The organism is Rhodocaloribacter litoris (genome assembly GCF_011682235.2).
GTDB classification, from domain to species: Bacteria; Bacteroidota; Rhodothermia; order Rhodothermales; family ISCAR-4553; genus Rhodocaloribacter; species Rhodocaloribacter litoris.
The window spans coordinates 2,839,964-2,896,114 of record NZ_CP076718.1; the positions used below are offsets into that span (position 1 = coordinate 2,839,964).

54 protein-coding genes and 2 pseudogenes (2 of these 56 only partly in view) are annotated in these 56,151 nt (G+C 65.7%); 33 read left to right on the forward strand and 23 right to left on the reverse strand.

Going from position 1 to position 56,151, the window contains the following annotated elements:
• Together GQ464_RS11790 and GQ464_RS11795 are read left to right on the forward strand one after the other, a co-directional pair.
• On the forward strand, positions 1–1,157 hold the 3' portion of the coding sequence (locus GQ464_RS11790) for a tetratricopeptide repeat protein (protein ID WP_166980191.1). Its footprint begins 52 nt before the window's first position; the window shows 1,157 of its 1,209 coding nt (coding positions 53–1,209); its start codon lies off the left edge, out of view; the stop codon is at positions 1,155–1,157.
• Positions 1,158–1,355: 198 nt separating this feature from the next.
• Positions 1,356–2,453: a vWA domain-containing protein gene (locus GQ464_RS11795; protein WP_166980167.1), complete on the forward strand. Its 1,098-nt coding sequence runs from the start codon at positions 1,356–1,358 to the stop codon at positions 2,451–2,453.
• Between the two features lie 99 nt (positions 2,454–2,552).
• Here GQ464_RS11795 and GQ464_RS19095 read toward each other — a convergent pair whose 3' ends face one another.
• Positions 2,553–3,098 carry a tyrosine-type recombinase/integrase gene (locus GQ464_RS19095; protein ID WP_166980169.1) on the reverse strand — a complete coding sequence of 182 codons (546 nt, stop codon included), beginning with the start codon at positions 3,096–3,098 and terminating at the stop codon, positions 2,553–2,555.
• Between the two features lie 303 nt (positions 3,099–3,401).
• Between GQ464_RS19095 and GQ464_RS11805 the strand changes: the two genes are divergently transcribed.
• A complete protein-coding gene (locus GQ464_RS11805; RefSeq protein WP_423816152.1) occupies positions 3,402–4,541 on the forward strand; it encodes an IS3 family transposase in 1,140 nt (379 codons plus the stop codon).
• Positions 4,542–4,729: 188 nt separating this feature from the next.
• Here the strand turns inward: GQ464_RS11805 and GQ464_RS11810 are convergent, their stop codons facing one another.
• From GQ464_RS11810 to GQ464_RS11835, 6 genes are all read right to left on the reverse strand, one after another.
• Entirely contained in the window at positions 4,730–5,497 is a 768-nt protein-coding gene (locus GQ464_RS11810) for a LytR/AlgR family response regulator transcription factor (protein ID WP_166980171.1), read from the reverse strand.
• A gap of 2 nt (positions 5,498–5,499) precedes the next feature.
• Entirely contained in the window at positions 5,500–6,531 is a 1,032-nt protein-coding gene (locus GQ464_RS11815; RefSeq protein ID WP_166980173.1) for a sensor histidine kinase, read from the reverse strand.
• 143 nt (positions 6,532–6,674) lie between these two features.
• The gene (locus GQ464_RS11820) at positions 6,675–7,634 is read right to left on the reverse strand and encodes an extracellular catalytic domain type 1 short-chain-length polyhydroxyalkanoate depolymerase (RefSeq protein WP_166980175.1); all 960 of its coding nucleotides are present in this window, start codon (positions 7,632–7,634) and stop codon (positions 6,675–6,677) included.
• Positions 7,631–8,032: a hypothetical protein gene (locus tag GQ464_RS11825; protein ID WP_166980177.1), complete on the reverse strand. Its 402-nt coding sequence runs from the start codon at positions 8,030–8,032 to the stop codon at positions 7,631–7,633. Before GQ464_RS11825 ends, GQ464_RS11820 begins: the two co-directional genes overlap by 4 nt.
• 244 nt (positions 8,033–8,276) lie before the next feature.
• The gene (locus tag GQ464_RS11830) at positions 8,277–8,618 is read right to left on the reverse strand and encodes a transposase (protein ID WP_166980179.1); all 342 of its coding nucleotides are present in this window, start codon (positions 8,616–8,618) and stop codon (positions 8,277–8,279) included.
• A gap of 500 nt (positions 8,619–9,118) precedes the next feature.
• On the reverse strand, positions 9,119–9,619 hold the full coding sequence (locus GQ464_RS11835) for an anthrone oxygenase family protein (RefSeq protein ID WP_166980181.1): 501 nt from the start codon (positions 9,617–9,619) through the stop codon (positions 9,119–9,121).
• Between the two features lie 377 nt (positions 9,620–9,996).
• Between GQ464_RS11835 and GQ464_RS19210 the strand changes: the two genes are divergently transcribed.
• From GQ464_RS19210 to GQ464_RS11850, 4 genes and pseudogenes are all read left to right on the forward strand, one after another.
• Positions 9,997–10,341: a transposase gene (locus GQ464_RS19210; RefSeq protein WP_166980183.1), complete on the forward strand. Its 345-nt coding sequence runs from the start codon at positions 9,997–9,999 to the stop codon at positions 10,339–10,341.
• Positions 10,342–10,467: 126 nt separating this feature from the next.
• A pseudogene (locus GQ464_RS19215) lies at positions 10,468–10,623 on the forward strand (transposase); the annotation flags it as partial.
• A 277-nt stretch (positions 10,624–10,900) separates the two neighbouring features.
• Positions 10,901–12,075, forward strand: a protein-coding gene (locus GQ464_RS11845) for an IS3 family transposase (protein WP_166982020.1) whose coding sequence is annotated in 2 segments (ribosomal slippage) — positions 10,901–11,150 and positions 11,150–12,075 — 1,176 coding nt in all. Because the reading frame shifts where the segments join, the coding sequence is not laid out codon by codon here.
• A gap of 98 nt (positions 12,076–12,173) precedes the next feature.
• Entirely contained in the window at positions 12,174–12,806 is a 633-nt protein-coding gene (locus GQ464_RS11850) for a hypothetical protein (RefSeq protein WP_166981076.1), read from the forward strand.
• A gap of 228 nt (positions 12,807–13,034) precedes the next feature.
• Here GQ464_RS11850 and GQ464_RS19220 read toward each other — a convergent pair whose 3' ends face one another.
• Positions 13,035–13,163: a magnesium transporter gene (locus GQ464_RS19220; RefSeq protein WP_166981102.1), complete on the reverse strand. Its 129-nt coding sequence runs from the start codon at positions 13,161–13,163 to the stop codon at positions 13,035–13,037.
• 104 nt (positions 13,164–13,267) lie between these two features.
• On the opposite strand from GQ464_RS19220, the gene GQ464_RS11855 reads away from it, so the two are divergent.
• Genes GQ464_RS11855 through GQ464_RS19040 form a run of 3 tightly spaced genes read left to right on the forward strand, consistent with a single transcriptional unit; the run spans position 13,268 to position 13,821 of the window.
• Positions 13,268–13,486, forward strand: coding sequence for a hypothetical protein (locus tag GQ464_RS11855; RefSeq protein ID WP_166981078.1), 219 nt, complete (start codon positions 13,268–13,270; stop codon positions 13,484–13,486).
• Entirely contained in the window at positions 13,476–13,664 is a 189-nt protein-coding gene (locus GQ464_RS19035; protein ID WP_228350241.1) for a hypothetical protein, read from the forward strand. Before GQ464_RS11855 ends, GQ464_RS19035 begins: the two co-directional genes overlap by 11 nt.
• On the forward strand, positions 13,654–13,821 hold the full coding sequence (locus GQ464_RS19040) for a type II toxin-antitoxin system RelE/ParE family toxin (RefSeq protein WP_228350771.1): 168 nt from the start codon (positions 13,654–13,656) through the stop codon (positions 13,819–13,821). The genes GQ464_RS19035 and GQ464_RS19040 overlap by 11 nt, the downstream gene beginning before the upstream one ends.
• A 67-nt stretch (positions 13,822–13,888) precedes the next feature.
• On the opposite strand, the gene mgtE is transcribed toward GQ464_RS19040, so the two are convergent.
• The 8 genes from mgtE to murB all read right to left on the reverse strand — a co-directional run bounded on the left by mgtE (position 13,889) and on the right by murB (position 20,231).
• Positions 13,889–15,298, reverse strand: coding sequence for a magnesium transporter (gene mgtE, locus GQ464_RS11870; protein WP_166981080.1), 1,410 nt, complete (start codon positions 15,296–15,298; stop codon positions 13,889–13,891).
• 41 nt (positions 15,299–15,339) lie between these two features.
• A complete protein-coding gene (gene rsmA, locus GQ464_RS11875) occupies positions 15,340–16,116 on the reverse strand; it encodes a 16S rRNA (adenine(1518)-N(6)/adenine(1519)-N(6))-dimethyltransferase RsmA (RefSeq protein ID WP_166981082.1) in 777 nt (258 codons plus the stop codon).
• Positions 16,117–16,325: 209 nt separating this feature from the next.
• On the reverse strand, positions 16,326–16,772 hold the full coding sequence (locus GQ464_RS11880) for a DUF1499 domain-containing protein (RefSeq protein WP_166981084.1): 447 nt from the start codon (positions 16,770–16,772) through the stop codon (positions 16,326–16,328).
• Positions 16,773–16,776: 4 nt separating this feature from the next.
• Complete coding sequence (locus GQ464_RS11885; protein ID WP_166981086.1) at positions 16,777–17,166, reverse strand: cytochrome c maturation protein CcmE domain-containing protein; 390 nt, start codon at positions 17,164–17,166, stop codon at positions 16,777–16,779.
• Positions 17,167–17,250: 84 nt separating this feature from the next.
• Positions 17,251–17,517: a CcmD family protein gene (locus tag GQ464_RS11890; protein ID WP_166981088.1), complete on the reverse strand. Its 267-nt coding sequence runs from the start codon at positions 17,515–17,517 to the stop codon at positions 17,251–17,253.
• Between the two features lie 19 nt (positions 17,518–17,536).
• Positions 17,537–18,250 (reverse strand): cytochrome c biogenesis protein, encoded by a 714-nt coding sequence (gene ccsA / locus GQ464_RS11895; protein ID WP_166981090.1) that lies wholly within the window; start codon positions 18,248–18,250, stop codon positions 17,537–17,539.
• 178 nt (positions 18,251–18,428) lie between these two features.
• Positions 18,429–19,100, reverse strand: coding sequence for a heme exporter protein CcmB (locus GQ464_RS11900; RefSeq protein ID WP_166981092.1), 672 nt, complete (start codon positions 19,098–19,100; stop codon positions 18,429–18,431).
• A 153-nt stretch (positions 19,101–19,253) separates the two neighbouring features.
• Entirely contained in the window at positions 19,254–20,231 is a 978-nt protein-coding gene (gene murB / locus GQ464_RS11905; RefSeq protein ID WP_166981094.1) for a UDP-N-acetylmuramate dehydrogenase, read from the reverse strand.
• Between the two features lie 118 nt (positions 20,232–20,349).
• On the opposite strand from murB, the gene GQ464_RS11910 reads away from it, so the two are divergent.
• The 6 genes and pseudogenes from GQ464_RS11910 to GQ464_RS11935 all read left to right on the forward strand — a co-directional run bounded on the left by GQ464_RS11910 (position 20,350) and on the right by GQ464_RS11935 (position 29,879).
• Positions 20,350–21,186, forward strand: coding sequence for a prohibitin family protein (locus GQ464_RS11910; RefSeq protein ID WP_228350242.1), 837 nt, complete (start codon positions 20,350–20,352; stop codon positions 21,184–21,186).
• A gap of 568 nt (positions 21,187–21,754) precedes the next feature.
• Positions 21,755–22,120: an MGMT family protein gene (locus tag GQ464_RS11915; protein ID WP_166981096.1), complete on the forward strand. Its 366-nt coding sequence runs from the start codon at positions 21,755–21,757 to the stop codon at positions 22,118–22,120.
• A 495-nt stretch (positions 22,121–22,615) separates the two neighbouring features.
• Positions 22,616–25,618 (forward strand): TonB-dependent receptor domain-containing protein, encoded by a 3,003-nt coding sequence (locus tag GQ464_RS11920; protein WP_166981098.1) that lies wholly within the window; start codon positions 22,616–22,618, stop codon positions 25,616–25,618.
• Positions 25,619–25,669: 51 nt separating this feature from the next.
• Positions 25,670–26,890 carry a RagB/SusD family nutrient uptake outer membrane protein gene (locus tag GQ464_RS11925; RefSeq protein ID WP_166981100.1) on the forward strand — a complete coding sequence of 407 codons (1,221 nt, stop codon included), beginning with the start codon at positions 25,670–25,672 and terminating at the stop codon, positions 26,888–26,890.
• Between the two features lie 157 nt (positions 26,891–27,047).
• Positions 27,048–29,255, forward strand: a pseudogene (locus tag GQ464_RS11930) (ATP-dependent helicase).
• A 138-nt stretch (positions 29,256–29,393) separates the two neighbouring features.
• On the forward strand, positions 29,394–29,879 hold the full coding sequence (locus GQ464_RS11935; protein ID WP_166980047.1) for a GNAT family N-acetyltransferase: 486 nt from the start codon (positions 29,394–29,396) through the stop codon (positions 29,877–29,879).
• A gap of 6 nt (positions 29,880–29,885) precedes the next feature.
• Here GQ464_RS11935 and GQ464_RS11940 read toward each other — a convergent pair whose 3' ends face one another.
• On the reverse strand, positions 29,886–30,044 hold the full coding sequence (locus GQ464_RS11940) for a DUF5989 family protein (protein WP_166980050.1): 159 nt from the start codon (positions 30,042–30,044) through the stop codon (positions 29,886–29,888).
• 97 nt (positions 30,045–30,141) lie between these two features.
• On the opposite strand from GQ464_RS11940, the gene GQ464_RS11945 reads away from it, so the two are divergent.
• The 3 genes from GQ464_RS11945 to rpiA all read left to right on the forward strand — a co-directional run bounded on the left by GQ464_RS11945 (position 30,142) and on the right by rpiA (position 33,494).
• Positions 30,142–31,428 (forward strand): ABC transporter permease, encoded by a 1,287-nt coding sequence (locus GQ464_RS11945; RefSeq protein WP_228350243.1) that lies wholly within the window; start codon positions 30,142–30,144, stop codon positions 31,426–31,428.
• A gap of 48 nt (positions 31,429–31,476) precedes the next feature.
• Positions 31,477–32,706 carry an ABC transporter permease gene (locus tag GQ464_RS11950; protein WP_166980052.1) on the forward strand — a complete coding sequence of 410 codons (1,230 nt, stop codon included), beginning with the start codon at positions 31,477–31,479 and terminating at the stop codon, positions 32,704–32,706.
• A 65-nt stretch (positions 32,707–32,771) separates the two neighbouring features.
• Positions 32,772–33,494, forward strand: a complete 723-nt coding sequence (rpiA, locus tag GQ464_RS11955; RefSeq protein ID WP_166980054.1) for a ribose-5-phosphate isomerase RpiA — start codon at positions 32,772–32,774, stop codon at positions 33,492–33,494.
• Between the two features lie 84 nt (positions 33,495–33,578).
• Here rpiA and GQ464_RS11960 read toward each other — a convergent pair whose 3' ends face one another.
• The 5 genes from GQ464_RS11960 to GQ464_RS11980 form a co-directional block, all read right to left on the reverse strand.
• Positions 33,579–34,241 (reverse strand): energy transducer TonB, encoded by a 663-nt coding sequence (locus GQ464_RS11960; protein WP_166980056.1) that lies wholly within the window; start codon positions 34,239–34,241, stop codon positions 33,579–33,581.
• A gap of 228 nt (positions 34,242–34,469) precedes the next feature.
• Positions 34,470–34,838 carry a VanZ family protein gene (locus GQ464_RS11965; RefSeq protein ID WP_166980058.1) on the reverse strand — a complete coding sequence of 123 codons (369 nt, stop codon included), beginning with the start codon at positions 34,836–34,838 and terminating at the stop codon, positions 34,470–34,472.
• Positions 34,835–36,427, reverse strand: coding sequence for an NAD(P)H-hydrate dehydratase (locus GQ464_RS11970; RefSeq protein ID WP_166980060.1), 1,593 nt, complete (start codon positions 36,425–36,427; stop codon positions 34,835–34,837). The genes GQ464_RS11965 and GQ464_RS11970 overlap by 4 nt, the downstream gene beginning before the upstream one ends.
• Before the next feature lie 103 nt (positions 36,428–36,530).
• Entirely contained in the window at positions 36,531–37,550 is a 1,020-nt protein-coding gene (locus GQ464_RS11975) for a Gfo/Idh/MocA family protein (protein ID WP_166980062.1), read from the reverse strand.
• Positions 37,547–38,695, reverse strand: coding sequence for a DegT/DnrJ/EryC1/StrS family aminotransferase (locus GQ464_RS11980; protein ID WP_228350244.1), 1,149 nt, complete (start codon positions 38,693–38,695; stop codon positions 37,547–37,549). Before GQ464_RS11980 ends, GQ464_RS11975 begins: the two co-directional genes overlap by 4 nt.
• 266 nt (positions 38,696–38,961) lie before the next feature.
• Between GQ464_RS11980 and GQ464_RS11985 the strand changes: the two genes are divergently transcribed.
• Positions 38,962–39,708: a YebC/PmpR family DNA-binding transcriptional regulator gene (locus tag GQ464_RS11985; protein ID WP_166980064.1), complete on the forward strand. Its 747-nt coding sequence runs from the start codon at positions 38,962–38,964 to the stop codon at positions 39,706–39,708.
• A 36-nt stretch (positions 39,709–39,744) separates the two neighbouring features.
• Positions 39,745–40,302 (forward strand): crossover junction endodeoxyribonuclease RuvC, encoded by a 558-nt coding sequence (gene ruvC, locus GQ464_RS11990; protein WP_166980066.1) that lies wholly within the window; start codon positions 39,745–39,747, stop codon positions 40,300–40,302.
• Positions 40,303–40,309: 7 nt separating this feature from the next.
• Here the strand turns inward: ruvC and GQ464_RS11995 are convergent, their stop codons facing one another.
• Complete coding sequence (locus GQ464_RS11995; RefSeq protein WP_166980068.1) at positions 40,310–40,594, reverse strand: DUF4290 domain-containing protein; 285 nt, start codon at positions 40,592–40,594, stop codon at positions 40,310–40,312.
• Between the two features lie 276 nt (positions 40,595–40,870).
• Between GQ464_RS11995 and GQ464_RS12000 the strand changes: the two genes are divergently transcribed.
• The 12 genes from GQ464_RS12000 to leuB form a co-directional block, all read left to right on the forward strand.
• Positions 40,871–41,146: a hypothetical protein gene (locus GQ464_RS12000; protein ID WP_228350245.1), complete on the forward strand. Its 276-nt coding sequence runs from the start codon at positions 40,871–40,873 to the stop codon at positions 41,144–41,146.
• 39 nt (positions 41,147–41,185) lie between these two features.
• Entirely contained in the window at positions 41,186–42,148 is a 963-nt protein-coding gene (locus GQ464_RS12005) for an ABC transporter ATP-binding protein (protein ID WP_228350246.1), read from the forward strand.
• A 22-nt stretch (positions 42,149–42,170) separates the two neighbouring features.
• Positions 42,171–43,466: an ABC transporter permease gene (locus GQ464_RS12010; RefSeq protein WP_166980072.1), complete on the forward strand. Its 1,296-nt coding sequence runs from the start codon at positions 42,171–42,173 to the stop codon at positions 43,464–43,466.
• An 87-nt stretch (positions 43,467–43,553) separates the two neighbouring features.
• Complete coding sequence (locus GQ464_RS12015; protein WP_166980074.1) at positions 43,554–46,865, forward strand: peptidase MA family metallohydrolase; 3,312 nt, start codon at positions 43,554–43,556, stop codon at positions 46,863–46,865.
• 167 nt (positions 46,866–47,032) lie between these two features.
• On the forward strand, positions 47,033–47,368 hold the full coding sequence (locus GQ464_RS12020) for a hypothetical protein (RefSeq protein ID WP_166980076.1): 336 nt from the start codon (positions 47,033–47,035) through the stop codon (positions 47,366–47,368).
• 110 nt (positions 47,369–47,478) lie between these two features.
• On the forward strand, positions 47,479–48,867 hold the full coding sequence (gene tig, locus GQ464_RS12025; RefSeq protein WP_166980078.1) for a trigger factor: 1,389 nt from the start codon (positions 47,479–47,481) through the stop codon (positions 48,865–48,867).
• A 131-nt stretch (positions 48,868–48,998) separates the two neighbouring features.
• Positions 48,999–49,718, forward strand: a complete 720-nt coding sequence (gene clpP / locus GQ464_RS12030; protein ID WP_341481812.1) for an ATP-dependent Clp endopeptidase proteolytic subunit ClpP — start codon at positions 48,999–49,001, stop codon at positions 49,716–49,718.
• A gap of 740 nt (positions 49,719–50,458) precedes the next feature.
• The gene (ilvD, locus tag GQ464_RS12035; protein WP_166980080.1) at positions 50,459–52,240 is read left to right on the forward strand and encodes a dihydroxy-acid dehydratase; all 1,782 of its coding nucleotides are present in this window, start codon (positions 50,459–50,461) and stop codon (positions 52,238–52,240) included.
• Between the two features lie 179 nt (positions 52,241–52,419).
• On the forward strand, positions 52,420–54,111 hold the full coding sequence (gene ilvB, locus GQ464_RS12040) for a biosynthetic-type acetolactate synthase large subunit (protein ID WP_166980095.1): 1,692 nt from the start codon (positions 52,420–52,422) through the stop codon (positions 54,109–54,111).
• Positions 54,112–54,176: 65 nt separating this feature from the next.
• The gene (gene ilvN / locus GQ464_RS12045; protein WP_166980082.1) at positions 54,177–54,758 is read left to right on the forward strand and encodes an acetolactate synthase small subunit; all 582 of its coding nucleotides are present in this window, start codon (positions 54,177–54,179) and stop codon (positions 54,756–54,758) included.
• A 54-nt stretch (positions 54,759–54,812) separates the two neighbouring features.
• Positions 54,813–55,829, forward strand: a complete 1,017-nt coding sequence (ilvC, locus tag GQ464_RS12050; RefSeq protein ID WP_166980084.1) for a ketol-acid reductoisomerase — start codon at positions 54,813–54,815, stop codon at positions 55,827–55,829.
• 8 nt (positions 55,830–55,837) lie between these two features.
• On the forward strand, positions 55,838–56,151 hold the 5' portion of the coding sequence (gene leuB / locus GQ464_RS12055; protein ID WP_228350248.1) for a 3-isopropylmalate dehydrogenase. Its footprint extends 787 nt past the window's final position; only the first 314 of its 1,101 coding nucleotides appear in the window; its start codon is at positions 55,838–55,840; its stop codon lies off the right edge, out of view.

Sequence of the window (56,151 nt, forward strand, 5' to 3'; positions counted from 1 at the left end):
GGGGGCTCCTGGCGGGTGTGCCCCCCGCACCGGCACAACCGGCCCGCCCCGCCGCGCTGGACGGGTTCGCCTCCGTCCTCGACGACCCGCGTGTGCAGGCGCTCGGCGAAGCGGGGCTCGACCTGCTCTACAACATGAAGCTCGACGAGGCACGCCGCACCTTCGACCGGATCGAGGCCCTCTATCCCGCACACCCCATCGGCCCGTTCCTCCGTGGCCTCATCACCTGGTGGCAGATCCTGCCCGACCTGCACGACACGTCGCACGACGAGGCCTTCATCCGGCAGATGGACGAGGTCGTCCGCCGCAGCGACCGGCTCCTCAAACGCAACCGTGACGACTTCGACGCCATGTTCTTCAAGGGCGCCGCACTGGGCTTCCGGGGCCGGCTCCTCTCGAACCGCGGCGAATGGCTCCGGGCCGCCCGCGATGGCAAGGAGGCCATGCAATATGTCTTCCGCATCGCCGAGCACGACACCGCCAACGCCGACTTCATCTTCGGCAAGGGCGTCTACGACTACTTCGCCGACGTGGTGCCGGAGAAGTACCCGGTCGTGAAGCCGCTCATGCTCTTCTTCCCGGACGGCGACCGCACCCGCGGCCTGCGCGAGCTCCGGCGCGTGGCCGACGAGGGACGCTTCATCCGGACCGAGGCCGCCTATTTCCTGCTCCAGATCTACATGATCTACGAGCCGGACTTCGCCCAGAGCCTCGCCTACGTGCAGCGGCTCCGCGCCTGGCATCCGGACAACCCCTTCTTCCACACGCTCGAAGGACGGGTGCACGCGCAATGGGGCCGCTGGCGCGAGGCCCGGCGCATCTACGCCGAGGTGCTGGAGCGCTACCGGGCCGGACAGGCCGGGTACACGGACGCCCTGGCCGTGCAGGCCCTCTATTACCTGGGGCGTGCCGCCCTCAACGACGGGGACCCCGCCCGCGCCGCCGGCTACCTCGAAGAACTCGAACGGATCACCGCCCGTGAAAAGCGGGACTCGTACTTCAAGACGCTGGGCACCTTGCGCCTGGGCATGGCCTACGACGCCCTGGGCCGCCGCAGCGAGGCCCTGGAGCGCTACCGCCGCGTGCGCAAGATGAAAGACTACGCCGGGGCGCACGACCGGGCCAGACAGTACCAGAAGACCCCCTACGGCGGGTGAACGAAGTGGTCGCACGGGCGTAGGGAAGGGAGAGCACCGTGCGCAGGACAACCTCCTTGCGCACCACGCACCAGCGCCGGGGTCCATAAATGGAGGGAAACGCTGTAGCCGCGGGCTTCAGCCCGGGCAGGCCGGTGCAAGGTGAAGATGGTCTGCACGACGGCTCGCGTTTCTCGTCTCATCAACCGGTCCGCCGCCATGTTTTTCCGTTATTCCGAGTGGGACGAGCAGCGCCACGGGGGGGCACCGACCACCTTCGAAAAGCTGTTCGAACTGTTTCAGCAGCTGCTCCAGTATACGGCCGGTGATGCCGCGGAAGCCCTTCACTGGATGACGCAGCTCGACCAGCGCTACGGCCTCACCGACGAGGGGATGGGCCTGGGCGACTTCATCGAAGAGTTGAAAAAACGGGGGTACCTGGAGCAAGACGCGCAGGGCGTGATCCGGATCACCCCGCGCACCGAGGGCACCCTGCGCCGGCGTTCCCTCGAAGAGATCTTCACGCGCCTGCGCAAAGGCCGGCAGGGCCGCCACAAAACCCCCTTCGCCGGCCAGGGCGACGAGCGCCTGCCCGAGACGCGGGCCTGGCAGTTCGGCGACGATCCCCACCTGCTCGACGTCACCGGCACGCTCTCGAACGCCTTCCGCCGCACCGGCATCGACGACTGGGACCTGCGCGAGGACGACTTCGTGGTGCACGAGACGGACCACCACACGAGCGTCGCCACCGTGCTGATGATCGACCTCTCGCACTCGATGGTGCTCTACGGCGAGGACCGCATCACCCCGGCCCGCAAGACGGCCCTGGCCCTGGCCGAGCTCATCATGACCCACTACCCGAAGGACACGCTCGACATCGTCGCCTTCGGCAACGACGCCTGGGAGGTCTCGGTGAAAGACCTGCCCTACCTGAACGTGGGGCCGTACTACACCAACACCCGCGCCGGCCTGCAACGCGCCCGCGACATCCTGCGCCGCCGCAAGAACCGCAACAAGCAGATCTTTCTGATCACCGACGGCAAGCCGAGCTGCCACTTCGAAAACGGGCGGATGTACCGCAACGCCTTCGGCCTGGACCGACGCATCGTCAACAAGGTGCTGGACGAGGCCGTCATCTGCCGGCGCGAAGGCATCGTCATCACCACGTTCATGATCGCCCGCGACCCCTACCTCCAGGATTTCGTCCGCCGGCTCACCGAGGCCAACCGGGGCCGGGCCTACTACGCCTCGCTCGACGAGCTGGGCACCTTCCTCTTCGAAGACTACATCCGAAACCGCCGGAAAACAGTGCGGTAGGAGACGGAGGGATGCCGGCCGGGCCGGTGACCGCGATCCGGGACGGGCTGGAGGCCACGTTCGTCGCCGGGGGCAAGGCGTGAGGGGAGACGGACGCGCTCACAGCGTGTCCAGCGGGCTGACGACGCCGAGGGCGCCTTTCCCCATCACGTGGGTGTAGATCATCGTCGTGCAGACGTCTGCGTGGCCGAGGTGTTGTTGCACGGTGCGGGTGTCGTAGCCGGCTTCGAGCAGGTGTGTGCGAACGAGTGCCGCAGCGTATGCGGCGAGACCGGCTGCGTCAGCCCTGCCCGGTGTGCGGCCTGTGCCGGCAGACGCTGGACTGCCGCCAGGTGATGCTGCCGCTCCAGGCCCGTCCGCGGGTCCGTCGACCGGCGTGGTGAGGCGAAGACGCCAGGGCCACGACGTGGCCGCCCGCGGGTACCTGCGCGCCAGCGCGTCGGGCAGGTAGACGCCCGGAACGCCGTCGGCTCGGTCGCCGTCGTACCACGGCCGGACCTGAGCGAGGTGGGTACGGAGGGACGGTTCCAGCCGGGTTGGCAGGAGTGTCCCGCGGTCCTTGCGGCTTTTACCGCCGCGCACGACGAGACGCCGGCCGTGCAGGTCGAGGTCCTGCAGGCCGCTGCCGTGGAGTAGTTGGGCCACCAGCAGCGGCGTCCCATGCAGGTGGTCGAACAGGGCGGCGACGTCCGCCGGGGCCAGGACGACGGGGAGGCGTCTGGGGCGCTGGGCACGGGGGAAGGGGCCTAATGTGCCTCCAGGTCCATGCCCAGCACATGGCGATAGAGGAAGACGAGCGCGCAGAGGGCCTGGTTCTGCGTGGAGTCGGCGCTTGACGGCCAGATGTCTCAGGAAGGCCCAGCGAGCGGGGGGGCGGTCATGGTGGAATGCCCCCAATAATCTGATCCAGGTTGTATGTTAGGGCTACGCCTCAAACCACGCAGCCCGATGAAGAAGAAAAACCACACCCCCGAACAGATCATCACCAAACTCCGCAAGGTCGAAGCCCTCACCGCACAGGGGGCCACCGTCGCCGAGGCCACCAGGCAGATCGGCGTGGCCGAACAGACCGTCTACCGCTGGAAGAAGCACTACGGCCAGATGGATCACAGCCAGGCCAAACGCCTCAAGGAGCTTCAGAAGGAAAACGCCCGCCTCAAGAAACTCCTGGCTGAGAAGGATCTCGATGCGGAACCGGGCGTCAGTGAGCGGCGGGCTTGTAAAGTACTCGGGCAGTCTCGTTCGACCCAGGGCTACGCTTCGAAGAAGCCGGAGAAGGACCGAACACGGACCAAACGTATGCATCAGCTTGCCGAAGACAATCCGCGTGCCGGCTACCGCATGATCACCGGTCTGCTGCGCCGAGAAGGCTGGCGGATCAACCGCAAGCGCGTGCATCGTTTGTGGAAGCGCTCCGGCCTCCAGGTGCCCAAGAAGCAGCGTAAACGCCGCCGTCTGGGTACAAGTGGTAACGGCTGTGTGCGTCTGAAGGCGCAGTATCCAGGTCACGTCTGGAGTGTGGATTTCCTCTTCGACACGACCGAGGACGGTCGCCAGTTGAAGTTCATGCCCGTGCTCGACGAATACACAAGAGAGTGCCTTGTGATCGATGTCTCGCGTTCGGTCACCTCCGAGCGGGTGATTCGAGAACTCACACGGCTCTTCCAAGAGCATAGCCCGCCGGGGAATCTGCGCTCGGACAACGGCCCGGAGTTCATCGCCGAGGCACTCAAGCACTTCTTGGCTGACCAAGAGGTTGAGACGCGTTATATTGAACCGGGTGCTCCCTGGCAGAACGGCTACGTCGAGTCGTTCAATGCGACGTTTCGCGACGAGCTGCTGGATCGAGAACTCTTCTCGACGCTCTTGGAAGCGAAGGTACTCAGTGAGCAATATCGTCGTCGTTACAACCAGTACCGTCCCCACAGCAGCCTGGACTACCTGACGTCCGCCGAATACGCCGCAGCCACACAAAAGCAGCCTGTGGAGATATGGACAACGCCTTCGGAATTGCCCACATCCCCACAGTTCGACAACGGCAACGAAATCAAAGACGGCCATCAAGAACCGGTGCCTGCACTAACATAGCGCCTGGTACAAAGAATGGGGGCACCTCACCTCGTTGGCTTAACCCACAAGAAACGCTATGTTACCCAACAACTCAAGCAGGGGGCTTAGCGTTCTCACCTGCTACGTAACATCAGTGGATAATAGGGATCTGCATCGTTTACGCAAAAATCCTGACGTGCCCCGATGCCGGGGGTAGAGATCCTGGCTCACCGGCCCCGTATCCAGTTTTTGAAGGCCGAAGCCCGTGCCTTGCTGATCAACACCTTGTTCTCCGAAGGCGGTTTCACGCCGACGAGTAACCGACCATTGAAGTAATAGGTTACCTCGACAATCGCTCGGTAGTTGACGATAACCTGCCGGTTGGCACGGTAGAACATGGTCGGATTCAGTTGATCTTCGAGTTCTTGCAGTGTCTCGTCCATTATGAAATGCTTGTTCTCAAAGGTTACGCCGCGCACGACGCCATTTTTGATTTCGAAGTAGGCAAAATCATCGGCCAGCACGGGCAGGAGGCGATCGCCGTAGCTGATGAGAAAACTCTTTTGGTAGTTCGGGGATTCACGAAGCAGTGAAGCCAGGTGGTCGAGTATACGGCTGTCGACCCCATGCCGCCGGTGCTGCTCGAGCCGGTTAAACTTGGCCAAAGCCTTCTGTAAGGCGTCTTTGCGAATCGGCTTGAGTAGGTAATCAATGCTGTTGACATCAAAAGCCTGAATTGCGTAGTTGTCGTAGGCGGTCGTGAAGATGATGGGGGTATCAATTGACATCTGCTCAAAGATCTCGAAGGCGATGCCGTCAGCGAGATAGATGTCCAGAAAGATTAGATCAAGCGGTGGGCCGGTGGCCAGCACCCGCACAGCCTCTTCTATGCTGTCAATGACTCCTACAACGTCGGCTTCGTCTGTACAGGCACCAAGCAGAGTCCGCAGGTGGCTGGCGGCATGGTCTTCGTCTTCGATGATCAGGATCTTCATACTCAACGCCCAGGCTCTTCTGGCGCAATTACGGGCACGGTGACCCGGAATGTGTCGGTCGTTTCCTGGACATGGATCTCTGTACCACACAGGTACCGGTATCGCTCGTTGAGGTGGTACAATCCCATTCCGTTCGAAGTACGTGGCCCCGTTCGTCGTTGCAGATTGTTCGACACAACGATCGCCCCGTCGTTGCTGGAATACACTTCGACGCGAAGGGGTCGCTTCCTGGAAACGACGTTGTGTTTGACCGCGTTTTCAATCAGCATCTGTACGGCTAGCGGTGGCACCATACCGGCATACAGGGATGCATCTACCTGCATCGCCACGGTGAGTTTATCGGCGTACCGCTGGGTGAGCATATCGGCATAGGCTGCAGCAAACCGGAGTTCTTCCGCCACGGTCGTTAAGTTCTCTGAAGATACTCGGAGTACATACCGGTAGACCTCGGCCATGGTATCGACCAGCCGCAGGGCGGCGTGCGCATCGCTCGTAATCAGCGCAGTCAGCGTGTTGAATGTGTTAAATAGGAAGTGCGGGTTCAGCTGGTGTTTGACAGCGCTGTACCGCATCTCGGCCTCCTTGTGCTGGAGCATCAAGTTTTCGAGTTCGACCTGATGCTTCTGCTGGATAAGTGTGTAGATGGATGATCCCAGCATCGAGAGGACCATAACCAGTGTGTTTGTGCCCATCATGAGCGCCTTGAAGAACCGTTCGTGCAGGTATGGATCGAACAGCGCTAGGTGGAGTTCGATCAGGGCGCTGCTTGCCACAACCAGAACCGCAATATTTACGATCAGGCGCTGATACCACGTCTCCATGGGAATGGTCAGGCCGGCGATGCGAATCTGTCGCACTTCTAGGTTCAGCAAGAAGAATAGCAGCGCTAGGACAAATGCATATACGGAGCGCAGTACAAAATCGAGCCCATGGAGAGTGATATCAGGCTGCGTCTTTTGTATTTGGAACCAGAACCCTATCCGAGGCAGCGTAACGAAGGCGGTCGTCATCAGCGACGAGCACAGGATCAGCATCTGTCTGGGAGGCAGCTTCCCGCCCCGGGTGCAATGTTTTCCCATAGATGTCGTATTGTTCGTGGACATCCTCACGATGGTGAGTCTACTGACCTGTACGGCAGGTGGGCCAGTAGGATACGCTTGGCCCACCTCTATCACGGTTAGGGGGGCGGGAAGCGCTGGAAGAACGCCCAGATCAATGTATTGGCATCAATGGCGGTCGATGGTGTGTCCGCGCGAGGTCTCGGCTTTCGTCCTCCGGGCCAGGCATGCCCACCATCTTCGGTCAAATACATTTCAATTTCTGCGCCCGCGTCACAGGAGAACCATGTGGTGAGGGAATAGTCCTTGAATGTGATCGACCGAGGGGAGGGGGCACAGCCATTGACTTCTCCCCAAACCGTGAGCACGGAGTCAACCGATGGAAATACATATCCTCCCAGGCCTTCACCACCCTTATACGGCACGACCGTGTCGCGCACCGAATGCAGATGTAAGATGGGCATGGGGTGTGCTGGGCGGCAGTCGTTGACTACCATGGTACCACTCACTATCGCCACTGCTGCGATCCGATCGGCGACTTCACAGGCCAGCCGGTAGGCCATCATGCCGCCGTTGGACATGCCGGCCACATAGACTCGCTGAGGGTCGATCCGATAGGTAGCCACCAGATGACCGATCAGTGCGCTGATGAAGGCTACATCATCGACGTTCTGTTCGACAGGCTCGCCACAGCAGGTCCCTGCATTCCACATACGCAGGCGCAACGGTCCACGGCTGGGGATTCCTTCCGGGTATGCGACGACGAATTCATCGGCTGTAGCCTTGTCGGTGAACCGGTAATCCCGCTCGAACTGCCATGCATCACCCCCCAGGCCATGGAGTGCTATGACGAGCGGATAGGGATCGGCACTGTCGGCGTAGCTAGGTGGCAGATTGAGGAGGTAGGTACGCAGGCGTCCGTCTACCATCAGCGTGTCGTATAGACGATGCGAGGGAGCAGGCACGGGCGTGTAGCTACTGCAACCAACCGCTCCCAGCAGAGCAATCAGGTTGCAGCACAAGACGAGACGATCACTTGAAGTACGCACACGTACCGGATGCATTGCGAACAGCTTCATTGAGATCCCTCCCGGCGGGCTTTCATCCGTTTTTTCAGTTCCTGCTTCAGTTGCTCCTTGTTTCGTTGATACGTCGCGAACTGAGCATCGGTCAGGACCCTACGCAGTTCCTTATCTTTCTGCTCGTTCAAGGCTCGCAATGCTTTGAGTTTTGCCAGCCTTCTGTCGTTGCTCATTATGACGGTCTCATTCTTCCGGGCGTAGGTGAGGTTGATCTGCCGGACCTGCTCAATCTGTGTGCTGTCGGTCAGGGCAAGCAATTCGGTGAGGTAGTCGGTCAGAAGCGCTGCGCGCTCCTCCGGGGTGCTCTCGGCGAAGATGTCCTGTTGAGCACGGGCAGGACCGCTCGTCGCTCCCACGGTAAGCAGGAGCACAACGACATAGGTGAGGTTTCTCATCGGACGCTGGAGTTCAGGTTCAGGAGTAGTTTCGGAACGAAAGCTATGCTTGAATGCCTTGTCCGGCAGCCGAAGCGACATGAAACCGAAAAAAACGAGGGTGAAACACTCGTTCTGAAGTATGAGACGATCAAGTCTTGAGTGTACTGGCAAGCTTATAGTGATGGGTAAAGCCGTCACAGGTTTAGACGGACATCGTCCGTGGTCATGTGCCACGACACCGTGGCGGCCGCGTTGTGTGCCGCTACCCATGCCTCGACCTCGCGCCGTACCGCCTCGATCGAACCGACGATGGCCCAGGCATTGCTGCACAACACACTGAATTCCATACTATGGTCTCGCGGGAGAAGCAGCCCCGCACTTTCACCGTATGCAGCCGCACCGTGGCGAAGGTTGCTGTGGTCGGGTTGGTCGTGCGCAGGTGCCGCTCGTGCTCGGCCGGGAAGTTGTAGAAAGCCGAGCGCTGCTCTCGGTCCCTGGCCAGGCAGTCGGCCGCCTTCGGGTACCTGGCCTCGTGGGCGGCGATGAAGAAGTCGAAGGCTGCCTCGGCCTTCTCCTTGGTCTCGGCCAGGGAGATCTCGTGCATGCGCTGCTTCGTCTTCAGCTGCTACGACCTGGGCAGGGTGTTTAAGACGTTGGCCGTCTTATGCACTCGGCACGGCGGCCAGTGCGTCTGGCTGTAGACTTCCGTGCAAGGTGCTCCAGAAGCCGAGGGTTCCGTCGCCCACGGCTGCTCAGCCCTGGAGCAACCGTTCCCAGGAGCGCGGCCGGTGCCTCTGAGGGGGCACCGGTCGAGACGCCCTTGAGATACAAGTGCTTCCAGCGAACGCGTCTTGCGCATGTACTTCGGCAGGGCTGTCGAAGCGACATGCCCGGGCTGTTCCTATACCCTGGATTTTGAAGCTACTGATGTTGCGTAGATGTTGCGTACTTGAAGCTGTTCCACCACACGACGGCCAGTCTTGCCAGTGTCACCAATCACAAAAAAATTTCTCTAATTCTGTGAATCATTTTGCATTTATTGTATGATATGTTGTTATGTTAAGTTTTTTGCGTTCATGATGGCTTTTGACAGGGCTGCGTTCTTCAAATCATGAATAGTAGAATTATTAACAAAGCAGATGCCAGGCTCGCAAAGACTGTCCTGATTGAATTCCATAGGTTCCAACGTGATTCAAAGTCTTGACGAAACGCTCTTTGCATTGTTTCACTCATGGTATCGACATCCAGAGTTTGTATTTTGTTATTCAGCGGTATGTTAATAGTGATTGTCGGTAATTGGACGCCGAGAAGATAGGCGAGTGTGGCGAATATTATAAGTATATATCTAGTTTCAAATTGTGCGATACCAAGCACAGTCGCGATAATCAAGGCCACAACTGAACCAACCCATAACGACACAAAAAACGGCTGATTATTTTGAATAATGCGATCCATCACTTGAAAAGCTCGAATGAAATCCGAGTCATTTAAACTCTTTATGCCAGGCATCACCACTAGGGCAAAAGCAAGCAAAAAGCCTGCAACCAGGGAACACAGAAATGTAGCCAAGATCAATGCAATTTGAAAGATTCCCTCACTTGACATGGAAAAATCCTCGTTCTTGTATGAATGTGCTAACACCGAGGTGAAGGATGCCGTTAGGCGTTACCTTGAACCGTCTCGGGAAAACCGGAGGCTTGGTTGGTTGAATACCGCTTCGATGAGATCTTCCTCACAGCGGCTGTAGTAGACTTCTTCGTACTCGACCGGTGGAAGGTAACCCTGTGATCCGAGTAAGCGATGATGGCTAAACTACCATACCCACTCCAGAACGGCAAACTCGACGTTCTCACGCGTTTACGCACGGACCAGGTCGTGTCCCGATTGCTGTAAAAAGGTTTGAGATGGAAAAGGCCAGCGTCTTCCGTTAGGCCGGGGTTGCTTTCAGACAATCCATGAACCCAACGACCCACGATGGCCCTATGCTCCAGGTTACGCTCGACGCCAACCAGGTCCAAGACCTCTTCACCGGAGACGATCCCTTGCGTGCGCTCCTCGAACCAGTACTCAACCAGATCCTCGAAGCCGAGACGACCGGGCATCTCGGTGCCGAGCCCTACGCGCGCACCCAGCCCCGGCAAGCCTACGGCTATCGGGCCCGGCGCTTGACCACACGCGTGGGCATGCTGACGCTGTGCGTGCCCCGGAGCCGCGACGACTCATCCTCGTCTGCCAGGAGTTCAATTGATGCGCAACGTCCTCGGGGCCACGCCCGGGGCCCACCACGCGCAGCTGGTCGATCATCTGCGCCGGCTCTTTCGCCGTGAGAGCGGGACCGAGGCCCGTCTCGGACGCACGTCCGAGACGCATTGCGCAACTGGTCGCGGTCTTTGAGGGACAAGGCCGATGTGGCGCGGGCAGTCCCGGAAGGCGGTCTGGAGGCTGCGATGCAGGTGTTGGTCTGGCCTTTCCGTCGTCGTCTTCGCACGATGAACATGCTTGAGCGCTTGAACGAGGAGATCCGCCGGCGCGAGCGGGTGCTTTGGATCTTTCCCGACGTGGCTTCAGCGGTTCGTCTTGTCAGGGCGCTGCCGGCCGAGCAGCACGAGACGCGGCTTTTCGGGCCGTCGGTATTTTGACCTGGAGTCGACCTGGCATTGGAAGCGCGCCCGTGCCGCCCCAGAGGCGGCTGAAGATCCGGTACGATCAGCTGCTTAGCGACCCAGCCAGGCGAAAGGCGTTTTTACAGCACTATTTGACTTGATCGGCAGATGGCTGCCAGAATCTGTCCATTGCACTTTATTCCATTGAAGCGGGTGAAACCCGCCTTGGAGTTAACCCGGTTTGGTGGACTATCTTCCACTTACGAACAACGAAGAGGTCCCCATGCCACGAACACGTCCCGCGTATCCTACCGAGTTCCGCCAGCGACTCGTCGAACTGGCTCAGGCCGGTCGTAGCCCGCGTGAACTCGCTGAAGAATTTGAACCCTCCGAACAAACCATCCGCACCTGGATCAAACAAGCTGAGCGCGACGAGGGTACCCGCACCGACGGGCTCACCTCGAGAGAGCGCGAGGAGCTGCGCCAACTCCGCAAGGAGAACCGTCGTCTCCAGCAGGAGCGCGACATCCTGGCAAAGGCCGCGGCCTGGTTTGCTCAGGAGACGAACGTGATACCGAAGCGATCTTCACGTTCATAGACGCCCACCAGGCCGAATTCCCCATCCGCGTCATGTGTGCAGTCCTGGCGGTCTCCACCAGCGGCTACTACGCCTGGCGCAACCGAGTCCCTTCCCAGCGAGCCCGAGACGACGCGATGCTGACCGAGCAGATCCATGCCATCCACGCGTGGTCCCGCGGCACCTATGGCGCCCCCCGTATCCATGCCGAACTCAAGGATCAAGGCGTGCATGTGGGGTGCAAGCGTGTAGCTCGTTTGATGCGAGCAGCCGGCTTGCACGGCATTAGCCGCCGCAAAGGACCCACCACGACGCGGCGGAGGGAGGGAGCTAGACCCGCGCCGGATCTCGTCGAGCGGGATTTCACCGCGACCGAGCCGAACCAGTTGTGGGTGGCCGACATCACCTACGTGCCGACGGCGGCCGGCTTCCTGTACCTGGCTGTTGTGCTCGACGCGTTCAGTCGCCGTATCGTGGGCTGGTCGATGGCCAATCACTTGAGGACGGAGCTGGTGGTCGCCGCGTTGGAGATGGCGCTTGAGCAGCGGAAGCCGGAGGCGGTCATCCATCACTCCGACCAGGGGTCGCAGTACACCTCGATTGCCTTCGGGGTGCACTGTCGGGAAGCGGGTGTGGAGCCGTCAATGGGCTCGGTCGGTGACTGCTACGATAACGCCATGTGCGAGAGCTTCTTCGCTACGCTTGAATGCGAACTCATCGACCGTGAGGCCTTCGCGACGCGGGCCGAGGCGCGGATGGCGATCTTCGACTACATTGAAGGGTGGTACAACCCGCATCGGCGGCACTCGGCCCTGGAGTATCAGTCGCCGGTGAGCTACGAAAGAAGACACCAATCACAGGTCGCAGCCGAAAGCTGCTGACTGTCCACTAAAGCGGGGTAACTCCACCCCTAACCGGTCTGTACGTTACGCAAGCTGTCTACGGCTATAGTGCCTCTGAACTTCGGGATGTGGTGTTTGTGCAGTACGAGATCACTAACGACGCGACTGAGGCGTTCACCGATCTCTACATCGGGTTCTTTGCCGATGTGGACCTCGATATGGGGCGCTGCTACTCGTTGATTGCCAATGCGACAGGCTACGATACAGCCCGTGCCCTTTCTTACACCTATCCCCGTGCGGCGGCTGGAGACCAAGATCTAGGGTGTCCCATTCTCGTATTCGGTTTGGCCTTTCTGGAATCGCCGGTCGCATCGGAGGCTCCTCATACGGTTACTAGTCATACTATTTTGCGAAAGAATGTAGGTCCCGAGTATGATTTTAGTGAGGCAACCTTGCGAAATCCTCAAGATGTGCTTTACCGGTTACAAGGCCTCTCCAGCCAGGGAGACCCTATGATCGATCCGACCACAGATACCCCAACGTCCTACGCCTTTACGGGTGATCCTGTCACGCAAACCGGCTGGTTGGATGTTCCCATTGACGTTCGGAGCCTGACGGCAGCCGGTCCGTTCTCGCTGGCGCAGGGTCAAAAAAAGAGGTTCACCGTGGCCCTCATTGTTGCTCAGGGTAGCGTGTTGTCGGAGGCCCTTACGCATCTCCGGCAGCAAGTTGATTTAGTCAGAAGTCAGGCTGGATTATGGCGTTTTTAAGCCCGCTTCCCTAGAGATCAAGATAAACTGAAAATGCATACTTACCGCCAGGGATGGGCAGCTAAGCAGGCGCTGCACGCGGACCCAGGGCAGGTCGGTACCAGTTCAACCGTCATTGCTGTCGCTGTAGGTTTTCCCGACATTGAAGCGTGGTGCCCGCAGGCCCTGTGCCGGTGAGCGCCAAGTCGTTATGTATGTGCTCGCTCCTCATCCACCGGCGCGGGTGCTTCAGGACAGGTAGAAGGGGGTGGCGAGCCAGAAGAAGAGGCGCGTGCCGGGGAGGTCGTTGCTGCCGGTGATGAAGGGGCCGGTGGCGATGGCCGGGTCGATGCCGAGACGCTCGAGCAGCAGGGGGATGGTGGCTGCGAGGTCACCGGTCGACCCAGGCGGGAAGCAGCGTTGGCTGAATCATGGTTTATCCTCGGGCGTTGCATCTGGACCCATCCATGTAGAGGAGAAACATGGATACGGCTCGTCCTGAATACCGAAGCGAGGTGCTCCGCGAACTGGAGCAAATCCCTCCCGAGTTCTTACCGGCCTTCCTGAAGCTGGTCCGCGCTTTCCGAGAAAGTGTCACGCTGCCTGCGGCTCAGGACAGCTTCCGCCAGGGATGGAAAGAGGCTCTCCGTGGCGAGACCCGGCCCGTCTCCGAACTCTGGGAGGATCTCGATGCCGAGTGAAGAACGCCGGCGGGTGGAGGTTGCCTTTACGCCGGAGTTCAAGCGCAATATCCGGCGGCTTGCGCGGAAATACCGGCACATTCGGTCGGACGTGGCTCCGGTGATCCGTAGGATCGAGCAGGGCGAGACGCCGGGCGACCAGATCCGGGAGGCAGGTCAAAGTCCGGATCAGGAATAGCGATGCGCAGCGCGGCAAGAGCGGCGGTTACCGCATGCTGTATTACCTGAAGACCCCGGAGCGGATCATCCTGGTGACGATCTATTCGAAGACCGAACAGGGCGACATCACGGCGGAGGAGGTCCGGCGGATCATCCGGGCCCACGAGGCGGGGTGAAGGCCGCGCATACCTTGGGGGGGAGCACCGGAGCCAGCGCAATCCGGCGTCACCCGGCGCCGGCGGCTCAGGACAGGTAGAAGTGGGTGGCGAGCCAGAAGAAGATGAGCGTGCCGAGGATATCGTTGCTGCCGGTGATGAAGGGACCGGTGGCGATGGCCGGGTCGATGCCGATGCGGTTGAGCAGCAGCGGGATGGTGGCGCCGATGACCGTGGCGAGCACGATCACGAGCATGAGCGCCGCGCCGGAGGTGAGGGCCAGCCGGGCCGGGTCGGCGATCTTGTCGGGGTAGAGGTGGCCGGCGGCGAGGATGAAGGCGCCCATGATGAGGGCGGCGATGAGGCCGTTGAGCAGGCCCACGAGCAGCTCCTTGAGCATGCGGCGGAGGATGTCGCTGGCCCAGACGTCGCCCGAGGCCAGGCCCTGCACGGCGATGGCGGAGCTCTGGATGCCCGCGTTGCCGGCGGTGGCCATGACGATGGGGATGAAGCTGGCCAGCACCGGCACGACGGCCAGCGCGCCGGAGAAGTAGCCGATGACGAAGGCGGCCACGCCCGAGCCGACCATGCCGGCGAGGATCCACGGCAGGCGGCCCTGCACGATGCGCAGGACCGAGTCGGTGGGTTCTTCGCCGCCGGCCACGCCGCTCATGCGCTGGATGTCCTCCTCGGCCTCCTCGCGGATGACGTCCACCACGTCGTCGATGGTGATGCGCCCGATGAGCCGTCCCTGCTCGTCGACGACGGGGAGGGAGACCAGGTCGTAGCGTTCCATCAGCCGGGCCACCTCCTCCTGGTCCACGTCCGCCGTGACGTAGTCCACGTCCGGGTCCATGACGTCGCTGATGCGGGCGGCGGGGTCGGCGAGGAGGAGCTGCTTGAGCGAGACGATGCCCTGGAGGTGCCCGTCCTCGTCGACGGCGAAGACGCTGTAGACGTCCTCGACCACGTCGGCGTGGCGGCGCAGCTCTTCGATGGCCTCGGCGACGGTCCAGGAGACGGGCACGGCCACGAACTCGCGGGCCATGAGGCCGCCGGCGGTGTCCTCCTCGTAGCCGAGCAGCTCCTGCAGGTCGGCGGCGTCCTCGAGGTGGGGCAGGACCGTCTGGGCCACCTCCTCGGGCAGGTCGGCCAGCACGTCGGCGGCGTCGTCGGTGTCGAGCTCGCCGAGCATGGCCGTCAGCCGCTGCGGGGACTCGGCCTCCAGGAGCTCGGCGCGGTAGTCGTCGTCGAGCTCGGCCAGCACTTCGCCGGCCTGCTCCACGGGCAGCCACTGGAACAGGTGGCGGGCCTCGTCGAAGGAGAGGTGCGCCATGAGCGAGGCCAGGTCGGCCGGGTGCAGGTCGGCCACGATGTTGAGCACCATGCCGCGCTGCCCGGCCTCCAGGAGGCTGCGGATGTTGTCCACCAGCTCCTGGTCCACCTCGATCTCCGCCGGACGCATGCCCTCCTCTTCTATGATCCCGTCCTGCGTCATGTCGGTCTTCCGGTTGGCCGGTTCCCGGTGCCGGGACCGGTTCAGGCGTGCTCCTGGAGGTAGCGGGCCAGCACGACGAACGCCCCGGGTTCGAGCTCTTCGGCACGGCAGGCCCCCCATCCGTGGGGGAGCGTCAGGCCGCGGTCGCGTGTCCACCGGCCGAGGCTGTTGCGCAGGGTCTTCCGGCGCTGGTTGAAGGCGGTCCGGATCACCTGGCGAAGCAGGGCCGGGTCCACACCGGACGCTGCCGCATCCCCCTGCGAAAAGTCCAGCCGTACAACCGCGCTGGTGACATCCGGTTTCGGGTAGAAGACATTTTTAGAGACGTGGAAGAGGAGCTCGGGGGCAGCGGCGAGCTGCACGGCCACGCTCAGGATGCCGTAGGCTTTGGTGCGGGGCACGGCCACCAGGCGCTGCGCCACCTCCAGCTGCATCATGACGACGGCCTCGGCCAGGTGGGATCGGGCGTCGAGCAGGCCGAAGAGGATCTCGCTGGTGATGTAGTAGGGCAGGTTGCCGATGACGTAGAGGGGGCGTCCCTTCTCGCGGGCGAGGGCGGCCCAGTCCGTCGCCAGCACGTCGGCGTGGCGCACGTCGAGGCCGGGGAAGCGGTCGCGCAGGAGGGCCACGGCGCGGTCGTCCACCTCCAGGGCGGTCAGGTCGGGGAAGCGCTCGTGCAGCAGCCCCGTCAGCGCCCCGGTGCCCGGCCCGATCTCGACGACGGCCGCCCCGTCCGGCGCCCGCAACGCCCCCACGATCTTGCGGGCCACGTTGGGGTCGGTGAGGAAGTTCTGGCCGAGAGACTTGCGGGGCTTCATACCTTGTCTATCTGGAGAGAACCGGGGCGTTTGTAGTGCGCGGTGCGTGGTGCGTAGTGCCTAATGCGTGATGCGTAGTGCGTAAGGATGTGGTGCGTAGTGCTTGGTGCGTAGTGCGTAAGGATGTGGTGCGTAGTGCTTGGTGCGTAGTGCGTAAAGATCGCGTGCTGCGCTCTACGAAATACGCACTCCGAAATACGCACGACGCCCTATGCCCCCGGGAGGCGGCGGTGCAGGGCGTCGAGGAAGCGGCGCACGCGGCGTTCGTTCACCCCGAAGTCGCTGTAGCCGACGCGGCTGGCGCTGCGCAGGTGCAGGGCGCTGCCCGTGCCGAAGGGTTCCACACGGAGCGCCACGTCGTCGTAGAACACGAAGACGCGGAAGACGGCGTCGGCGCGGCGGGCGCCGGCGTCGAGCGTGGCGGGGCCCAGGGCGGCCAGGGCGTCACGGGCCCGGGCGAAGAGCGTGTCGGCGTCGACCGGGTAGAGGCGGGTCAGGCGGACGCAGTTGGGTGAGGCGGGACAGGGCGGCAGGGGGTTGGCCGGCCCGTCGTCCGAGGGGAAGGCGTCGGGATCCGAGGCGAGCGTGCGGGAGAGGACGAGCGTGCCCGCCCCCAGGACGGCCAGGAGGAGGACGGCGCGAGCGAGCCGGCGCATGGCGTCACTCGACGGTGGTTTGCAGGCCCCGGGCGTCGTTGTACTTCGAGGGGCACTTCACCAGGATGTTCTCCGCCACGAACACGTCGCCCTGTGCGTAGCCGTCGATCACCAGGCGCTCGGCGTCCTCGAAGTTGGCGGGCTTCGGGTTCGCATAGCGCACCTGCCGCACGTTGCCCAGTTCGTCGCGCATGTAGAACGAGAACACGTTGGCGGCGGGGTCATAGGTGGCCGGCTGCTCTTTGACCCACTGTCCGACCACATGCGCCTTCGAGCCGGTCTCGGCCGCCCGGGCAAAGTCCATGTACCCGCCGACCTGCTGGCCGAAGTTCAGAAAGAGCACCGAGGTGAAGCCGATGAGGAGGACCAGGCCGATGATCGTCTTCTTGTTCATGACGGGGCGTGGATTATAGGCTGCGTGGTTCGTCGTGCGTGGTGCGTACAGGGTTGCGCTTTACGCACGACGCACGACGTAATACTAAAAGTCGTCGTGTTCTTCGGGAATGCGTTCTTCGACGGTTCGTTCCAGCGCGTCGAGTTTGCGGTCGGTGCGGTAGAGGAAGAAAAGGAGGCCGAACCAGATGATGAGCACGACGGCCAGGACGACGTAGAGCTTGTCGTGGGCGAGCATCACCTGTTCGAGTCCGGTGGGGGGCTGGGTGGGCAGGGCGCCGGGCCAGAGGCTGTCGTACGGGGCGGCCTGTGCGGCCCGGGGGGCCTCCTGGAGGGAAAGGGCGGGGAGCATGGTTGGCGGCGGGTAGGGTTCAGTATTCGGGGTCGCCCTGGAGGCGGTGCTTGAGCCGGGCCAGGCGCACGCGCTGCGTGTAGAGGACCCAGAAGAGGCCCAGGAAGCCGAGCACGGCGGCGTAGAAGATCGGGCGCATGGCCGGGGCCAGGTCCGTTTCGCTGAAGGCCGGGTTGCCCTCGGCGCCGGGGTGGAGGCTCGGCATCTGGCGGGGGACGATGTAGAGCAGGAACGGGACGGTGGAGGCCGCGAACAGGTTGTAGACGGCCGCCATCCGGGCGCGCCGGTGCGGCTCGTCGATGGCGGTGCGGAGGACGAAGTAGGCGCCGTAGATCAGGAGTTGCACGGCCGCCATCGTCTGGCGCGGGTCGAAGTTCCACCAGATGCTGGTGCCCACGTACCAGGTGAAGCGAGCCCAGACGATGCCGGTGGCGAGTCCCAGCAGCCCGAAGGCAAAGCCGACGCGGGCCGCCTGCAGGGCCCGGATGTCGCGCAGCAGGTCGCCCGTGCGCAGCACCTGCAGCGAGTGGTAGGCCGAGACGAAGGCGGCGGCCATCATCGTGAACCACATCGGCACGTGGAAGTAGAGGTTACGCGCCGTGTGTTCGAGGATGCTCAGGCGCGGGATGTCGCGGACGAACGCGGCGACGATCATCCCCGTCAGCCACACGGCCACCACGTTGCGCACCAGCCGGTACCGCTTCACGTCGACGCCCGCTTGCGTTTCCTTCATGGTCCTTTTTGCGCTGGCACGTTGCGTGTTGTTGCGTTCGCTGCCGCCTGCACGGGCAGAAACCCGCGGCTACGTGCTTTCTGCTGTCCGGATGAGCAGGCCCGGGCTGAAGCCCGCGGCTACGTGCGTTCTATGGTCTGGTTGAAACGTTCAACGTGCAGCGTTCAACGTGGAACGCTCATTCGTTCCACACGTGGTCGAACAGGAGCACCGAGACGGTGATGACGACGCCGGCGAAGCCGAAGAGCGTCGTCAGTTCGTCGCCGGCTTCGCGCCAGCCGTTGCCGCCGGGCAGGGCGGCCCGGGTGGCGCTCACGACCGAGAGCAGCAGCGGCACCAGCAGCGGAAAGAGCAGCACCGGCAGCAGGGGCCCCCGGTTGGCCGCCCGTGCGATGAGCGCCGCCAGCAGCGTCGTGGCGCCGGCCAGGCCAAGGGCGCCCAGCACGAGCGTCGCCAGCAGCAGGCCCGGGGCCTGCACCGCCACGCGCAGGAGCAGGATGAACGCCCCCAGCGCCACTAGGTTCACCCCCAGCACCAGCAGGAAGTTGAACAGGAGCTTGCCCGCGTAGACCATGCTGCCCCGGGTGTTGAGCCGCAGCAGCAGCACCGTCCCGCGCTCCTCCTCGCTGATGAACGCCCGGCCCAGCCCGACGGCTGCCGAGAACAGGATCACCACCCAGAGCAGCGCGGATTGCACGCGCGGGCTCACCGTCACCGGGCCGAGGCCGAAGGCCACCAGCAGCAGCGACGAGAGCACGAACAGCAGGAGCATGCTCACGGCATAGCGGCTGCGCAACTCCAGCCGCAGGTCCTTCTCGAAGACCGCCCAGGTGCCGTAGAGCCAGTTCATGGGAGGGTCGCGTTCGCCGGCCTCACGGGGTGGCCGGATCGGCCGGCGTCCTCTTGATTGAGGCTTGCCTGGCAGAAGATATCGCTGCCGGCGGCCTCCGGCGAACGGGAACGCCGGTTTCCGCGGGCAATTCACGCGGGCGACGCCGTTTCTTCACGCGGGCGGCGGGCCGAAGTCGCCCACGAAGGCGATCTCGGGCTCGAGCCGGTAGCCCGTCTCCCGCTCGACGACCTCCTGCGCCAGGGCGATCAGCGCTCGCACGTCGGCGGCCGTGGCCCCGCCCCGGTTCACGATGATGTTGGCGTGGCGGTGGGTGATCTCGGCGCCGCCGATGCGCGTCCCCTTCAACCCGCACTGGTCGATGAGGCGGCCGGCGCCGATGCCTTCGATCTTTTTGAAGATGGAGCCGGCGCTCGGTTCGGTCTCCAGCGGGGGGTGGCGCTCGCGTCGCCAGGCCAGGTTGGCCGCCATGACCGCGCGCATCCGGGCCGGGTCCGCCGGAGCGAGCTGGAAGGTGGCCGAGAGGACGATGTCGTCCCGCTCATGCAGGACCGAGTAGTCGTAGCCGAAGCGGAAGTAGTCCCGGCCGGCGGTGCGGCGCTCGCCCTCGGCCGTGAGGAGCTCGGCCTCCAGGAAGACCTCTTCGATGAACATCGTGCGGGAGCGGTCCGGCGAGAGGAAGTGCAGGTTCTGCCAGAGGGCGCCGCCGACCGTTGAGGGGATGCCGACGTAGTGCTCCAGGCCGGAGAGGCCTGCCGCGACCGCCGCCTCGATGACATCCGGATAGACGATGGCACCGCTGGCGGCCCAGAGGCGGTGCGTTGCGGGGTGGATGCGGAAAGCGCGGGCGGCGTTGCGGATGACCAGCCCGCGAAAGCCCCCGTCGCCCACGAGGATGTTGGCCCCGAGGCCGAGCAGGAAATAGGGGAGGCCCAGCTGCCGCGCCACGGTGATTGCACGGGCGAGCTCCTCCGGCGTTCGGGCCTCGAAGAAAAGGTCGGCCGGCCCGCCGATCCTGAACGTGGTGTAGGGAGCCAGCGGAACGCCACAGCGGAGGCGTTCCGGCCCCAGGGCGTCTGCCAGGGCCGACGTGAGGCCGGTGTCGAGGAGGGCTTTGGCGTTCCGGTTCATAGCGACAGCGGGAAAGGCGCTCCGTTAACGAAACGGACGGCGTCCTTGTTGCCGCGCCCCTTTCGTGTTACCTTGCCGGACGACAACAGCATGTTCGATCCTTTCAGACAGGCGTACCATGGCGACGAACAACTATCCGAACCTGACCCGTGCCCTGGCGCGCATGGGCGTGCTCGTCTTGCTCTTCATCCTCCTTGCCGCGATGGCCGGGGGATGCATGACCACCACGATCGGCTCCGGCCAGGCCGGCGTCAAGTACAGCATCTTCGGAGGCACCGACCTGAACCAGACCTTCGGCGAAGGGCTTCAGGTGCATGCTCCGTGGGTGGACATCATCCGGTACGACGTGCGCGTGGAAGAGAAGCTGGAAGCCATGGAAGTGCTTTCCTCCAACGGCCTGAACATCGGCATGGACGTCTCGGTTCGCTGGCAACCGGAGGTGGACAGGCTCCCGCAGCTTCACACCACCTACGGCACGGATTACTACCGGAAGCTCATCCAGCCGGAGCTGCGCAGCGCCGTGCGCGAGGTGGTGGGGCGCTATACGCCGGAGCAGCTCTATTCGAGCAAGCGCACCGAGTTGCAGGGGCAGATCTTCGAGCGGGTGAAAACGGGCGTCGAGCCGCGCTTCGTCAAGGTCGAAGCCGTCCTCATTCGCGACGTGCGCCTGCCGGAGCAGATCCGGGTGGCCATCGAGAACAAGCTGAAGGAGGAACAGGAGGCCGAACGGTACCAGTACACGCTGGAGAAAGAGCGCCTGGAGGCCGAGCGCAAGCGCATCGAGGCCGAAGGCGAGGCCGAGTACCAGCGCATCATCACACAGAGCCTCTCCTCGCAGTTCCTCCGCTTCAAGGGCATCGAGGCCACGCAGCTGCTCGCCAACTCGCCCAACACCAAGACCATCATCATCGGTGCCGGCGACGACGGCCTGCCGGTGATCCTGGGAGGGCAGTAGGACCGTCCCGGGCCGCTCCCTGCGAGGGCGAAGGATGGGGGAAAAACGAAAGCCCTGTCCGGATATTATTTGCCTGGATTGACAAAAATTTTATATTATGCACATCTAACTACCGAGATAGGCGGCACCCTTGAGATGCTGAATACCCGGTGAGGCAGGATCGGGTTGTGCGATCCGTCACCTGCTCACCCCGTTGTCTTTCATCCGGGGGCGAAAGTGCGCGAATCGCCCTTGAAAGACGTGCTCACCCACCACGTTTGCAGCATCCTCCAACCCCTCATCGGAAGACGCCATGATCTCAAAGTTACTGCGGGTCAGTGGTATACTGGCCTTTCTTGCGCCTGGATGGGTCATGGCGCAACGTGTTGCCCTTTCAGGCGTGGTCACGGGTGCTAGTGGAGGTCCGCTTCGCGGAGCCGACGTTCTGAGCGGAGAACCGATGCTCGGGATGGCCGCCGGCGTCGACGGGCGTTACGGTTTCAAGGTGCTGCCCAGAGACGGCTCGTGGCGGAGAGGTACGCGGCCTGGTGAAGTGGCCGGGGAACGGAACAGGCGGCTGGATACGAGCATGACTAAGCAGGTACGTGACGACTTTTTCCGGCGGGTATGGGAGGTCGTCGAACGGATCCCGCCGGGGCGTGTGACGACCTACGGGCACATCGCGGCCTACCTGGGCACCCGGAGTGCCGCACGGACGGTGGGCTGGGCGCTGAACGCGGCCGCTGGGACGGCCCTGCCCTGCCACCGCGTGGTCAACCGCTTCGGAGCCCTCTCCGGCCGTGTGCATTTCGGCGGGCCGTTCATCATGGAGGACCTGCTCCGGAGCGAGGGCATCACGTTCACCGGAGACGGCCGGGTCGATCTGGAAAAGCATCTCTGGGACCCGGCATCGCCGGAGGAAGGGGAGCCCCCTCCCCTGGCCGAGGTGTCGTAGGCTCCGTGCCGGTTCTGGTTCGCGGTGTCCCGGCGGCTATTTACGGGTGCGTCTGTACCGGTCATGGTGCACTGACGACCGTTTGCACCGTCCGGAGCGGTTACGCGGTCCCGTTGAATTATTTTTCAGGAAACCCAGGAGATGCCCTTTCTCCCCCCGCCCGGGAGGTATATTCGTTTGAACGGATAGTGTGCAGACCGTTCCGGCGAGCGGCCTCCCGACAGCTGAACCCTCATCGTAAGGCGACGCATCGATCGGATCTGTGAGCGCGATACGGGACGATACGAGCAGGTTTTTTTCCGGCGAGCTAGGATTAAGGATCCGGAAGCGCTTTCGGTCCGTCCGGTTCCGGCGCCAGGACGGTGAGGTGGTTCCCGCATACGGTCACGGTTGTAGCCGGAGGGTAGCCATAGAACTCCGGTATGTGGCAATACAGGGTGCCTGTGTGCAGGCATCCCGGCATAACAGATCCACCAACCACTCATCAGACGAACCATGAGACGATCTGACCCCAAGAGCAAGTATCTCGGCCTGTGCCTGGGGCTGGCGTTGCTGGCCCCGGTGCCGGTCCTGGCCCAGCAGGGCAGCCTCCAGGGCCGCGTCACGGACGCCGAGACCAACGAAGGCCTTCCCGGTGCCAACGTGCTGTTGGTCGACGTGCAGATGGGGACGGCTACCGACCTCGACGGTAACTATGCCATCCGGGAGGTGCCGCCCGGGACCTACACGGTGCGCTTCAGCTTCGTCGGTTACCGGACCCAGCAGCAGACGGTCACCATCGGCACGAGCCCTGTGGAACTGAACGTGGCCCTGCAGCCCGACTATACCGGGCTGGAAGAGGTCGTCGTCACCGGCATCGCTTCGGCCCGCTCGAAGGCCACGGCCGACGTGTCCGTCGGCCGTATCGATGCCGAGCAGTTGCAGGAGCTGAACGCCTACCAGGACGTCTCGCAGCTGCTCACCGGTAAGGTGAACGGCGTCAGCGTGCAGCCCGCCTCGGGCAACGTGGCCGGGGGCATCCGCTTCGTGATGCGCTCGAGCACCGGCCTCAACGGCAACGGCCAGCCCGTCATCTACGTCGACGGCGTCCGGATCGACAACGCCCAGGTGACCGGCTTCGGCGTCGGGGGGCAGGGCGTCTCGATGCTGGCCAACATCAACCCCGAAGACATCGAGAGCATCGACATCCTCAAGGGGCCGGCCGGGGCCGCCCTCTACGGTACCAGCGGCTCGAACGGGGTGGTGCTCATCACCACCAAGCGGGGACGGCTGGCCGCCGGCGGCGCCGTACCCTTCAACGTGAACTACAAGGGGGTGCTCGGGGTCAACGAACAGGCCGAGGAGTACAACCCCTTCAACGCCGCCAACCCGGACATCGCCAACAACTTTTTCCGTGAGGGCCTCATCAGCCAGCACTCACTGAGCGTCTCGGGCGGCTCGCAGACGGTGCGCTTCTTCAGCTCGTACGACCGCCGGCTCGAGAAAGGCCACCTGCGCAACAACAAGCAGGACCGCCAGAGCTTCCGGGCCAACTTCGAGGCCTTCCCCTCGGACAAGGTCACGATCCGGGCCAACGCTGCCTATACCCTCAACGAGATCGACCGGCCGCAGAACGACAACAACATCTTCGGCTACCTGGGCAACACGTTGCTCTCGGCCAGGCCGTTCATCTTTACCGACAGCGCGGCCATCGAGGCCATCAAGAACACGCAGCGGATCGGGCGTTTCCTGGGGTCGGTCGAGGCCGAATACCGCCCCATCGACCGGCTCGTGCTGCGCGCCTCCGTCGGCTTCGACGGCACCGACCTGCGCAACGACGAGAGCTTCCCGGCCAACTTTTCCTATTCGGGTCGCACCAACGGGGAACGCAACATCTTCAACCGGCGCAACGAGCAGTACACGTACGACTTCAACGCCCGGTACAGCTATGGCATCACGTCCTCGCTCAGCGCCACCACCATCGTGGGGACGCAGGCCTTCAACCAGATCAACCGTAACTTCTTCTTCACCAAGCAGAACTTCTCCACGGAACTGATCACGAACATCGGTGCCGGGGCGGACTTCATCAGCGGGGATGAAGGGTTCGTGCACTCGCGGGAGGCCGGCATCTACGGGCAGCAGGAACTGAACTTCCAGGAGAAGCTGTTCGTGACGCTGGGCCTGCGGCGCGACTTTGCCAGCACGGTCGGGGATCGGGCCCCGTCGATCTGGTATCCGAAGGCCAGCCTGGCGCTCCGGGTGGACAACCTGACCGAGTTGCCGCGCCAGATCAGCTTCCTGAAGCTGCGGGCCGCTTACGGCGAGACCGGCCAGCTTCCCGGCCTGCTCGACGGGTCGTTCCTGCGCTGGCAGGCCGAACCCTCGGGCTACGGCGCCGGCGCGGTGACCAGCTTCATCGGCAACCCCGCCATCGAGCCCGAGCGCGTGCGCGAGTTCGAGGTCGGCCTCGAATCCGAGCTCTTCGGCAACGTCGGGCTGGACCTGACCTACTACTTCCAGCAGGCTGAAAACTCGATCATCGACTTCAACAATGCCCCCTCGACCGGCCTGACGGCCAGTTCGGTGCCGTTCAACGTCGGCAGGTCCGAAGGGTGGGGCTTTGAAACCAGCCTTACGGCCGCGCCCGTGCGCACGCGCAACTTCGGCGTGGACTTCGCCTTCCTGTGGAACTACCAGAAGAACGAGGTCAAGGACCTGGGCGGCGCCCAGCCCATCTTCGACGGCTTCGACATCAATGTCATCAAGGAGGGGCTGCCGCGGGACGCCTTCTACACCTGGTCCTCCCGGGCCAAGTTCAACGATGACGGCAGCTATGCCGGCCCCGAACTGACGACTACCGACGAGGACGGCGACGGCCAGCCGGACCGCAAGTTCTTCGGGACACCGTATCCCGAGCACAACGGCTCGTTCTCCCTCAACGTACGCTTCCTGAAAAACTTCACTGTCAGTGCGCTGGCCGAGTGGTTCCTCGGCAACGAGGTCTTCAACAACACCCGGCTGTTCATGCGTCGTTTCGGGGCGCTGGCCGAGCGCAACATCGCCCTGGTGCAGGTCGGGCTCGTAGAGGATCCTTGCAGCGTCAACCTGTGCGATGCGGACGGCAACCTGCGACCCGAATTCCGGGACCGGAACGTGCAGGCGCTGACCGTCGGCTCGCCTGAGTACCGCGAGGCCGCCGAGACGGTGGCCCGCACCGAGTTCACGTTCGGCGGCGTTGACCTCGACGGCAACTTCATCGAGAGTGCCGACTTCCTCCGGCTGCGCGAAATCAGCATCCGGTACGACTTCACGGACCTGCTTCGCAAGGCGAACGTCAGCCGGTATGTGCGTTCGGCCAGCTTCACGCTCTCGGCGCGCAACCTGTGGATGACCTCGAAATACAGCGGGGCCGACCCCGAGGTCAACTTCGCCGGGGCCCGCAGCGCCAGCCGGGCGCAGGACTTCCTGACGCTGCCGCAGCCGCGGGTGCTCTACGGTACGCTGACCATCGGCCTGTGAGCCGCTGCACGTGTCTTTCCGACCGAATGATCAAGCTTGAGGCATAGAACGATGAAACGACGCTATCTCATGCCGGCGGTGCTCCTGTTCCTGGGGGTCGTGACCGCCTGCGACAGCTTCGTCGAAGACGTCGATAACCCCATCGACAGCATCAACGACGACCAGCTGACGACCGAATCCCAGGTGCCCTTCCTGATCAAGGGCATCCAGTCCCGCTTCTCGACCACGTACGACCGGCTGGCCGTGCATGCCGGCGGCCTCTCGGACGAGCTGTTCTTCGACCAGCGGGTGCCCAATGCCACCTTCCCCACGTTCCAGGAGTTCGACGAGGGGGACATCACGCTGGCGAACAACTCGAACGACGGGGTCTACAACGACCTGGGCGAGTTGCGCTTCTTCGCGGACAACCTGCTCACCCGCATTGCAGAGATCCAGTTCGAGGATGCCGACCTGCAGCGGGAGGCGCAGTTCATCGGCAACTTCTACGGCGGGGTGGCCCGCTACTTCTATGCGGCCTACTACGGGCTGAACCCGCGTGAGGGCGGAGGGGTCATCTCCGAGAATCCGGACAATCCGGGCCCCTTCATCCCGTCGGCCCAGATGTATGCCCTGGCTCTGGAGAAGCTCGAAGCGGCCCGGGGCTTCGCCGACGATTACCACACCCGGGTGATCAACACCCTGGTGGCCCGCATCCACCTGTTGCAGGGCAACTTCACCCAGGCCCGGGCAGCGGCCCAGCAGGGCTTGCAGGAGGGGGACGACCCGTTCCTGACGCTCTTCAGCGTGGATAACGACAACTACTGGTGGAGCCAGGCCGGACCCGGGCGTACCCAGTGGGTGGTCGACTTCCGCTACCGGGGCTACGTCGACGCCGACCCGGCCGAGGCGGCCCGGATCCCGCTGCAGGCCATCCAGGGCAATGACAACCCGCCCACCACGTTCTACCGCCAGGCCCGGTACGTCAACCGCGAGGATCCCCTGCCCTTTGCCACCTGGCAGGAGAACACGCTGATGCTGGCCGAACTGGACCTGCGCGACGGCAATACCGCCTCGGCGCTGAACCGCATCAACGCGGTGCGGGCCAGCCACGGCCTCGAGCCGCTGGCTTCGGCGGACATGGACGTGCTGATCCTGGAGCGCGAAAAAGAGCTCTTCACGATGGGCCTGCGCCTGCTCGATCAGCGCCGCTTCAACCGCTGGCACCTCGGGCCGGACACCTGGCAGTACTTCCCCATCACCCAGAACGAACGGAACATCAACCCGAACTTCTGATCGGGTCCTGGCCGTTCCGGCGGGGCCGCTCCGGTGCGGGGCGGCCCCGCCGGCTTTTCAGGGGCACCGGCGTCTGGCCCTGCCCCTCAAGCCGCAGCCGGGCATCCGTTCGGGATCCGGTGCGTTGAAAGAAAAACAGAGGCTTGGGGACAGCGGTATGCGAGGCAGGCTGACGATCGCGTGGATCGGGCTCGCGGCGGTGCTGGTCGGCACGCCGGCGGCAGCCCAGGACGACGAGGCCGCGCTGGAGGCGTCGTTCCGGGCCGGGCTGGCGGCCTATKRSGCSGGCKACCWSSMGSACCGGCCCGCCSGGCGCCGTCGCCGCCGCGTACTGCTGCGGGTTCAGGTTGCGCGGAAGCTGTCCATCGACTATGCGGGGGCGCTGAACCCGCAGCAGTACGCGGCGGCGACGGCGCCGGGCGGGCCGGTGCTGGTGGTAGCCGGCGCAGGGACGGGAAAGACGCGCACGCTCGTCTACCGCGTGGCCTATCTGGTGGAGACGGGCACGCCGCCGGAGCAGATCCTCCTGCTGACCTTCACGCGCCGGGCCGCCCGCGAGATGCTGGCCCGGGCCGCTGCCCTGCTCGACGGCCGGTGCGAGCGGGTGCAGGGGGGCACCTTCCATGCCTACTGCGCCGGCCTCCTGCGTCGCCATGCCCCCCGCATCGGCTTCCCGAACACGTTCTCCATCCTCGACGCCTCCGACGCCGCCGACGTGCTCGACGTCCTCCGCACAGCGCACGGGTTCCACCGGTCCGGCCGGCGTTTTCCCCGGAAGAAGACGCTTCAGGCCCTTTTCTCGACCGTCGTCAACCGGGGGCAGCCGCTCGAAGCGGTGCTCGAGGCACAGTACCCGCAGTTCGTCGCCTGCCTCGACGAGCTGCAAACGCTGCAGGCGGCCTACGTGGCCTACAAGAAGGCCCACGCCCTGATGGACTATGACGACCTGCTGCTGCGCACGCTCGAGCTCTTCGAGACCGACGACGCGGTGCGCCACCGGGTGGCCGCCGGCTGCCGCCACGTCCTCGTCGACGAGTACCAGGATACGAACCGGTTGCAGGCCGCCCTCGTCCGGCAGTTCGCCTCGGTCCACGGCAATGTCATGGCCGTCGGCGACGATGCGCAGAGCATCTACCGCTTTCGCGGGGCGGACTTCCGCAACATCTTCGCCTTCCCGGAGCAGTTTCCGGGCACCCGCATCCTCAAGCTCGAACGGAACTACCGTTCCACCCGTCCCATCCTGGAACTGGCCAACCACCTCATCGGGCACGCCCGGCGCAAGTACGACAAGGTGCTCTTCACGGACGAGGCGGGGGGCGAGCGGCCCGCCCTCGTGCCGGCACCCGACGACCGGTTCGAGAGCCGCTTCGTCGCGCAGATGGTGCTCGAACTCCGGGAGCAGGGCCTGCCGCTCGACCGCATGGCCGTGCTCTTCCGCAGCAGCCACAACGCCTACGACCTCGAAGTCGAGCTCAACCGCCGGAACATCCCCTACGTCAAGTACGGCGGGCTGAAGCTCAGCGAGGCAGCCCACATCAAAGATGTGCTGGCCCACCTCCGCGTCGTCGAGAACCCGCAGGACGCCGTCGCCTGGAACCGCATCCTGCAACTGATCGAGGGCATCGGGCCGAAGACGGCACAGGACCTGATCGACTGGATCACCTCCACGGCCGGCGAGCCGTTCATCCTGCCGGATCGTCCGTTCGGAAACCGGTACGTGACGACGCTCAAGGCGCTCTTCGAGCTGCTTCGCACGCTCCGTCACGGCGAAAGGACGGTGGCGGAACAGGTGGAGCTGGTGCTGGACTACTACGCGCCGATCCTGCGGCGGCAGTATTACGAGGACTATCCGAAACGCGAGCAGGACCTGGAGCATTTCGCCGGCCTGGCCGAAGGGTTCCCGGACCGGGCCGGCTTCCTGGCCGCCCTCGCCCTCGATCCCATCGAGCTCTCGGCCCTCGATGCCGGGCCGCTGGCCGACGACGAGGCCCCGCTCATCCTCTCGACCATCCACTCGGCCAAGGGGCTGGAGTTCGACGCCGTCTTCGTCATCCACGCGCTCGACGGCGTGCTGCCCTCCGGCTACGCCCTGGGCGACCCCGACGCGCTCGACGAGGAGTTGCGGTTGCTCTACGTGGCCGTCACCCGCGCCCGGCGGTATCTGTTCATCTCCTACCCGATGGTCCAGTATCGCCGGTACCAGGGCGAATACCTGGCCGGTCCCAGCCGCTTCATCGCGGAGGTGCCGGAACGGTTGCTGGAGCCGTGGTCGCTCGTCGAAGAACCCGCTCCGGCCCAGCTCGGCCCGCCCGTCGACGCGGCAGCCCCCCGGGCCTCCGTCGACGACGGGGCGCCGGGCGAATAGGCCGCAAGGGCCGTGGCGTACGGCCAGACGGCGTGGCGGCCGGCCGGGCTTTCGTTTTGATGAAAAATGAGCCGGTCCTGCGGCGCACCATGCCGCCGGGCCGTATCTTGGAGACAAATCCGGTACATACCCGTCCTCATGGCTGTCTCACCCGACATCCGCCCCTCGCCCCCGAACCGTCCCGGCCTCGAACCGGTGCCGGTGCGCATCGAAGTCGTGGGCCTGGAGGCCCTGGACGTGCTCGCCCGGTTGAACATGGCCGTCTTCCGGGAACAGCGCATCATCAATTCCTTCGACCGCCTCGATCTGATGATCCTCCTGGCCTACGTCGACGAGGCGGCCGTGGGATTCAAGGTGGGCTACCGCGAGAGCCGCTTCACGTTCTATAGCGCCAAAGGCGGCGTGCTGCCGGCCTACCGGCGGCGCGGCATCGCCCGGCAACTCCTCTACGAGATGATGGACCGCGCCCGGGCACGGGGCTACACCCATTTCGCCTTCGACACCTTCCCGAACATGCACCCCGGCATGACCATCCTCGGCCTCAACGAGGGATTCCGCGTCATGAAGGCGGACTACAACCCCACCTATCGAGACTACCGCCTGCGCTTCGAAAAGAAGCTCTGACCCGGCCTAGAAAAGCGCGTAGATGAACGGGGCTAGGGCCGAGCCCTGCGTGAGCACGATCAGCAGGCTCAGCAACATCAGCACGATCAGGATCGGGGCCAGCCAGTATTTCTTGCGCACGCGCAGGAACTGCCAGAACTCACCGAGGATGCGGAGCTTACCCATAGCGGTCGGATCAAAGGCTGCGGGAGAGGAAGGCTGCTGATACGCCGGACGGCACGAATGGCTCCGCCACGGGCCGGTGCAACCCCACCCGGAACCCGTGCGTACCGTAGCGGCCAGCCCGTTCTCATCAGTCTTTCTTCTGCTCGTGCGCGCGTTTTTCTACGAAGTGTGGGAGAGCCTGCGGATCGCCCTCCGGGCCATCGGCACCCACAAGATGCGGTCGATCCTGACGACCCTGGGGATCATCATCGGTATCGTCTCGGTGACCGCGATGGCGACCGTGGTCAACGGGATCGAGCAGGATTTCGAGCAGGATATGGCGGTGCTGGGTACCGACGTGCTCTACATTGAGCGCTGGCCCTGGGTGGGCAGCCCCGGCATGAAATGGTGGGAATACATCAACCGCCCGTACATCACGGCCGACCTGGCCGATGCCATCGCGGCGCATTCCAGGCATGCCGTAGCCGTGGTGCCCGTGGCCGATACCCGGCGGACCGTCGCCTACGAGGGCCGCACGCTGCACGACGTGACCGTGCTCGGTGTGCGGGCTTCGTATCCGCTGGTTCACCCCGTGGACCTGGCCGCCGGCTATTTCTTCAGCGACTTCGACGAGCGCAGCGCCCGTCCCGTCTGCATCATCGGGGCCGAAGTGGCCGACCGGCTCTTTCCCATCGTCGATCCGCTCGGCAAGACCCTCCGCCTCGACGGGCACAAGTATCTGGTGGTCGGGGTGATGGTACGCCGGGGCAGCGGGGCGGAAGGGCCGGGTTCGGTCGATACGCAGGTCATCATCCCCTTCAACGCCTTCAAGCACCACTTCGGCGTCAGCCGGCGGGACGTGTCGGTGCGGGTCCGCGTGCGGGACCCGGCGCTGATCGAGGAGGCGAAGGACGAGTTGACGGGCATCCTCCGCGTGGCGCGCAAGCTCGACGCCCGGGAAGAGAACGACTTCGAGATCAACGACCAGCAGAGCCTGCGGGCTCAGATCGCCCCGGTGAAGACGGCCATCTACGGCATCGGCATCGGCCTGACGGCGCTGGCGCTGCTCGTCGGTGGCATCGGGGTGATGAACATCATGTTCGTCTCGGTCAAGGAACGCACGCGCGAGATCGGAATCCGCAAGGCCGTGGGCGCCAAGCGGCGGACGATCCTGGCGCAGTTCCTCATCGAGGCCGTGGTCGTCTCGATGGTGGGCGGGCTGCTGGGCGTCCTCGTCTCGCTGCCGCTGACGATGCTCATCCGCATGATCCTGCCCGCCACACTCGACATGACGGTGGTCGTCATCGCTTTCGGCATCTGCGCCGCCGTCGGGACCGTCTTCGGCCTGGCACCGGCCTGGACGGCCGCCCGCGCCAACCCGATCGAGGCCCTCCGGTATGAGTGAGACGCGCTTCGGATCGGGACGCCCTCGTAACGATCAACCCGTACCGTTATGGCGTTTTTAGAGGCCTTTCGGATGGCCTGGGACGCGCTGCGGAGCCACAAGCTGCGCTCCTCGCTGACCCTGCTGGGCATGGTCATCGGGGTCTTTGCGATCATCGTCTCGGTCACCGGCGTCGAGGTCATCGACGTGTATTTCAAGGACCGGCTGCAGTTTCTGGGGGCCTCCACCTTCACCATTCGCCGGACGCCCTCCATCCAGCTGGGGGAGCTCGATCCGAGCATCCGCAACCGACCGGCCATCACCTACGACCAGGTCGAGCGCCTCGCACGTGCCATGACCACCCCGGTGACGATCAGCATCATCGAGGACTTTGCCCTCGCGGCGGTGCGCTACGAGAACCGGGAGACGGAGCCGAACGTGGTGCTCCTCGGCACGGATGAGCATATGCCGGGCAACTTCAGCTACGAGATCGAACAGGGGCGCTTCCTCTCCGAACAGGACCTGCAGTACGCCCGCCCGGTCATCGTGCTCGGCAGCGCGGTGGCCGAGGAGCTTTTTCCGATCGAATCCCCGCTCGGCAAGACCGTTCGCATGGACGGTCACCGCTATGAGGTCATCGGGGTGCTGAAGGAGAAAGGCAGCTTCCTCGGGTTCAACCAGGATACGCGGGTCTTTGCGCCGATCACGCGGCTGATGTCCCTCTACGGCCAGCCCGACCGTAACATTGCCACGATCAGTGTGCGGGCGCACGAGCCGCAACACCTCCGGGCGGCCATGGACGAGGTGATCGGGCGGTTTCGGGTCATTCGCAAGGTGCCGCCGGGACGCGACAACAACTTCGAGATTGAGACGAACGACTCGATGCAGAGCATCTTCGAAGCCTTCACCGGAACGCTCACGCTCGGCGGGGCCGTCATCGGCCTGATCGCCCTGCTGGCGGCCGGCATCGGCATCATGAACATCATGCTCGTCTCGGTGACCGAGCGGACGCGGGAGATCGGCATCCGCAAGGCGGTCGGGGCCCGCCGCCGCGACATCATGCGGCAGTTCCTGCTCGAAGCCTTCTTCCTGTGCCAGATCGGCGGGGTCTTCGGTATCGTGCTCGGGGCACTCGTGGGAAACCTGGTTGCCGTCTACTTCGAGATCTCCCCCGCCTTCCCGACCGGGTGGGCCGTCGGGGCGGTGGTCATGGTGACGGGCATCGCCCTGCTCTTCGGCGGGTACCCGGCCTTCAAAGCCGCCGGCCTCAATCCGATCGAGTCGTTGCGGTATGAGTAAACGCCGCGATGTCGTATCTTCGCGCGCGAGGATACGGTTGGTTTCGAGACAGAGCGGTTCCCGGCATGCAGGCACATGAGCGCAGGAGCGATCCCCGTGCGGCGGCGAAGCGGGCCGTCGGCGAACAGGTGGCCGCGATGGTGGAGGACGGCATGTGCCTGGGGCTGGGGACCGGCTCGACGGCGGCCTGTGCCCTGGAGGCGCTGGGACGGCGCATTCGCGACGAGGGCCTGCATGTCTCCGGGATTCCCACCTCGTTCTTTGCCGAGCAACTCGCCCGCACCTGTGGCATCCCGCTCGTCACGTTCGAGGACGTCGACCGGGTCGATCTGGCCTTCGACGGGGCGGACGAGGTGGACCCGCATCTCAACCTGATCAAGGGGCGAGGGGCGGCGCACACCCGGGAGAAGGTGGTCGCCACGCAGGCGGCCCGCTTCGTCGTGCTGGTGGACGAGACGAAGCTCGTCGACCGGCTCGGCACCCGGATGCCGGTGCCGGTGGAGGTGTTGCCCATGGCGGCACGGCCGGTGCGGCGGGCACTCGAACGCCTCGGGGCCCGGGCCGAGCTTCGCATGGGGGCGCGCAAGGACGGGCCGGTCGTCACGGACCAGGGCTTCTGGGTGATCGATGCCCGTTTCGAGGCAGGGCTCGACGACCCCGCCGCGCTGGATCACGCCCTGAAACGCCTGCCGGGCGTGCTGGACCACGGCCTCTTCATCGGCCTGGCGACGGACGTGCTCGTGGGCGAGGAGGACGGCGGCGTGCGGCACCTCCGGGCGCGGGGGTGAGTCTTCCGGCAACGAAAAGGCCCCGCTGCACGCGGCAACGGGGCCCGGCGGCGCGCACGCGCCGCCATCGTCTGAAAAACGGGCTTACTTCAGTTTGAAGGTGATGGGCAGCGTCATCTTGACCTTCACGGGCTTGCCGCGCTGCTTGCCCGGCTTGAACTTGGCCTGGCTGACGGCGCGGATCGCCTCCTCGTCGCAGCCCGCCCCGATGCCGCGCACGACGACCGGATCGACGACGCGCCCCTGCTCATCGACGACGAACTGCACGATGACGCGGCCTTCGACGCCAGCCTTCTTGGCGATCTCGGGATAGCGAATCTTCTCCTGGATGGCGGCCAGCCCGCCGATCAGTTCCGGCATCTCCTCCACGATGACGAAGATCTCCGGCTCCGGCTCCTCTTCCTCCTCGGCCGGCGGTGGGGGCGGCGGAAGGTCCGTCAGCGGCTGGTCGATGTCGAGCGTGGCATCGAGGTCCAGGTCGTCGTCTTCGAGCACCTCGTCATCCGGAACCTCGACCGGCACCGGCGGGCGCGGCGGCGGCGGCGGCTTCTCGATCTGCTGGGTCTGCTGGATCTCCTCGATCTGGACGACCTCCTGCTCCTCCATCACGATCTCGAACGAGTCCTCCGCCCGCAGGTCCAGGCGGAAGGCCACGATGAGCAGCAGCAGCGTCAGCGCCAGCCCGATCTCGACGTAGAGCGGATAGCGCTTGCGCAGGTCGGCTTTTTCGGTTTTTCGTAGGGCCATGGTTTTCGTCTCTGGCTTCGGGTCGAACGGTTGCTCCGCGAAGATAGCGTACCGGGCGATCAAAGGAAACAACCGCCTCGATCTGCGTCAGGTGATACGGTTGACGTTTTCGGCGGGTTCCGTGCATGCCACACGCGGGGGGGAGGTCCGGCACGGCCTATCCTCCTGATTGCCTGGGATAAAGACACGCAGCGCGGGGCAAAGTTGCCGCCGGGTGTGGAGGAAGGGTCAGGACGCCGGGCGGGCGTGCTTCCGGTGGCGCAGGCGGTAGGCCTGCACGGCGGCGAAGAGGCCGAGCATATCGGCGAGGACGTCGTAGACGTCCGGGAGGCGTTGCCAGGGGAGCAGGCCCTGATAGAGCTCGCTCATGGCGGCGAAGACGGAGCCGCCGGTGAGGACCCACCAGGTGCGGGCCGGCAGGGGCCGGGTCATGGCGGCCATCCAGAGCCAGCCCAGGACGGCGAAGAGGACGAAGTGCCCGGCTTTGTCGTAGGAGAGCAGGGCCAGGTCGGGCAGGCTTTCTCCGGGCAGGGAAAGGAGGAGGAGGATCAGGATCGTCCAGCCGGCGGCGAGGAGGCGACGCAGGGGCAGGCTCATGGCGAGAAGCGTTCGTGGAGGACGGAGGGCAGCACGCGGAGAAGGTCGGAGGCGACCATGGAGCGGGCGTCGTGCCGGGCCGTGTAGTGTTCGGCGGCGGCGCGGCCGAGGTGAAGCGCCGCGACGGCGGCCTCGGCAGGGGGGAGGCCCTGTGCGATCAGGCCCACGCACAGCCCGGCGAGCACGTCGCCGCTGCCGGCGGTGGCCAGGGCCGGGTGGGTGGGAGCCACGTAGGCCGTGCCGTCCGGGCACGCGACCACCGAGGGGGCTCCCTTCAAGAGCAGCACGACGTTCCATCGCTCCGCGTAGGTCTGGGCCGTGCGGATACGGTCGGTGAGGTCGGCGTCGTCGCCGGCGAGGCGTTTGAATTCGCCGGCGTGCGGCGTGAGGAGCCACCGGCCGCCGGCACGGCGGGCGAGCCACTCCGTATGCCCGGCCAGGGCAAAGAGGCCGTCGGCGTCGATGACGGCCGGGAGGCGGGTCTCCTGCAGGAGGGTGCGGACGAAGGCGCCGGTGCCCGGCCGCCGTCCCAGGCCGGGCCCGACGAGCAGCGCCCGTGCTTTCGCCAGGCGTTCGGCCAGCACGTCGTGCCCCGCCGGTGTGAGGCCGTCCGCGTCGTCGGGCAGGGCCAGCGTGGTCACCTCCGTCAGGTGTGCGGCGACGGCCGGGCGCACGGAGGCCGGGCAGGCACACACCACGAACCCGCTCCCGACGCGGGCAGCGGCCTCGGCCGCCATGACCGGCGCGCCCGTGAAGTCGGGCGACCCGCCCACCACCAGGGCCAGGCCCACGCTGTATTTGTGGGCATCGTGCGGGCGGACCGGCAGCCGGCTTCGGACGGCCTCGTCCGTGACCAGGAGCGCACAGCCCGGTGCCTTCCGCACCCGCTCGAGCACGAACGACGGGATCCCGATCTCCACCACCTCGACGTGCCCGGCGTATGCGGGTCCCTCGCCCAGCAGCAGCCCGGTCTTCAGGGCACCCATCGTCACGGTCATCGTCGCCCGCACGGCCTCGCCGGGCACCACGCCGGTGTCGGAGTGCAGGCCCGTCGGCAGGTCGAGGGCCACGCGGGGGGCCGGCAGCGTGTTGAGCCGGCGGACGATGTCGTCGAGCGGGGGGCGCGGGGCACTCGTCTGCCCCGTGCCCAGCAGGGCATCGACGTACAGATCCGCTCCTTCGAACCGGGCGAAGTCGCTTGCCTCCCGCCACCGGAACAGCCGGAGGCGGCCCGCCGGGTCGTTCGCTTCGAGCCGGCGGAGCAGCCGGAGGTTGTGCGCCGCGTCCGCCGACATTTCGTCTTCTTCGGCGAGGGTGACCACGTCCAGGCGGGCGCCGTGTTCAAAGAGGACGCGGGCCACCACCAGGCCGTCGCCACCGTTGTTGCCCTTGCCGCAAAAGATTACGACGCGCCGGTTGCGGAGGGGGCCGAAACGGGTTGCGATGCAGGCAGCCGCCCCGCGCCCGGCCGTCTCCATGAGGGTGAGGCCGGGGAGGCCGAAGGTTTCGATGGTGAACTGATCCGCCGCCCGCATGGCTTCGGCGGTGAGTACCGGAAGCAGGGTGTTGGGCGAAACTGGCCGGGACATCGGATCGGGTCGTTGTGTCCGTTGGAGAAAAGGCTGCACGGACGCCGGGCCGCGCATGGGCGCCCTACGCGCGTCCGGTTGCGGCCGTGCCGGGAAAGCCGGGTCAAACGTCGATGCAGGCGCCGTTCCGGGCCAGCGAGCGCAGGGCGGCTTCCATGAGGCGGACGACGGCCAGCCCGTTACGGCCATCGGTGCGGGGCGTCCGGCCCGTCCGCACACATTCGACGAAATGCCGGCATTCGAGCAGGAGCGGCTCCTGCATGTCGATCCGGGGAATGTGGATGTCGCCCGAGCGGAGCGTCATCGCACCGGCATAGTCCGTGTACGACGGCGTCGTTTCGATCCCTTTGTCGTAGAGCCGCACCTTCTCCACGCTCTCGACATCGTCGATCACGGCCATCTTGCGGCTGCCCACGACGGTGACCTTGCGGATCTTGTGGGGGTCGAGCCAGCTCGTGTGCAGGTGGGCCAGTTTGCCGTCTTCGAAATAGATCGTGGCGAAGGCCACGTCTTCGATGCCGGGTTGCAGGTAGGCCTGGCCCTGGGCCGAGACGGCGACGGGGCGCCGGTCGAGGAAGGCGAGGGCCACGGCCAGATCGTGCGGGGCCAGGCTCTCGAAGGCGTTTTCCGCCTGCCGGACGATGCCCAGGTTGACGCGCATGCTGTAGAGGTAGTAGACCTCGCCGAGCTCGCCGCGCCGGATCAGGTTCGCCACGTATTCGAAGGCGGGGTGATAGAGCAACAGGTGCCCGACCATGAGCCGCCGGTCGTGGGTCTCGGCCAGCTCGACCAGGCGCTCGGCCTCGGCGGCGGTCTGCGCCATCGGCTTCTCGACGAAGACGTGCTTCCCCGCCTGCAGGGCGGCTTCGGCCATCGGGAAGTGGCGGGGCGTCTCGGTGGCGATGACGACGGCGTCGAGCGCCGGGTCTTCGAGCAGGTCCTCGAAGCGGTGCGTCGTGCGCACCTCCGGGTATTGGCGGGCGACGGCGGCCAGCACGTCCTCGCGCTGGTCGCATGCCCAGGCGAGTGTCACGTCGGGCAGGCCGGCGAAGTTGCGCAGCAGGTTCTTGCCCCAGTAGCCGATCCCGACCTGGCCCAGTCGAAGGGGAGGGTGGTCGCTCATCCGGGGGACTTTTCTTTGGGATTGCGGACGTAGGCGTGCACGGCGTCGGCGATGTACGCCTGCTGCTCGGCGGTCAGCTCCGTGTGCATGGGCAGCGAGAGAACCTCGGCGGCGGCACGGTCGGTCTCGGGCAGGTCGTCGTAGCGGGCCGGTGCGGCACCCCCGGCGAAGACGGGCAGCCGGTGCAGGGGGACGGGGTAGTAGATGGCGTGCGGGATGCCCCGGGCCTTCAGGTGGGCCGCCAGCCCGTCCCGGCCGCCGGGCACCTCCGGCGCCACGCGGAGGGTGTACTGGTGGAAGACGTGCCGGCCATTCGGATCGCGGTACGGGACCGCCAGGCCCGGGATGCCGTCGAAGAGGGCATCGTACCGATCGGCGGCGGCGCGGCGGGCCTCCGTGTAGGCGTCGAGCCGGCGAAGCTTGACGCGGAGCACGGCGGCCTGCAGGGCGTCGAGCCGGCTGTTGACGCCCACGACCTCGTTGTGGTACTTCCGTTGCGAGCCGTGGTTGGCGATGAGCCGCATCCGGTGGTAGAGGGCTTCGTCGTTCGTCAGGATGGCGCCGCCGTCGCCGTAGCAGCCCAGGTTCTTCGACGGGAAGAAAGAAAGCGTGCCGACGTGGCCGATGAAGCCCGTGTGCCGGCCCTTGTAGGTGGCCCCGACGGCCTGCGCATTGTCCTCCACGACGTAGAGGCCGTGCCGGCGGGCGATTTCCAGGATCGGGTCCATGTCCGCCGGCTGGCCGAAGAGGTGAACGGGCACGATGGCTTTCGTTTTCGGCGTGATCAGCGCTTCGAGGCGGTTCGGATCCAGGTTGAACGTCTTCGGGTCGATGTCGCAGAAGACGGGGACGGCGCCGAGCAGGGCGGCGGCCTCGGCCGTGGCGATGAACGTGAAGGCGGGCGTGATCACCTCGTCGCCCGGCCCGATGCCAAGCGCCATGAAGGCGACCTGGAGCGCGTCGGTCCCGTTGGCCACCCCGAGCACGTACGACCCGCCGAGATACCCCGCCAGCTCGCACTCGAACTTGCCGACCTCGGGCCCGTTGATGAACTGGGTGGAGGCCAGCACCTCCTGCAGGGCGGCATCCATCTCGTCTTTCATGGCGAGGTACTGTCCTCGCAGGTCGACCATCTGTAGGTTCATGGCGGTGCCCGTACCTGGCCTGCTTGTCGTTGCCCGTGTTCTGGCCAAGATACGAACGGGCCGGAGGGGAAGGACCTTCTTCACGGGGCTTTCACGCCGGGTTCCGGAGCGCGGGCGGGCGGCGAAATCGCGGCGGGTCGAGAACCTGCCGCCCGGGCGTCGGCGTATATGGGACCGGTACCGGGTCCTGCTTCCGGGAGACGAGCCGGGCCGTGCGCGCTGCCGGTCCGGAAGTTGCATGAACGCCAATCGGTGATAGGGATACTATGGCAGGTCACAATAAGTGGTCGAAGATCAAGCGGCAGAAAGCCGTGGCGGATGCCCGGCGTTCGAAAGTGTGGGCGCGGATCACGCGGGACATCATGGTGGCGGCCCGTGAGGGAGGCGGCGATCCCGGCATGAACCCGCGCCTGGCGCTGGCCATCGAGAAGGCGAAGGGGGAGAACATGCCCAAGGAAAACATCGAGCGGGCCATCAAGCGCGGCACGGGGGAGATCCAGGGCGCCGACTACGAGGAGGTCACCTACGAAGGCTACGCACCGCACGGCGTGGCCGTCTTCATCGAGGCGCTCACCGACAACACCAACCGCACGGTGGCCGATTTGCGGGCGCTCTTCAGCAAGGCGGGCGGTAGCCTCGGCCAGAGCGGTTCGGTGGCGTTCCTCTTCGAGCGGAAGAGCGTCTTCGAGATCCCCGCCGCGGGGGTGGACGAGCTGGACCTGTTCGAGCGCGTCGTCGAGGCCGGGGCCGAGGACCTGACGCGGGAGGACGACACGTTCATCGTCACCGCGCCGGCCGAGCAGTTCGGCGCCGTGCAGGCCGTGCTCGAAGCGGCCGGCATCCGGGTCGAGGAGGCCGGGCTGCAGCGCATCCCCACCACCACCGTCAGCCTCGCCCCCGAGGCCGCCCGCAAGGTCGCCGCGCTGATCGAACGGATCGAGGACCATCCGGACGTGCAGGCCGTCTATACCACGCTCCAGCTGGACGAGGCCACCATCGAAGCCATCACCTGAGGGCCTCGCGGCCTCTGCAACCCATCGGAAACCGGCATGATCGTACTCGGCGTCGATCCCGGCTCGCGGGTGACCGGATACGGGGTCATCGAGGTGGAAGACGGGCGGGAGCGGCTCGTCGAGTACGGCGTGATCCGCCTCACCGGCGGGGCGCATGAACGGGACGACCACCAGCTGCGCCTCCGGCACCTCTACGATCGCCTGACGCAGGTGATCGAGCGCTGCCTGCCGGACGCGTGTGCCGTCGAGATGCCCGTCTACGGGCGCAATCCCCAGTCCATGCTCAAGCTGGGCCGGGCGCAGGCGGCCATCATGCTGGCGGCCCTCAACCGGGAGGTGCCCGTCGTCGAATACCCGCCGGCGGAGGTCAAGAAGTCGGTTACGGGGCAGGGCAACGCCACGAAGGAGCAGGTCTGGTACATGGTGCGCGCCATCCTGGCGCTCGATGAGGCGGCCCCCCGGGAGACGCTCGACGCCTCCGACGCGCTGGCGGTGGCGCTCTGCCACGCCGGTCGCCTGGGCCGGGGCACGAGCCGGCAGCCGTACAAGGACTGGGCCGGCTTCGTCCGCGCCCACCCGGACCGGATCGGCTGACGCCGGCTCAGTCGTAGAAAAAGCCCCGCTCCTCATCGCGCACACGCACGACCTCGGCCACCTCGTTCAGGTCGAGCGTGCCCTTGCTCATGCGCATGATGAGGTGCGCGATCTGCCGGTCCTTCTGCGGGGCCTGGTTCCACTCCGGATGCGCCTGTTCGATGATGCTGATGAGGATGCGGAGGTAGGGGTAGCGTGCTTCCGCCGTCTCGAGCTGGCCGATGGCCTGGGCGAAGAGCTCGGCATTGCGGCCGACCTGCCGGTCGACGATTTTCTCGCGATAGATCGTCATAAAGCTGCCGTCGTGGTGCTGAAGGTGGGAGGAGGTGTCGAAGGCATGGGATGGGGCGTCGAGCGGGGTAGAGAGGGCATCTTGCTGAAAAGTATACCCAACGCCCGGCGGCAAACCAAGCAAAGCAAAGGGAAAAACGAAGAAAACGGTCCGGCGTTCCGGCCGGGCTGGAGGGGGCGGTGCTGAATCCTGTCGGCCGGTGCGGCGTTAGAGAGGCGGCGCCGCCGGAAAGGCCGGGGCCCGTGTGTAGAGACCGGATCTGGCTTGACGTGCGCTGTGAAGAAGAACGGATCGACCCCATATCGTCTGGAACTGTTGCCGCCGGTGCCGGCTTTTCATCGCCGGGCCTGGCGACAAAAGCAACTCAGTGAAGGAGAGCTCGTCTACTACGGTCCGATGCCGGTCTACTACGGCATCGGCGAGGTGAAGCGTGTCGTGGAGAACTATGTGGCGGTGGACTTTCGCGGCACCGGCCAGTTCGGCGTCCATGAGGACGTGTTCGAACCCCAGTATCTCATTCCCATCCCGCCGGCCACGTTGAACCTGCTCTGACGGGGCCGCGTGCGGGGGGCACGCATCAGGCTACCGGATATGTTGCTTTCCGTCGAAAACGTGACGAAGCGCTACGGGGACCTCGTGGCGGTCGATCACGTCTCCTTCACCGCACGCCCGGGTCGCATCCTGGGCTTGCTCGGGCCCAACGGGGCGGGTAAGACCTCGACGATCCGCATGATCGCCTACATCACCGTGCCCGACGCGGGGCGGGTGCTGCTCGATGGACGTCCCGTGGGGCCGTGGAGCCAGCAGCGGATGGGGTACCTGCCCGAAGAACGCGGCCTCTACAAAAAGATGAAGGTGGGCGAGCAACTGCTCTACCTGGCCGAGCTCAAAGGCCTCACCCGGGCCGGCGCCCGCGACCGCATCCGCTACTGGCTCGACCGGTTCGGAGCACGGGACTGGGAGAACCGGAAGACCGAGACCCTCTCGAAGGGGATGCAGCAGAAGATCCAGTTCATCGCCACCATCCTGCATGATCCGGACCTCGTCATCCTGGACGAACCCTTCGGCGGCCTCGACCCGATCAATGCGGACCTGTTGCAGGAGGTGATCCTGGAGCTGAAAGAGAAAGGGCGGACGATCCTCTTTGCCTCCCACCGCATGGAACAGGTCGAGCAGCTCTGCGACGACATCTGCCTCATCTCGAAAGGAGCAATCGTCTTGCAGGGGCCGTTGCGCGAGGTCAAACGCCGCTTCGGGCGGGATACCGTGCTGCTCGACTTCGAGGGCGACGATGCTTTCCTCGACCGGCTGGTCGCCGAGGGGTGCGTGCGCATCAACGTCCGGAGCCGCAACCACGCCGAGCTCCGGCTGCTCGACGGTACACCCCCCCGGCGCGTGCTCGAGGCCGCGATGGCCTCGGTCGATGAGGTTTCGCGCTTCGAGGTCGTCGAGCCGCCGATGCGCGAGATCTTCGTCTCCGTCGTCACACGGCAGCAGGGCGCCGCCGAGGCCCGGGCCGTCGCGGTCGATCCCCTGGCCGGCGGCGAGGCGTGACATTCCCTGACCCGGTGGGTATATGCACAAGATCTGGATCGTTCTCAAGAGTGAGTTCCGGCGGCGCGTTCGGACGAAATGGTTCATCCTGACGACGTTGCTCGGCCCGGTTGCGCTGGTCGCTTTTTTCGCGATCGTCGGGGTGGTGGCGGTCTCCTCCATGGAGGACGGCGGCCGCATCGTCGCCGTGGTTGACGAGACGGGGCGGTTGCTGCCCCGGCTGCTGGTCGAGCCGGAAGACGGGTTGCGTCTGGTCGCCGTCGAAGGGCCGGCGGATTCGGTTCGGGCCGCCGTGATGGCGGGGCAGTACGACGGCTACCTGCGCATCCCCGCCGGGGTGATCGAGGGTGCCGGTGAGGTGATCTACTACTCACCCGAGGGGGGTGGGCTCGGGATTTTCCAGAGCCGGTTGGAACGCCTCGTGCGCGAGGCCGTCGAGCAGGAGCGGCTGGCCGCCCGCAACGTGCCGCCCGAGGTGCTCGAGATCCTGCGGGCCCGTGTGCCGGTGCGCATGGTCAGGCTGACCGAGGCCGGCGAGACGGCCGGGAGCACGGGCGCCTACGTCGTCATCGGCTTCATCATGGGCTTCCTCATCTACATGGCCATGCTCATCTACGGCTCGGTGGTGATGCAGGGGGTGATCGAGGAGAAGACGAGCCGGGTGGTGGAGGTGATCGTCTCGTCGGTGCGGCCGTTCCATCTGCTCATGGGGAAGGTGCTCGGCATCGGTGCCATGGGGCTCGTGCAGATGGTGGTGTGGGCGCTGATCATCCTGGCGGGTACGATGTTTTCCGGCACCCTCCTGGCCCTCTTCCTGGATCCGGCTGCGTTCGACCTGCCCGACGACGCCTCGCAGCGGGAACTGCTGGCGGCGGCCAACTTCACCGTGCCGCAGCTCTCGCCGGACGTGTTCGTGTGGTTCGTGCTTTTCTTTCTGGTCGGCTACCTGCTCTACGCCAGCCTCTTTGCCGCCATCGGTTCGGCGGTCGAGCAGCAGCAGGACGCCCAGTCGCTGCTTTTTCCGGTGATGATGCCCCTCATCCTCTCGATCGTCTTCATCCAGCCCGTCATCGAGGCGCCGAACTCGACGCTGGCGCTGGTGCTGTCGATGGTGCCGTTTTTCTCCCCGATCCCGATGGTGGTGCGGGTGGCCGTCACCGAGGTGCCCTTCTGGCAGGTGTCGCTTTCCTTCCTGCTGTTGCTCGGCACCTTCGTCGCCTCCATCTGGGTCAGCGCCCGTATCTACCGCGTCGGTATCCTGATGTACGGCAAGAAGCCGGGCTTGAAGGACCTCCTCCGGTGGATCCGCTATGCCTGACGGCTTTTTGCCCGGACGGGGGTGGAACATGCGCGCAGGCGGTCGTTAGAATCGTAGCCTTCCCCGGATGCATTCCCGAACACGTCGATGTGGTGTGCCCTTGTCCACCGGTTGAGCGGATGGCTCATCGTCCTGCTGGGGGCAGGGCTGGCCGCGCTTCCGGCGACGGGGCAGTATTTCCGGTTCGGAAAAAACAAGGTGCAGTACCGGGCGCCGGCGTGGTACTACGTGCAGTCCACGCATTTCGACGTGTACTACTACGAAGGCGGCGAGGCGCTGGCCGACTTCACGGCGCGGGCGGCGGAGCAGGCCTACGCGCAGATCCGGCATCTCTTCCAACACCGTATCGGCCGCCGCATCCCGCTGATCGTCTACCAGGGGCACAATGATTTCGCCGTCACCAATGCGGCCGACCTGCCCGCCTATGCCGAGGGCATCGGCGGCGTCACCGAGCTGTTCAAGAACCGGATCGCCATCCCCTTCACCGGAGACTACCGGGACTACCGGCGGGTGATCCACCACGAGCTCGTCCATGCCGTCCTCAACGACATGTTCTACGGCGGCTCGATCCAGTCCATCATCCAGAACAACATCCAGCTGCACATCCCGCTCTGGTTCAATGAGGGGCTGGCCGAGTATGCGGCCCTCGGGTGGGATACCGAGTCGGACATGTACGTGCGGGAAGCCGTCCTGGAAGACCACCTGGCGCCGATCGACCGGCTCGACGGCTTCTTCGCCTACCGGGGCGGGCAGAGCGTGTGGGACTACGTCGCCGAGCAGTACGGTGAGGAGAAGATCGGCGAGATCCTGCAGCGGCTGCGCACCGGCCGCTCCGTCGAGGCCGCTTTTCGCCGGGCGACCGGCCTCTCCCTCGACGACCTCTCCGAGCGCTGGCACCGCGCCCTCAAGGAGATCTACTATCCCGAGATGGCCGCCCGCGAAAAGCTCGATCAGCTGGCACGGCCGCTCATCACGCGCGAGCACGGCTACTACAACACCAGCCCGGCCCTGTCCCCGCACGGGGACCGCCTGGCGTTCATCACCACGAGAAACGGCCTCTTCGACGTCTACCTGGCCGATGCCGACGACGGCACGATCCTGCGCCGGCTGGTGGCCGGGCAGACGAGCCGCGCCTTCGAGAGCCTCCGCATCCTCTCGCCCGGCCTGGCCTGGAGCCCGGACGGCCGCCACCTCGCCCTGGCCGTCAAGAGCGGCGCGCACGAGGCCATTGCCGTCGTCGATGTCCACACGCTGAAGACCGAGCACCATCCCGTTCCCGGCGTCGATCAGATCCTGGCCGTCGCCTGGAGCCCGGACGGCCGCCGCCTCGCCCTTTCGGCCTCGGCACGGGCCCAGAGCGACATCTACGTGCTCGATCTGGCCGGCGGCGCCGTGGTCAACCTGACGAACGACGTCTTCAGCGATCATGAACCTGCCTGGAGCCCGGACGGCTCGGCGATCGTCTTCCACAGCGACCGGGGACCCCACCTCGAGCTGGGCACCGCACGCGCCGGCGACTTCGCCATGATCGACCACGACTTCGGCCAGTACGACCTCTACCTGCTGCGGCCGGGCGGAACGCGCCTCCGGCGGTTGACCTTCGACGAGGCCTGGGACGAGCGAAGTGCCCGCTTCGGCGCCGACCCGAACCGGCTGCTCTTCCTCTCGGACCGCAACGGGGTCAGTAACCTGTACGAGAAGGACCTGACCACCGGCGCCGAACGCCCGCTGACGGACCTGACCGTCGGGCTGATGCAGGTGGCCCTCTCGGCCGACGGGCAGAAGGCGGCCCTCGTGAGCCTGCGGGAAGGGACCCCTTCGATCTATATCCTGAAAGCACCGTTCGAACGCGACCTGGGCTCCGAACCGCTCGTGCCGAACGTGTGGGCGCAGCGGGCCCGCACCCCGGACGTCACGCCGGCACCGGCCGTCTCGCTCGCCCGCACCACGACACACCAGGCCAACCCTTTCCTGCGCGATGCCACCGACGGCATCCCCTACGCCCGCAACCGCACGCAGACCGTCCGGCCGCCCCTGCTGGCCGAGACGTTGACGGATCTCTTCGGCCACGACGACGCCCCCGGCACCAACGGGGACCGGGCGACCGATACCCTCCGCACCGGCGGCGTGCGGGTCGACTTCCGCAACTACCAGTTCAGCAGTGCCTTCGAAGAAGCCCGGCGCGCCCGCTTCCGCGACGAAGTCCGGGAAGATCCCGGCCTGCTCGATCCCTTCCGGCCCCGCGACAACCTCGACGAGGACGGCAACTTCAAACCCCGGCGATACCGCCTCCACTTCTCGCCGGATCTCATCTACGGCACGGCAGGCTATGACGTGCTCTACGGGGTGCAGGGCATCACCCAGATGATGTTCTCGGACATGCTCGGCAACCACCGCATCCTCGTGGCGACCAACCTGCTCATCGACCTGCGTAACTCGGACTACCTCATCGCCTACCACTACCTGCCGCGCCGCACCGACTGGCGCTTCACCGGCTTCCATACGGCGCGGCTGCTGGCCGACTTCCGGGGCTCCGTGCCGACCTACTACCGCTATCGCCAGTACGGCGCCAGCCTCACCGCCAGCTATCCCTTCGACAAGTTCCACCGCCTCGATGCCGACCTCTCCGTCGTCGGGGTCAGCCAGGCGGACGTCACCGACGCGACCGTTCCCACCGTCACCCGTACCCTTTTCTATCCCTCGGTCACCTTCACCCGGGACGTGACCGTGCCCGGCTTCCTCTATCCGATCGGCGGCTCCCGCCTGGCGATCAACCTCGCCGGCGCCCCCTTCAGCTTCAACCGGCAGCAGGTGCGCTTCCTCTCCGTGCTGGCCGACGTGCGCGCCTATACCTCGCTCGACCGGGGACGCTACAGTTTCGCCTTCCGCCTCTCCGGCGGGACCTCCCTCGGCCCCGACCGGCAGCTCTTCTATACTTCCGGCGTCCAGAACTGGATCAACCGGGACTTCGACGAGGCCAACGGCTTTCCCATCGACGACGTCACCGACTTCGTCTTCGCCACCCCGGTACTGCCCCTGCGCGGTTACGCCATCAACAGCCGCAACGGATCGCATTTCGGGCTGCTCAACGCCGAGTTTCGCTTTCCCCTCGTGGCGGCTGTGTTGCCGGGGCCGCTTCCGATCCTGCCGTTCTACAACGTCCAGGGCGTCGCCTTCGCGGACGTGGGCGCCGTCTGGGGCGGGCCCGACGGGCGCCTCCGCCTCTTCCGGGACAACCCGAACGGCGACCGCGTCCTCGACGACCTGCTCGTCGGTACGGGCTTCGGCCTGCGGACCCTGCTGCTCGGCTATCCCGCCCGCCTCGACTTCGCCTGGCCCTTCGACGGCCGGCACTTCGGCGCGCGCCGCCTCTATTTCTCCATCGGCTTCGACTTCTAGGTTTTCGTGAAAAGGGAGGAAGGACCGGGCGTGCCCGCCGGGAAACAAGAACTTATTCGGGCATACCGGGTCGATACTCGGCTCCGTGTTCCGGATAGCGGCGCCCGTTCCCGGGCCGCCCCGGCATGCCTCCCGACCTTCCCGGCTTTCATCGCGTGTGCAGGCCCATGCAAGAGGCCGTTCTGCTGAAAAGTCCTTTTCGGTATGAGTCAAAGCCCCTCTGGTGGGGGCGAGCCCGGCTCACCCGAAACCACCTGATCCTGCAGGGCCTGGGATGGACCGGCCGCCACCGGCGGCGCATCCCGCTGCAGGCGATCGCACGCGTCGAGTGGGTGGCCGGCCTCGAAGACCGTCGCAGCGCCAACCTGTTTCTCATCCTGCACGAGGGCGAGACCGTGGCGATTCGCGTCAGAAACGCCGGGCTGTGGAAGTTCACCCTGGATGCGTATCGCCCGCATCGCGCAGGCGATACGGAAAAGCAGGCCACCCGCCCGGCCGCCTGAACCCCGCCGCCGCATGCCGATCCGGAGCCGCGGGCTCCCTCCATCCGTATACGGACCGTTTCCCTCGCGCCTGCCGGCCGCGCAAGGACGTTCCCAGCCAACCGACGACGATGCAGACCCAGATCAAGCAGATCAACGAAGTAGAATACGAACTGGAGATCGAGGCGACCGCCGAGGATCTCAAGGCCGATTTCGACAAGGCCCTCCGTGCCCAGCGGGCCCGCACCGAACTGCGCGGCTTCCGGCCGGGGAAGGTCCCCCTCTCCCTCGTGAAGAAACTCTACGGCCAGGCCATCGGCGAGGCCATCGGGCTCGAACGGGTCCAGCAGGTCTACGAAACCGAAGTGCTGGAATCCGGCACCTACAGGGTGCTCGGCCAGCCCACCGTCACCCGGCTCGACTACACCCCCGACGGCGACCTGCGGGCCGCCGTGCGTTTCGGGGTGCGCCCCGCCTTCGAACTCAAGGATCTCAAAGGCGAGCAGGTCCCCCGTCTCGTCCACGAAGTCTCCGACGAGGAGGTGGAAAAAGCCCTCGAAAACCTCCGGAAGAAAGAGGCCGACCTCGTCCCCGTCGACGAGCCCGCCGGGCCGGAAGATTACGTGATCGCCGACGTGCAGGGCATCGACGAGGCCACCGGCATGCCCCTGATCGGTTCGAAGGACGAAGACGTGGAGTTTTTCCTGGGCAACGAGGACCTGCGCCCGGAAATTCGCCAGGCGCTCCTGGGCAAGAAGGCCGGCGATACCGTGCAGGTGCACCTGCCGCACGACCACGACCACGATCAGGTCCGGACGGCGGACCACACCCACACCTTCCGGCTTTCGGTCAAGGAAGTCAAACGCCGCGACCTGCCCGAGCTCGACGAGGCCTTCGTCCGGTCCGTCACCGGCGACCGCCTCGACAACCCCGACGACCTGCGGGCGGAGATCCGCGAAGAACTCAACCGGCTGTGGGCGGAGAAATCGCGTGAGTTCCTGGAAGAGCTGATGATCGAGCGCATCGTCGACCTGCACCCCCTGCCCGTGCCCGAATCCGTCATCGAGGTGCTGCAGGAGGCCTTCGTCGACGAGCTCCGGGAGATGCTCGGGGGGAAGATTCCCGAAGGCTTCGACGTGGCCCGGTACCGGGAAGACCAGCGGGAGGCCGCCATCCGGCAGGCCCGCTGGATGTTCATCCGCGACAAGCTCATCGAAGAGGACGGGTTGCAGGTGACCGAGGAGGACCGCATGGCACGGTACGAGGCCATCGCCGCCGGGGGCAACTTCACCGCCGAAGACGTGCGCAATTACTACCGGGCCCAGCGTGCCTTGATGGAGCAACTCGACCGGCAGTTGCTCGACCGGAAGGTCTACGATGCCCTCGTGGCGCGGTTCGACATCGTGGATCTGGATCGGGAGGCGTACGAAGCGGAGCTGAAGGCGCGGTCGGAGCCGGAAACCGTCGCCGCCGGGCAGCCGGAGGCCGGCACCGAACCCCCGGCCGCGGGCCAGGGCTGAGGTGGAACTAACGCCGCCGGCCCGCGGTTGCAACAAACGCACATGTGCAGGCGGCCGCCTGCTCGGGCGAACGGTACGGCCGGCTGTCCTTTCCCTGCCGATCTCCTTGTCCCCAATCACGGAAGGTAACGATGGTAGACGATTTTCTGAAGTTCGCGAAGAGCCTCACCGCCCCGCCGCCCGGCATCTACAGCGGGCCGTTTCGGGAGACGCCCATGAGCACGCTCGTGCCGATGGTGGTGGAGCAGACGACCCGCGGGGAGCGCGCCTACGACATCTTCAGCCGCCTCCTGAAGGATCGCATCATCATTCTGGGCACCCCGATCAACGACCAGGTGGCCAACCTGATGGTGGCACAGCTGCTCTATGCGGCCAGTGAGGATCCCGAACGGGACATCAACCTCTACATCAACTCGCCCGGCGGCTCCATCGACAGCGGCCTGGCCGTCTACGACACCATGCAGTACGTCTCCTGCCCGGTGGCGACGATCTGTGTGGGCCTGGCGGCCTCCATGGGATCGGTGCTCCTGGCAGCCGGAGCCTCCGGCAAACGCGCGGCCCTGCCCAACTCGCGCATCATGATCCACCAGCCGTGGATGGGGGGCGTCCAGGGACAGGCCTCCGACATCGAGATCCACGCCCGCGAGATCCTCAAGATGAAACAGCGCCTCTACGAGATCCTCGCCGAGCACACCGGCCAGCCGGTCGAAAAGATCGAGGCCGACGCCGACCGCGACTACTGGATGGGCTCGCAGGAGGCCAAGGCATACGGCCTGATCGACAACGTCCTGCTCCCGAAAAAGCGACCGTCCCGGAACGGGCAGGACGGCGCGGCCGGTGCGGCCGGGTAACCACGCCCGCGACAACGAGCACCTGAAGGGCGGCCTCGAACCACACGGGGCCGCCTTTTTCATGCAGCGAGCGGCCGGGTACCCGGCGTGCGTGCGGAGGCCGGCCGGGAGATCGCCGGTGTGCCCGCGCCCGGAATCGATATGGGCAGGTTAATGAATCGTAAAGCGTGGGGGTATAATGGGTGGAATAGCATCTACAGTTGTGATGCGTGCGTGGCCGAAAAAAACTGGAAGCGGTTCCTTTGTTAAGGGATTGTGAATTGTAGATTTCGAGTATGTTAAAAAAATTGTATAATTATGCGATTTTATAAAATTAAAATTAGGAGAATGGTATATCTAGTTAAAAAAATTAAATTGAAAGCGCTCCCGAAATCCGGGGGCGGTGTTGTGGGTTCGCCCGTCGAAGGGTTGACTCGAGAGGGGTTTGATGCCGTTATTATGGCCGCACAACGAACCGAATACGCCGCTCCCGGAGATCCCTCATGATGCTTTCTCCTGCACATAATTTGTGTTGCCGGGCGTCGCACCTGGCGGCGGGGCATCAGGGTGGAGTCCGGAGCATCATCGTAAACCTCGGGGTAGTGAGCGCCGACCGGTCGGCTCTTCTTCCGGTCGCCCTCCTTCTTATTAGCATTCTCCTTATTGGAGGCTAAACGCCACGGTCAACCCCGAGCACACCGAGCGCGCATGCGAGCAGGCAAACAGGCGGAGGGGTTGACCCCAAAGCCAGCAGCCAGCCCATGCGAAGCGACACAGTCAAACGAGGGATCGAGCGAGCCCCCCACCGTAGCCTGCTCAAGGCCACCGGCGTCATCCGGGACGATGCCGACTTCGACAGGCCGTTCATCGGGATCTGCAACTCCTACATCGACCTGATCCCGGGGCACGTCCACCTGCAACAGTTCGGGCGGGTGGTGAAGGAAGCCGTGCGGGCCGCCGGGGGCGTGCCCTTCGAGTTCAACACCATCGGCGTGGACGACGGCATCGCCATGGGCCACAGGGGCATGCGCTACTCGCTGCCCTCGCGCGAGCTCATCGCCGACGCCGTCGAGACGGTTGCCGCCGCGCATTGCCTCGACGGGCTCGTGTGCATTCCCAACTGCGACAAGATCGTGCCGGGTATGCTCATGGGCGCCCTGCGGCTGAACATCCCGACCATCTTCGTCTCGGGCGGGCCCATGAAGGCGGGACGGCTCCCGTCCGGGGAGAAGGTGGACCTGATCTCGGTCTTCGAAGGCGTGGGCCGGTTCAAAAGCGGGCAGATCGACGAAGCCGGGCTCAAACAGCTCGAAGACTTTGGCTGTCCCACCTGCGGCTCGTGCGCGGGCATGTTCACGGCCAACTCGATGAACTGCATCATGGAGGCGCTGGGGCTGGCCCTGCCCGGCAACGGCTCCATCCTGGCCGTCGATCCCCGGCGAGAGGAGCTGGCCCGCCGCGCCGCCCGGCAGATCGTCGACCTGGTGGCCCGCGACCTCAAGCCACGCGACATCGTCACCCGCGAGGCCTTCGACGACGCCTTCGCGCTCGACATGGCCATGGGCGGCTCGACCAACACCATCCTGCACCTGCTGGCCGCCGCCCACGAGGCCGGCGTGGCCTACGACCTCGACCGCATCAACGCGCTCTCCGCACGGGTGCCCTACCTGTGCAAGGTAGCCCCGGCCACGCCGCTCGTCCACATGGAGGACGTGGATGCCGCCGGCGGCGTGCCTGCCATCCTGAAGGAGCTGGCCGGCCTGGGCGTGCTCCACCTGGACCGCCCCACGGTCACGGGCCGGACGCTCGGGGAGAACCTGGCGGAAGCGGAGAACCGCAACCCCGAGGTCATCCGCCCGGCGGCGCGGGCCTTCCGCCCCACGGGCGGCCTGTCGATCCTCTTCGGCAACGTGGCGCCGGAGGGCTGTGTGGTCAAGACCGGTGCGGTGGCCGAAGAGATGCTCGTCTTCGAAGGGCCGGCGCGGATCTTCGAGTCGCAGGAGGAGGCCGTCGAGGGCATCCTCGGCGGGGCGGTGCAGCCGGGCGAGGTAGTGGTGATCCGCTACGAAGGGCCGCGCGGGGGGCCCGGTATGCCCGAGATGCTCCAGCCCACCTCGGCGCTGGCGGGCATGGGCCTCGACCGCTCGGTGGCCATGATCACCGACGGGCGCTTCTCCGGCGGCACGCGCGGCCTCTCCATCGGCCACGTCTCGCCCGAGGCGGCCGCCGGCGGCCCCATCGCCGCCGTCCGGCCCGGCGACCGCATCCGCATCGACATCCCGGCCGGGCGGATCGAGCTGCTGGTACCGGAGGCGGAGATCGCCCGGCGCCTGGCAGCCCTGCCGCCGTTCCGCCCGAAGATCCGGGGCGGCTACCTCGAACGTTATGCCCACTTCGTCACGAGTGCCTCGCAGGGGGCCGTACTGCGCAGTCCCACCGTCCCGGCGAACGCCGGGGCGCCGGGAGGCGACGGCGCGGCCGACGGTGACCCGGCCACGCCGGCACGCCCTCCTGCCCGCAGGGCGGTCTGGCGGGTGCTCTGAGGCCCGCCGGTCGCGTGCGGCGGCACGCTGGACGCCTTTTGACTCCAACAACTTTCACCGGCTGTCTTCCGGCCAAACGTATGAATCCGACGCAGCAAGTTCCTTCACACGGCGACCTGACCCAGGCCAACGGGCATGTGGCGACCGAGCCGGCGCCGCGTGCGCCCGAAGGGCCCCGCATGAGCGGGGCGGAGATCTTCGTCCGCAGCCTCGAAGCCGAGGGCGTCGAGGTGGTCTTCGGCCATCCCGGGGGGGCCGTCATCAAGATCTATGACGAGATGGCCCGCCTGAAGCCGCGCTTCGAGCACGTGCTCGTGCGGCACGAGCAGGGCGGCACCCATGCCGCCGAAGGGTATGCGAAGGCCACCGGCAAGGTGGGGACGGTGCTGGTGACCAGCGGCCCCGGCGCCACCAACACCGTCACCGGCATCGCCGACGCCTTCATGGACTCGGTGCCCATCGTGGTCTTCACCGGGCAGGTGCCCACGGCGCTGATCGGGGGCGATGCGTTTCAGGAGACCGACATCATCGGCGTCACCCGCTCGATCACCAAGCACAGCTTCCAGGTGCGGCGGGCCGCCGACCTGGCGCCGACGATCAAGGCCGCCTACCACATTGCCCGCACCGGGCGGCCCGGCCCGGTCGTGGTGGATCTGCCCAAGGACATCCTCATGGAAGAGGCCGTCTTCGAATATCCCGAGACGGTGACGCTGCGGGGCTACCGGGTGCCCGAAGAACCGCTGCCCGAGAAGATCGAGCAGGCCGCCCGGATGATCCGCCAGGCGAAGCGGCCCCTGCTCTACGTGGGCGGCGGCACCATCAACGGCAACGCGGCCGAACTGCTGACGGCGCTGGCCCGCAAGGCCCGTATCCCGGTCACCACGACGCTGCACGGCCTCGGAGCCTTTCCCGAGAACGACCCCCTCTCGCTGGGCATGCTGGGGATGCATGGCACCTGGTACGCCAACATGGCCGTACAGCACTGCGACCTCATCATTGCCGTCGGCGCCCGTTTCGACGACCGCGTCACGGGCAAGCTGGACGCCTGGGCCCCGCACGCAAAAGTCGTTCACCTCGAGATCGATCCCTCGTGCGTCTCGAAGAACGTCTATGCCGACTGTGCCGTCGTGGGGGATGTACGCCGGGCGCTCGAGCGGCTCCTGCCCCTGGTCGAGCCCAAAGACACCGCGGCCTGGCTGGCACAGATCGACGCGTGGAAGGCGCGTTGCCCGCTCACCTACCGGCAGGACGGGAAGCTCCGGCCGCAGTACGTCATCCGGCGGCTGAGCGAGCGGGCCGGCGACAACGCCGTCGTGACGACCGACGTGGGCCAGCACCAGATGTGGACGGCCCAGTTCTTCACCTTCGTCCGGCCCCGCTCGCACATCACCTCGGGCGGTCTCGGCACGATGGGCTTCGGCTTCCCGGCGGCCCTCGGCGCGGCGATGGGGCTGCGCGGCACCGGCGCCACCGTGGTCTCCATCAACGGCGACGGCGGCTTCCTGATGAACGCCCAGGAGCTGCGCGTGGCGGCCAAGTACCGGCTGCCCATCAAGATCGCCGTCATGAACAACGGCTATCTGGGCATGGTGCGGCAGTGGCAGGAGCTGTTCCACGAGGAGCGCTACAGCCACACCGACCTCACCGACACCAACCCCGACTTCGTCAAGCTGGCCGAGGCGTTCGGCTGTGTGGGCCTGCGGGCCACTACGCCGGAGGAGGCCGACGCCGTCATCGAAGCCGCCTGGCAGGTGCACGACCGGCCCGTGCTCATGGAGTTCGTCGTGCCCAAGGAGGAGATGGTCTTCCCCATGGTGCCCGCCGGCGCCGCCACCGACGACATGATCGTCCAGCGCTTCCGCGACGAATGAGCCGGCCCACGCCCCCATCTGCCCATTTGCAATCTGCAACCTGCAACCTGCGATTCCCACCCGCCATGTCCGCGACCGAACTGAACCTGACCCAGCAGCAGGTGCTGCGCAAGAAAGCCAACGGCGAGACGGTGCTGCCCGATGCGCCCGAGACGCCGCGCCGGCACGTCATCGCCGTGCTCCTGGAGAACCACGTCGGCGCGCTCAACCGCGTCGTCAACCTGTTCTCGGCCCGCAACTTCAACCTCGAGAGCGTGACCGTCGGGGTGACGGAAGATCCCGCTGTCTCGCGCCTGACGATCGTCACCTCGGGCACACGCCGCCAGATCAAGCAGGTGCTCCGCCTGCTCGACCGCCTGCTCGACACGCTCTCGGTCGAAGACCTCGACCCCGACGCCCTCGTCGAGCGCGAGCTGTGCCTGCTCCGCATCGGCTACACGAAGGCCAACCGGGCCGAGCTGATGGACATCGCCGACATCTTCCGCGCCCGCGTGGTCGACGTGACGCCCGAGACGATGACGTTCGAAGTGACCGGGCCGGCGGCCAAGGTGAACGCCTTCGTCGGGATGATGCGCCCGCACGGTATCGTGGAGATGGCCCGCAGCGGCCGCGTGGCCATGCGCCGCGCCCTCGCCTACGGCGACTGAGCACGGGAAAAACGAACGCGAAAACATCCTTTTGTCACACATCCATACCCTGCTATGAACGTCTACTATGAAGCCGATCCGGGGCTGATCCGGAGCAAGAAAGTGGCCGTGATCGGCTACGGGAGCCAGGGGCACGCCCATGCCCTCAACCTGCACGACAGCGGCGTCGACGTGACGGTCGGCCTGCGGGAAGGGTCGCCGTCGGCGGAGGCGGCGCGGGCGGCCGGGCTGGCCGTGGCGCCCATCGCCGAGGCCGTCGCCGGGGCCGACGTGGTGATGATCCTCATCCCGGACCAGCACCAGAAGCGCGTCTACGAGGCCGAGATCGGCCCGCACCTCCGGCCAGGCATGGCCCTGGGCTTCGGGCACGGCTTCAACATCCACTACGGCCAGATCACCCCGCCGGAGGGCGTCGACGTGTTCATGGTGGCGCCGAAGTCGCCGGGGCACCTGGTGCGACGCGTCTTCACCGAGGGGCGGGGGGTGCCGTGCCTGGTGGCCGTGGCGCAGGACGCCTCGGGGCAGGCGCTGGCGCTGGCGCTCAGCTATGCCGACGCCATCGGCGGCACCCGCGCCGGGGTCATCGAGACGACCTTCAAGGACGAGACCGAGACTGACCTCTTCGGCGAGCAGGCCGTCCTCTGCGGCGGCGCGGAGGCGCTCGTGAAGGCGGGCTTCGAGACGCTCACGGAGGCCGGCTACCCGCCCGAACTGGCGTATTTCGAGTGCCTCCACGAGCTGAAGCTCATCGTCGACCTGATGTACGAGGGTGGGCTCGAATACATGAACTACTCCATCAGCGACACGGCCGAGTACGGCAACCACACGCGCGGGCCCCGGGTGATCGGGCCGCAGGTCCGGGAGGAGATGAAGCAGATCCTGGCCGAGATCCAGTCCGGCGCCTTCGCCGAGGAGTGGATCGCCGAGAACGAGCGGGGCGCCGGGCGGCTGCTGGAACTGCGGGCGCAGTCGAAGGCGCACCCCATCGAGACGGTCGGGCGGAAGCTCCGGGCCATGATGAGCTGGGTCCGCGCGGGCCGGCGAAACGAGGCCGAGCCGGTCGAAGCATGAGGGTGCCCATGACGGACAACCGAACCTACCGCCTCGCCGTGCTGCCGGGCGACGGCATCGGCCCGGAGGTGACGCGGGAGGCCGTGCGCGTGCTCGAGGCCGCCGCCGGGCGCTTCGGCTTCCGGCTGGAGGCGACCACGCACCCGGTCGGCGGCGCGGCGCTCGACGCCTCGGGCGACCCGCTCCCGCCCGAGACGCAGGCGGCCTGCCGGGCGGCGGACGCTGTGCTGCTGGGTGCCGTGGGGGGGCCGGCCTGGGACGAGGCCCCGCCCGGGCGCCGCCCCGAGGACGGGCTGCTGCGCCTGCGCCGGCTGCTCGGCGC

Excerpts from the sequence above, each read along its gene's own strand:
- GQ464_RS11795 (WP_166980167.1), top strand. The coding sequence starts at position 1,356 with ATGTTTTTCCGTTATTCCGAGTGGGACGAGCAGCGCCACGGGGGGGCA.
- GQ464_RS11805 (WP_423816152.1), top strand. The coding sequence starts at position 3,402 with ATGAAGAAGAAAAACCACACCCCCGAACAGATCATCACCAAACTCCGC.
- GQ464_RS11810 (WP_166980171.1), bottom strand. The coding sequence starts at position 5,497 with ATGAAGATCCTGATCATCGAAGACGAAGACCATGCCGCCAGCCACCTG.
- GQ464_RS11815 (WP_166980173.1), bottom strand. The coding sequence starts at position 6,531 with ATGCTGATCCTGTGCTCGTCGCTGATGACGACCGCCTTCGTTACGCTG.
- GQ464_RS11820 (WP_166980175.1), bottom strand. The coding sequence starts at position 7,634 with ATGAAGCTGTTCGCAATGCATCCGGTACGTGTGCGTACTTCAAGTGAT.
- GQ464_RS11825 (WP_166980177.1), bottom strand. The coding sequence starts at position 8,032 with ATGAGAAACCTCACCTATGTCGTTGTGCTCCTGCTTACCGTGGGAGCG.
- GQ464_RS11830 (WP_166980179.1), bottom strand. The coding sequence starts at position 8,618 with ATGCACGAGATCTCCCTGGCCGAGACCAAGGAGAAGGCCGAGGCAGCC.
- GQ464_RS11835 (WP_166980181.1), bottom strand. The coding sequence starts at position 9,619 with ATGTCAAGTGAGGGAATCTTTCAAATTGCATTGATCTTGGCTACATTT.
- GQ464_RS19210 (WP_166980183.1), top strand. The coding sequence starts at position 9,997 with ATGCTCCAGGTTACGCTCGACGCCAACCAGGTCCAAGACCTCTTCACC.
- GQ464_RS11855 (WP_166981078.1), top strand. The coding sequence starts at position 13,268 with ATGGATACGGCTCGTCCTGAATACCGAAGCGAGGTGCTCCGCGAACTG.
- GQ464_RS19035 (WP_228350241.1), top strand. The coding sequence starts at position 13,476 with ATGCCGAGTGAAGAACGCCGGCGGGTGGAGGTTGCCTTTACGCCGGAG.
- mgtE (WP_166981080.1), bottom strand. The coding sequence starts at position 15,298 with ATGACGCAGGACGGGATCATAGAAGAGGAGGGCATGCGTCCGGCGGAG.
- rsmA (WP_166981082.1), bottom strand. The coding sequence starts at position 16,116 with ATGAAGCCCCGCAAGTCTCTCGGCCAGAACTTCCTCACCGACCCCAAC.
- GQ464_RS11880 (WP_166981084.1), bottom strand. The coding sequence starts at position 16,772 with ATGCGCCGGCTCGCTCGCGCCGTCCTCCTCCTGGCCGTCCTGGGGGCG.
- GQ464_RS11885 (WP_166981086.1), bottom strand. The coding sequence starts at position 17,166 with ATGAACAAGAAGACGATCATCGGCCTGGTCCTCCTCATCGGCTTCACC.
- GQ464_RS11890 (WP_166981088.1), bottom strand. The coding sequence starts at position 17,517 with ATGCTCCCCGCCCTTTCCCTCCAGGAGGCCCCCCGGGCCGCACAGGCC.
- ccsA (WP_166981090.1), bottom strand. The coding sequence starts at position 18,250 with ATGAAGGAAACGCAAGCGGGCGTCGACGTGAAGCGGTACCGGCTGGTG.
- GQ464_RS11900 (WP_166981092.1), bottom strand. The coding sequence starts at position 19,100 with ATGAACTGGCTCTACGGCACCTGGGCGGTCTTCGAGAAGGACCTGCGG.
- murB (WP_166981094.1), bottom strand. The coding sequence starts at position 20,231 with ATGAACCGGAACGCCAAAGCCCTCCTCGACACCGGCCTCACGTCGGCC.
- GQ464_RS11910 (WP_228350242.1), top strand. The coding sequence starts at position 20,350 with ATGGCGACGAACAACTATCCGAACCTGACCCGTGCCCTGGCGCGCATG.
- GQ464_RS11915 (WP_166981096.1), top strand. The coding sequence starts at position 21,755 with ATGACTAAGCAGGTACGTGACGACTTTTTCCGGCGGGTATGGGAGGTC.
- GQ464_RS11920 (WP_166981098.1), top strand. The coding sequence starts at position 22,616 with ATGAGACGATCTGACCCCAAGAGCAAGTATCTCGGCCTGTGCCTGGGG.
- GQ464_RS11925 (WP_166981100.1), top strand. The coding sequence starts at position 25,670 with ATGAAACGACGCTATCTCATGCCGGCGGTGCTCCTGTTCCTGGGGGTC.
- GQ464_RS11935 (WP_166980047.1), top strand. The coding sequence starts at position 29,394 with ATGGCTGTCTCACCCGACATCCGCCCCTCGCCCCCGAACCGTCCCGGC.
- GQ464_RS11940 (WP_166980050.1), bottom strand. The coding sequence starts at position 30,044 with ATGGGTAAGCTCCGCATCCTCGGTGAGTTCTGGCAGTTCCTGCGCGTG.
- GQ464_RS11950 (WP_166980052.1), top strand. The coding sequence starts at position 31,477 with ATGGCGTTTTTAGAGGCCTTTCGGATGGCCTGGGACGCGCTGCGGAGC.
- rpiA (WP_166980054.1), top strand. The coding sequence starts at position 32,772 with ATGCAGGCACATGAGCGCAGGAGCGATCCCCGTGCGGCGGCGAAGCGG.
- GQ464_RS11960 (WP_166980056.1), bottom strand. The coding sequence starts at position 34,241 with ATGGCCCTACGAAAAACCGAAAAAGCCGACCTGCGCAAGCGCTATCCG.
- GQ464_RS11965 (WP_166980058.1), bottom strand. The coding sequence starts at position 34,838 with ATGAGCCTGCCCCTGCGTCGCCTCCTCGCCGCCGGCTGGACGATCCTG.
- GQ464_RS11970 (WP_166980060.1), bottom strand. The coding sequence starts at position 36,427 with ATGTCCCGGCCAGTTTCGCCCAACACCCTGCTTCCGGTACTCACCGCC.
- GQ464_RS11975 (WP_166980062.1), bottom strand. The coding sequence starts at position 37,550 with ATGAGCGACCACCCTCCCCTTCGACTGGGCCAGGTCGGGATCGGCTAC.
- GQ464_RS11980 (WP_228350244.1), bottom strand. The coding sequence starts at position 38,695 with ATGAACCTACAGATGGTCGACCTGCGAGGACAGTACCTCGCCATGAAA.
- GQ464_RS11985 (WP_166980064.1), top strand. The coding sequence starts at position 38,962 with ATGGCAGGTCACAATAAGTGGTCGAAGATCAAGCGGCAGAAAGCCGTG.
- ruvC (WP_166980066.1), top strand. The coding sequence starts at position 39,745 with ATGATCGTACTCGGCGTCGATCCCGGCTCGCGGGTGACCGGATACGGG.
- GQ464_RS11995 (WP_166980068.1), bottom strand. The coding sequence starts at position 40,594 with ATGACGATCTATCGCGAGAAAATCGTCGACCGGCAGGTCGGCCGCAAT.
- GQ464_RS12005 (WP_228350246.1), top strand. The coding sequence starts at position 41,186 with ATGTTGCTTTCCGTCGAAAACGTGACGAAGCGCTACGGGGACCTCGTG.
- GQ464_RS12010 (WP_166980072.1), top strand. The coding sequence starts at position 42,171 with ATGCACAAGATCTGGATCGTTCTCAAGAGTGAGTTCCGGCGGCGCGTT.
- GQ464_RS12015 (WP_166980074.1), top strand. The coding sequence starts at position 43,554 with ATGTGGTGTGCCCTTGTCCACCGGTTGAGCGGATGGCTCATCGTCCTG.
- GQ464_RS12020 (WP_166980076.1), top strand. The coding sequence starts at position 47,033 with ATGCAAGAGGCCGTTCTGCTGAAAAGTCCTTTTCGGTATGAGTCAAAG.
- tig (WP_166980078.1), top strand. The coding sequence starts at position 47,479 with ATGCAGACCCAGATCAAGCAGATCAACGAAGTAGAATACGAACTGGAG.
- clpP (WP_341481812.1), top strand. The coding sequence starts at position 48,999 with ATGGTAGACGATTTTCTGAAGTTCGCGAAGAGCCTCACCGCCCCGCCG.
- ilvD (WP_166980080.1), top strand. The coding sequence starts at position 50,459 with ATGCGAAGCGACACAGTCAAACGAGGGATCGAGCGAGCCCCCCACCGT.
- ilvB (WP_166980095.1), top strand. The coding sequence starts at position 52,420 with ATGAGCGGGGCGGAGATCTTCGTCCGCAGCCTCGAAGCCGAGGGCGTC.
- ilvN (WP_166980082.1), top strand. The coding sequence starts at position 54,177 with ATGTCCGCGACCGAACTGAACCTGACCCAGCAGCAGGTGCTGCGCAAG.
- ilvC (WP_166980084.1), top strand. The coding sequence starts at position 54,813 with ATGAACGTCTACTATGAAGCCGATCCGGGGCTGATCCGGAGCAAGAAA.